Source organism: Buttiauxella sp. BIGb0552 (genome assembly GCF_004366275.1).
GTDB lineage: Bacteria > Pseudomonadota > Gammaproteobacteria > Enterobacterales > Enterobacteriaceae > Buttiauxella > Buttiauxella gaviniae.
This window is the reverse complement of the sequence record NZ_SODY01000003.1, coordinates 1-57,671: the sequence shown is the minus strand read 5'-3', so window position 1 is coordinate 57,671 and position 57,671 is coordinate 1. Positions and strand designations below refer to the sequence as shown.

Below are 57,671 nucleotides of genomic sequence, written 5' to 3'. Positions count from 1 at the left end.
TGAACAACACCGCCAGCATGTTTGGCTTAGTCTAAGGAAGGAGACAACAATGTACGGAAACAGCGAAGAAGGATACGGCGAGTATTACCAGTCTGATATGGCGGCACAGGTGGCTGCTGCAACGCCACATCAACTGGTACTTATGCTGTTTAACGGCTTAACCGATGAGCTGGTGCGCGCCAAAAGCCATATCGAAGCAAAGCGCTACGAGCGCAAAGCCCAAAGCATCAATAAATGCATCGATATTCTCAATGCCTTGACCAGCGCGCTGGACTACGAGAAAGGCGGCGAACTGGCAAAGAACCTCGCCAATTTGTACGACTACTGCGTTTATCGCTTATACGACGGTAGCAATAACCTCTCTGTTTCGGCCATTGAAGAAGTTGAAACCATCCTCGGCGAATTACGCGAAGGCTGGGAAGACATGGGTAAACGCCATGGATGATTTGCAATTAATTGACTGGCAGGCACGAGCCCTTGCGGCAGCGGGCAAGCGCCAGGACTGGGAAAAAATCCAGCAGCTCGACAGCGATATTGCAGCCCTGCTGTGCAGTTTGCATGGGCGAGAGATATCCGAACAAAAGCGCGAAGCGCTAAACAAACTCCAGCAAGTTCATCTGCAAGTGCACCAGTTAGTGCGCCAGACACGCGATGAACTCAGTAAAGAAATGACTCAACAGCGCAATCAGCGCGAAGGGGCGCTTTCTTACGCACAGTTTATGGATAGAGAGTTGGATGAGGGGCGAGTCGTTAATGAGTGATTTTCTCGCATACACGGCATCGGACTCGGGCGGTTTACTCCAGCAGACTGCGCACTCGCAGACGTTGCAGGCTCCGGCAACAGCTGCTTTGCTGGAAGTCGATGAAACGCAAGACGTTAATGCTGGCGAGATATTATTTGAAGAACTGCTGTTAGCTACCAGTTCGGTTTCCATTGCCACGGACGAAGAAGTGCTTCAGCCGCAAGAAGCCAGCACGCTGGATGAGGTGCTGGCTGAATTACCGGATGAGCAAGCAGAGCAGATGGCTCAGCAATTTTTGGCGTCTTTGGTCAACCGCGAAGTGCCGATGCTGATGACTGCGACAGCAGCCGTATTGCCAGCCGCAGCAGAACAGCCAGTTGCTCGCCCGCTGAATGTGCAATTACAAACGGATAAAGCCGAGCCTGCCTCTATGGAAATGCAGCCTACGGCGCACACAGCTGACGTGCAAAACCGGCATGTTCGAGTTGCTTCAATTCAGCCAGCAGAAATTGTTTTGCCGAAAAAAGCCTTTACCCCCGCAACGGCAGAAACACTGCGCCTGGCGGGGCTAAATGTGGCACCCGCGGCCAATATTCCTGTTATCTCAGCCGGGCAACCGCAAGCCCAGGTTAATGCGCCGATGCGAGCTGATGGCAGTGGCCAGGGGTTGTCTGCGCAACTGCAACATGCATTAGGCGAGCGCTTGAATCTGCAAATTAACAACCAGATTCAGCACGCGACAATTCGTCTTGATCCGCCCGATATGGGTCGCATCGAGATTGTGGTGCAGATTGAAGCCGGGAAAATTCAGGTGCAGATAAACGCCGGGCAAAGCGACGTTTATCGGGCACTACAGCAGGTGAGTAACGACCTGCGCCAGGCGTTGACGGAACAGCACTTTGTTGATGTTGACGTCCGTTTGTCGAACCACAACCAGCAGCAAAATCCAGGGCAGCGGCAGCACCATGCTGGCCGTGAAAATGAACGCATTCTGGCAAATGAACAACCCGAGACCGTGCACGAGACTCGATCGCGGGACGATAAATCTATTTTGATGACTGTATAAGAAACTGAATAACTCTATGACGATTAAAACTTTTTCGATGGGGCTGGCAATCGCCATTATCTCTTCTGTGCTGGCTGCGGTATTAGCAGTTATGGGGACTCAACACTTTGCTAAATCGGCTGTCGCCGACGAAATCGAAGTGCCAGCGACCCACTCAGTCTGGCAAAAATTTACCCATCTATTTTCTTCGACAGAAGAGGAAACTCAGGTTCTGTTCGTTGAAATCAAAAACATCGTCATCACCCTGAAAAGCGACGGTGGTAGAGAGCGTTACATGCTTCTCGAACTGGCTTTAACCGCCGCTACAGAAGAAGCCGTAAAACAAACTGAAATGATGATCCCTGCTATTCGCGGGGCAACGGTCTCTATATTAACCGAAAAAGATTACAGCCTGGTTCGCACATTAACTGTGAAGGACATACACGACGAATTGATGGGTGCTTATAAAGAACGCTTTAAGCAACTCAATTCGCGGATGCCATTTAATGACGTGATTATCAGCAAAATGTTGTTGCAGTAGAAACAGGGAAGGAACGCACAATGGAATGCAGCACCTTTATCTCCAGTGAAACGCTAACGCCTGCGGAAGAGTCGCGTTACGTTTCCCAATATCTGCCTCTGGTAAAGCGGGTCGTGAAACAGCTTTCATGGCAGGCCCAGAGCGTTATCGACAGCGAAGATATGCAGCAAATCGCCCTGATGGGTTTGCTCAGTTCTTTGCGCCGCTACGGCAGGCCTGATGAACAGTTTGCCGCTTTTGCGGCTCAGCGAGTACGCGGCGCGATACTTGATGAGTTACGTGTGCTGGACTGGCGGCCTCGCCGGTTGCGCCAGAAAGCGCATAAGATCAATGACGCTATCAGAGAACTCAGCCGCAAGCTTGGTAAAGACGTTGATTTTGAAGAGATAAAGCAACATCTGGAGATAACCCCTGAAGAGTATCAGGAGTATTTATTGCTCGATAGCGCCAGTGCTATCCACAGCCTTGATGACATGCTCATCACGGATTCCGACCTCAGCTTCAACAGCCGAAACCTGGAAGATGAAATCATTATCAGCGATTCATTACGTGCGGCTCTGGCCGGGCTTGATGAGCGGGAACGGCTGATCCTGAGTCTCTATTACCAACACGAAATGAGCCTGAAAGAAATCGCGCTGGTTCTGGATCTCACTGAGGCCAGGATTTGCCAGCTGAATAAGAAAATCACGCAAAAAATTAAAGATGCCGTAGCGCAGTGAGACCTTGATGCAAAAATTACTCGGAATAGTGATCATTTTTGGCTGTGTAGTGGGCGGCTTTATTGAATCTGGTGGACGGCTGGCCTCATTTTGGGTGCCAGGCGAACTGATGATTATCATCGGTGCGGGGATTGGGGCCATGGTCCTCGCCAACCCTAAAGCTGTGCTTATCGAAATGTGGCGGCAGGTTAAAAGCGCCATGCGTAAAAACAGTTACACCGCAGACTACCAACGGCAGTTGCTGATGTTGCTCTATGAACTGTTGGAACTGGTACAGGATGGTGGGTTAAAGGTACTTGATGAACATATCGAATCTCCTGAAAAAAGTGACCTTTTTCAAAAGTATCCGTTAGTTCTGGAAGACCATGCGCTGATCACTTTTATCTCCGATAACTTCCGGTTAATGGCGATGGGCAAGATCAACGAGCATGAGCTGGAAGGTATTCTGGAGCAAGAGCTTGGCGCTATGGAAGAAGAACTTCTCAGACCATCTCGCTCAATGCAGCGTACTGCTGAAGCGATGCCTGGATTTGGTATCTGCGCGGCGGTACTCGGAATTATTATCACCATGCAATCCATCGACGGCTCTATTGCTGTGGTTGGGGTAAAAGTTGCGGCCGCGCTGGTGGGGACGTTCCTCGGCGTATTTATCTGTTACTGTCTGCTTGATCCATTAGCTAACGCCATGGAACAGCAGACTAAAAAGCAGATGGCTGCCCTTGAATGTGTGCGTACGGTGTTAGTGAACCAGGTTGCCGGTAAACCGACACTGCTGGCTGTGGATGCCGGGCGTAAAATGTTGCCAATGGATACCAAACCAACGTTTGCCACCCTTGATGGTTGGGTTAATGAACTGATTGGTGAAGGTTGATGCGTAGCAAGAAACAAGGCCACACCACGATAATCAAACGCGCTTCGCGTCGTGAACATCACGCGCCGCATGGTGGTGCGTGGAAAGTGGCGTTTGCCGATTTTACGCTCGCCATGATGGCCCTGTTTATGGTGTTGTGGATCATGAGTTCAGTCACCGAAGAAGAACGAAAAGAGGTGGTGGCGACGCTTACTGGGGAATCTATTTTTGATGGCGTGGTGATGTCGCCGCTATCTTCCGGCGGCAAAGCGACGAATGGCCCCAATATGATTATTCCTGGCAAACAGGGCGGCGCACCGACAACCGACGATTTTACCAAACAGATCGAACAGTTGGATCTGGCCAGCAAAGCTACGGAATCGCTGGAAGATGTGAATAAGCGTTCACAACAGGAAATGATCGAGCTGGCGCGTGTAATTACTGAAATCACCAAAGCCTTCGACGCGCAATCAAACCTCGAAATGGAGATCATTCCACAGGGGTTACGCATTCTGATTCAGGACGATCAGAAGCGGGAAATGTTTCAGCGCAGCAGCGCGATTCTGACCCCCTTCTTCCAGCGTTTATTGACTCAGCTAGCACCGGTATTTAATAAAATTGATAACAAAGTGATTATCACCGGACATACGGACTCTTCTATGTACCGGGATCAGACGCGTTATAACAACTGGAACTTGTCTGGTGACCGTGCGTTGGCGGCCCGAATAGCGTTAGAGCAGGGCGGCATGGCGGGAGACAAAGTGATTCAGGTGAATGCGATGGCGGACAAAATGCTGCTTAAACCGGATCAACCACTGAGTGCTGCAAACCGCCGTATTGAAATCATGGTGCTAACCCACGCGGCTGCGGACTCGCTTTATCAATTCTTTGGTACGCATGGTGTGGATGTAGTGCAACCTGTAAGTGGTTCTAAAACTGCGCACTAATTTGCTTTCCGACGGAGTCAGGGACTCCGTCGGTGTATTTTGAGAGGAACTCATGTCGGTTATTGCTCAGTATTATTACCGTCAACAAGCAAAAAATACCCCTTCGCCCGTGGAAAAGCCGGTTGTTGCAGCTTCTGCGGCAAATACCGACCCCGCTAAAAGTGTAAGCACGGCATCTACCAGTACGGCATCTTTTCAGCAGGCGCTTTCGGCGACGCAAAAACAACAAGCGGAAAGCGTAAAAGCTGCGCTGGCACCATCACGCCCTGAAACGACTCGCCCAGTTCAAACAGCCAGCACAACGCCAACACTTGAACAGCTGGTGAAATTCGCCAAAAGCCAGGGGTGGAGTGAAAAGCAAATCTCGCTGATGAAACGGTTATCGCTGCGTAAAAACAGCCGCACCGGCAAACCCTGGAATGAAAGCGGGCAAACCGTTACGCGCACAGCTTCGCGTGAAGTCCGGGAGAAAGGATTGTTGGCACGGGCTGCAGATGCCGGGAATATTCGTGGAATTCGTAATAATAACCCCGGTAACCTCGAAGCCAGTGAGCTGTTCGACTGGCAGGGGCAAACGGGCAATGACGGGCGTTTCGCTACATTTTCCTCTCCTGAACACGGTATTCGCGCGTTGGGGATGAACCTGCTTTCGTATCATCGCCGTGGGCTGGATACCATCAGCAAGGTTATTTCGCGATGGGCACCAGCTTCAGACAATAACGACACTTCCAGCTATATCAGCAAAGTAAGCCAGGCGCTGGGGGTTTCTCCTCATCAACGGCTCGATCTTACGGCTCCATCAGTATTAAGCGCATTAAGCAAAGCGATTATTCGCCATGAAAATGGCACCATCCCGTTTGATGAAAAGGTGATTAGCAGTGGGATATTTTCAGCATTGGGGCTTGAGAATCTTCCCGGAACAAAACAGACGCCTCAAACCATTGCTCAGGCGATCCCGGGGAAGTCAGTGTTCCCTATGCAGGCAAGTTTAATGAACCCAATGGAATTAAAAGCGTTACGTCAGTCATTAAGTAAACAGCTGCAAGCAGTAAAAATTGTTATTCAGGCGGGTGGAGAGGCGACTAATATTCCCAGCAAAGCGGAGCTTGTTGCAGCATGGGGATATACAGAAGGTTCTCGTCGCTTCGATGAACTTAAAATGGTATCTGCATCACACTCTCGTAAAGTGGGTGCCTAAGTAGTTAATATCGCTATTAATTTGTTCAGTTTTTGTGTCGTAGTTATTAATAGCTACCCATCAATTATCTGGATATTTCATAATGAAGATAGACTCGACGCCTTATCATTATGGCTCTGGCTTTACTGTTGACGGTTCACAGGAAACGACGAATCGAAAACCAATAGGCTATCACCAATATAGCGGAACGGTTTGCCAGCAAAGTGGAGTGTGGAGTGCCGCAGTTAATGCGGTAACTCAGGTTGTGAGTGTTGAGAAAGGAAACATCATGCCTTATCACTCTGGTCACACTATTAACTGGCAATTAATGGATTACAGTATCAGCGAAAATATTATACAAAACCCCTCAGCAGTTTAACTTCATCCACACATTGAACTTTTCATCCAAGCCTCGGGTTGTGTTATTACCGGGGCTTTTTTTTATCTACTGAGAGTAATAAATCATATCGGGATGGCTAATACATTAGCGCTGCTTGCTATTTTAATGAGTTATACGATAATAGCCGCCCGAATAACTGGGTGTTTATAATGTCTGGGAGTGTTAAAAAGTGATTGATTTGTTATTGGTTTAGAATGCAAAAGTTAAATTATAGGCGTTAAGTCTATTTAATAGTTATTGAATTATGCTGTTCCTTTGCATAACAACTAAGAATTACTCATCATGTTAACACTAACTTCAAAACGCGCTCTGGCTATAACAATTTCTGTTGTACTTGCACCATTTTTGTTAATTTCTATTTATTCTTTCTTTTACATTCGAATCAATACAGAAAATCATTTTGATGAAACCATGTTCAGGTTTACATCAAACAGTGCCCATAACTGCATTGAAAACCCAATACGAAAAATCAATGTCCTGTTTAGCTCCCTTTCAGGCATGATAGAGAAACATGACATAATCGAGTATATCTCGCCTAATCACACTGAGTTGAATCTGCTCATTCCATCCTTAGTTAATGCCAATGAAATGCTGGCGAGTGTACTTGTTTCTGATAATCAAGATAACTACAAAATTTATCCGCCTTTTGAATTAGAAAACTATAAACCAAGCTCGCGCCCTTGGTACCACAGGGATGGATTTAAAGATCAAGTGTTTTATTCTGAACCTTATATTTCGGCAAAGAAAACCAACTCTGAACAAAAGAAAGAAAAATCTATAAGCGTAAGTATGAATCTTTTTGACAAGCATTCTGAATTTATCGGTAATATTGCCTTTGATCTGAGTTTTGTTGCTATGAGCAATAATATGCAGGGGCTTGTTGTCCCCTATAATGGTCACTTCAAGGTCGCAGCAATGGATGGTTCTGTGATTATGTCCTCAAATACTAAGGATATTTTCACCCGGACTGTACCGGCCTCATGGATTAGTGAAGCAAAGGACTCTACGGGTTATTTCAGGGATGAGGTAAATAAAAAGATTGTTTTTTATCAAGCTTATCAAAATCCTGATTGGGTTGCCTTTACCTCGGTTGATATTAAAGAATACGATAAATTATTAAATGATTCCTACATTGTACTGGTGTATGTCATTCTAGCCTGTATATTTTGCTACTTTATTATGGCCCTGATTTGCAGAGCATACTTTAAACAGTGGATAGACACACTTTATAAAAATATTAATGGTGATGACGGCAACGAATTACCACATAATTTTGCCGGGCTATGCCAGGGGTTGGCTAAAAAAAATGAAACTCTGAAAGAGGCTGTACAGGCGGCAAGTACCGACACCCTGACGAAAATAGGTTCCCGCCGCAGGTTTGAAGAGGACTCCCTTAACCTGGTTCGTTCAAATACTCCTTTTCATCTGGCGATGATTGATTTAGATAACTTTAAAAAAATCAATGATACCTATGGCCACCCGACAGGTGATTTCGTTTTACAGCATGTAAGTAAGATTGGGCTTGAACGTTTAGGTGGTACTCATTCTATTTATCGCTTTGGCGGTGAAGAGCTGGTCGCCATTTTCTGCGGAATCACATTTGCTGAATGCTATGAAATTGTTGATAGCTGGCGTTATACCGTCAGCCGCAGAAAATGGCGTGAGCAAAATCTAACGGTTACATTTAGCTGTGGAATAGCCAGTTCCGGGGATGGTAAAACACTGGATGAAATTATTGCTTCAGCAGACAAATCTTTATATGAAGCCAAGGAATCAGGAAAGAACTGTATTTATCCACCGTTAAGTTGAGGGGAGTTACCCTTAACTGTCTGTCTTAAAAAGACAAAAACGCCCGCATAACTTCTGCTATGCGGGCGTTTTGATTCATCATTCGTACTGTTGGTCGCGCTCTTTGGCCGCCCGCTGACGATCATAATACTCATCTTCCGCGGTAATGATTTCATCAATCAATGAATCCATATCCACGTCATGAACCTCTTCAACGAAGAGACCCGTCAGCGGTGTTTCTGGCGTTAATTTTCCGTCTTCATATAACGCCCAAATCTCTTTCGCATAACGTGTCTTCAACAGATGCGGGGCGAACTGGCCGTAGTATTCGGTGATGTTATTCACATCACGCTCAAACATGGATTCAGCGTGGTTATTGGCGGCGGCGTCGACGGCTTGCGGTAAGTCGATAATGACCGGCCCTTGCGCATCAAGCAGCACGTTAAACTCCGACAAATCGCCATGCACAATGCCTACACACAACATGCGCACGATATTGCGGATCATGGTATTGAAATCAGCAATCGCGCTCTCTTCGTCCAGAGTTACATCACTCAGACGAGGGGCCACAGCACCTTCAGCATCCGTGACCAGCTCCATCAGTAGCACGCCGTCAATACACATATATGGCTGTGGTACGCGGACCCCGGCGTTAGCAAGACGGAATAATGCTTCCACCTCGGCTGTCTGCCAGGTTTCTTCCTGCTGCTTGCGCCCGAATTTCGAGCCTTTTTGCATCGCACGGGCATTACGTGTGTTGCGGACTTTTCGCCCTTCCTGATACTGCACAGCCTGTTTAAAGCTACGTTGTGTCGCTTCTTTGTACACTTTGGCACATTGGATCTTGCCACCGCATAAAACGGTGTAAACGTCGGCCTCTTTGCCGCTTTTCAGCCGCTGAAGCACATCGTCGATCAGGCCATCATCAACCAGCGGTTGGATTCTATTTGGGATTTTCATGCCGCTTTATACCTTATTTCAGCCGCTTTTCGTACCAATAACACAACCAGCGATGTGGGAAAAAGAGGGCAATTATCTGGCTGAACAGGGATGATAACGTAACTGTCTGTATTTTATTGCTTGTCTTTAGGTAGACGTTCAATTGTACGTATATCATACAGTGAGCCAAGCCGTTCATGGTTGAGTCTCACTTGTCAGGCTGCCACTTTCCATGGCAAGCCTAGCCGATAATTGTTATTCCCAATCGCTCCATTATTTGGATCACCTGATAATTATCCAGTTTTACTCCTTGTAAGTCGATGCCGCGTACGTCCAATTCACCCAATTCTGAGTTGGTTAAATCGCAATGGGTAAAGTTTGCTGCGCGCCAGTCGAATGAAGAAAACTCTCCTCCAGAGAGATCGGAGCCACTAAAGGTCGCGCCAAGTATCTGAGCGCCATTCCAGCGGTTTTCCCACAACTCACACTTCTCAAGCACTACCTTAGTAAAGTTGGCGTAACTCAGGTTGGTTTTGGTTATGTATGCACTGCAAAACCAGGTGCGTGTTGTGATCATATTCATGAAGCTTGCACCACGAAAGTCTGCTCCCTGCGCCCGACACTCGCGGATTTCAACGCCCAATGCGTTTGCATTCCTGAAATCCGCCATCGATAAATCACAGTTCTTGAAGGCCGCATCCCTCAGGATTGCCCGGCTAAAATTACCACCTTGCTGGCTTTCCCTGTCGTAAAACTGGCAGCCAATAAACTCTGTACCCGTCAGGTCAGCCCCTGAAAAGTCACAGTTATAGAAAGTACTGTTTTCAATTTTCGCGCCGGTGAACTGATCACGACCAATCTTTTCGCCATTTAAAGCCAGATTCATAGCAATTAACCTGTTTATTTATACAGTTATTAATTGATTGTAACCCGAATTGAGAGGGTGGGAAATCGGTTTGCAGCACGTTTTTTGTATAGGACGTAGTAGGGCGTTAAGAGTGAGACAGAACCCACAATTCAGTAATTGTAAGGTGGATAAACATAGGATTTGGCGCGTTGCCGGTTCTGAATTTATGGCAGTAAGATGTTGCGTGAAATTATAGTGGAAGGGCTGTGAACTCTAGCGCCAGACCAATGAGAGTCATATTTTGCACTGATGGCTCTGCCGTTGCTGCAATCAGAGTGCCCTGGAATTTAAGTTTTTTGAATGGCCCATTAATGATAAGCCTTGCGCGCAGACTGGGAAGCGCCTGAGAACTGACAGGGTAAACAATGGGCCCTTTGATCGGTACAGGGATTTTACGTAATTCAATACGCTGCAAGACACCGATATCGGCGTAGAGCACAGCAACCGGGGTGACAGAAGCCGGTGGCTGCGCCGAGACACTAATAAAATCCAGTAGCAATTCAGGTTGCAGATAATGCAGCCCGCCATACGTCACAGTAACGCCTGGGATTTCCGGCATGGGGAAAGACAGTGGAATGAGTGAAGATTCAGTCATTAATTCCTTCTCCATAAACAAGGTAGGTTCCGTATCAGCAGCTTGCACCAGTCAGCAATCAAAACTTTGTGATATCTGATAAAGGTAGACCATCCTTCAGCAGGCATTCAATGAATGTCTGCGAAGAATAATTATTTAGAGCAATATACTCGGGCTTCACGAGGTGTATAAATGCCAAGTGATACAACTCGCAGAAGTACGTCCATTCCTGATTCCTGAACTTCTGTGCGGATGACTTTATCAGCCCCACCACAAACAAGAGCGGCATCTATGGTCTGAGATTGCCCAAGTCCTTGAACAAAGAATGTTTGTTTAGTTTCCTGAGAAGGTTTTTCAGCAATACCGTTATTAATCTTGAAGGTTTGTTGAGCACAACCAGATAATGCCATAGTTGCAATAACTGCAATTAATAATTTTTTCATGGTAACCATTTTATAGTGAAGTTAAGTGTTTATGTGTTCTTTCTTAAAGTACTTAAAAAATAAAAGTTCGCACACTTTATCTTCAGAATAGTAATGTGCGTTTAATCGATATTGATATATGTTAAATGTAATGCATTGAATTGTTTTGGTGATGATTGCACTATGTTGAAAATAGTTGGTGAATAGGGTTTGAAATCATTCTCACTCCATTGCTTTCGAATGACTGGAGTAGGATCGGGAATATCTCATCGATATCCAGCAGTAAACTGAGAGGGGGGCAGCAGGCACTCATTAATTATCTGTGTTTTGCTTTATTGAATTGGTTACTCAGTAAATTCTGTAACGCTGCTTTCCTGCATTGGAGTTTCAACCAATCTGACATAAATGTTATCAACAATTCCGGACATAAATTCAGTCACTGGTACTGAAATCATCTCTATATCAAACACAAGCGCTCCCCAGATAAAGGTTAGAGCAGTCAGTAGTGCGCATAATATTGATGTAGACAATCTAAACAGCAGCATCTGTAAACCCTATAGTTATCTTGTTGCGTCAATGTTGCATGTTTTTTGTTTTAGTTAAATTGCATTCAAACCGTTAGTTGATTATTGTCAATTAAAGTAGTCGCACTTGGTTACTATTAGCTCTTTTTTTGCAGCTATAAGAAATGCTATCTCTGTGTTGTTGCTTGGTAGAGCTGATTCGTAGTGGATGGATTGGTATGCAACTAAGCTCCTGCACAGGAGAGGATTTAGGGTAATTGAAGATAAAGAGACCATTCGGCTAGTTCAGCGGAGATAGGCTTCCCCATAGAATAGCACTGTAGCCAGTCGATACGCATAAACCTGCTTCTGCGCTTTTTTAATCTCCCCATTTCGCAACATGCCTTAAAAACACAATGGCTAAATGGGGAATCAATAATATTATTTCTGGTAGCTATATATCATTCGGCTATTCGGTAGCAGTTTCTTCCATTTTCCTTGGCCTCATAAAGAGCTTTATCAGCGCAATTTATAATATCATTTACATACTTTGCATTGCTGCAAATAGCTGCACCCTGAGTGACTGAAACGCACTTGTATCCTATGGATTTCAAGCTATTTTCATTGATGGATTTTTTGATGCTCTTACAAAGTATCTCGACCGTTGTAGAACAGGCATCATGGATGATAATAATAAATTCATCCCCACCATATCGTGAAACACTTGCTGCGAAAGGTTCTATACAACTTTTAATTTTATCGGCAACGCTAATAAGGCAATCATCGCCAGCAATATGACCAAAACTGTCATTTATCTCTTTGAAAAAATCAATATCAACAAGTATGATTGCAAAAGGTTTTTGTTGAATCACACATTTCGAAACTGCTTTTTTAAACTCGACCTCAAAGCCCCGGCGATTAAAAACGCCTGTCAGATAATCTGTTTGGGCATAGTTATATGCATTAAATGCTTTTTTTTCTAAAATTAATGAAGTAGCAATCTCCTTGTTTATTCTTTTTTTAATTAAAGAGTCGCTGGTTTTTATAATGAACCAAGTTCCTGCCAGGATAATAGACATGTACAGGGATTGGAGTAATCCATTTTTTAAAAATGTTGCCAATAATAATGAACTGAAAATAGGTAGGCAGTATATAGAAATCAGCTTTAATGGGTAACCAGATACCACACCACAAAACAATACAATTACGCAAAGAAAAACTGGCCCGAGAAGACGGTTTTCCATGACATAACAAAAAACGATGCCTCCCCATATGAGTCCATTAATAAAAATAAGCATTGATGCATTTCTCATCCAGTTTTTATCGAGATAAGAAGGGTTCAATGTGCGGACAACCCATAAAGTGGATATAAATAAAATATAGATGAATGCAAAGATTTTACTGTAAGTATTGGCTGTTATAAATTTATCGTCATCTAAAAAATAGGAATAAAATAGAACGAAAGCAGACAGTGTTAATGTCACAACAATAAACCATGCGCCACTGAGGGAGATCATTTTACGTCTCTCTTCATCAATAGCATCATCATAATTCATAATATCATTACTCTTTTTTTCATTTGCTGGTATTTATTAACATTTGGAATGTTTTTATACAAAAACATTATTTATAATATCACAAGTTCCAAATAGGGTAATGATTCTACTGGCTTAATATGGACTCTATTCGGAACACGCTCGTAAATCCGGCCAGAATGTTTTCACCGCTCTCGCCGGAATCATTCAAGCTAATTAAAGCGCCATCTGTGCAGAGATTTAGTCAGATGGCGCTAATTGTTTATTTCGGATGACGGGTGCGCCAATCGCATTGCATAGTATCAATTCACCTTTCGCCCATGGGCGTATCAGCGCATTGGCAAGAGTTGTAGAACTTAAGCCTGCGGCGCGGGATTCGGCAGCCAGCTAGGTGCCATTTTTTATGCAGCGCCGCGATGATATCGGCTTTGTGCCAGTCTTGTTGAAAGGGCAGGAAAGTGGGGCTGTGTGAAAGTGTCACAAACATCTCCTTGTAGTGATAATAACTATCACCGGAGCTGCGAAACTCTTTTGGTGGTAGCCCAGACAAGGTTCGCAGTACCGGCCTACAAGGACACCGGCCAGCCCGAAGGCTGCCCTGCCTGAGCCACCATAGACATTTCCAGTACAGTTTTTGAACTGTGCATGCAATAGGTGCGCGAAGACATTAACGCTCAATGCATAGCATCAAGCGTATCCTTATAGATTTCCAGGCTGCGAAACCCGGCTGCGGATTTTGCCGCAGCGGGCTGACTATTACGCAAATCGAAGATGTTAACCAACCCGCTAATAACGGGAATGCGAGTTGTTTTCCAAAGAGTTTTTATGAGTTTCAGACTATTCACGCGCTCCTTCCAACCCTTGATAATTTTCTTACACCAGGGCTATCGCTACCCAACGGCAATTTCAGCCCTAAAGACGCAGACATATAACAAAAAGTTTAATTTTATTATGTTTGTAGGTTCATATAATCCGTTAACAAATTCACAACAGGTTAACCCCATGAAAATCTTAGCGGCTTCTATTCTCTCCTTGCTCAGCTTCAGTGCACTTGCAGCACCCGAAGGAACGCTTAGTGTTCATATTCTCAACCAACAGACTGGTTTGCCTTCGCAGGGCGTTGTCGTCGAGTTGGACAAACAAGATAGTTCTTCCTGGACGCATCTTGCGACTTCGAAAACGGATACCGGCGGCAGAATCAAATCACTTTTTCCAGACACCGGTGATATGGAACCAGGCATCTATAAAGTGACCTTTAAAGTGGGGGATTATTTCAAGGCAAATAATCAGGAAACATTCTTCCCGGCAGTTCCTGTGATTTTCAACGTCACTAAAACGAATCAAAAGCTCCATATCCCTTTATTGTTGAGTCAATACGGTTACTCAACTTACCGGGGGAGTTAAGATCAATCATCGTTGATTTTTTGAGTTTATGGATGGCCACTGGCAATTGCTGGTGGCTTTTTGTTTTATGGGAAGGGTACAAAGCACAAATCGCAGGCACAAAAAAGCCCGCGTAACTTTCGTTAAGCGGGCTTTCAGGACTTCATATCAGGCTCTGGTGACCATCAACAAAGAATTTTGGTGGAGCTGGGGGGAGTTGAACCCCCGTCCGAAATTACTACGCCGTCGGTACTACATGCTTAGTCATATCTTTACATTCGCCGGGCAACTGCGGATAGACACGCCATTACCAAACTATCCTGATTAGTTTTAGTGCTTCAACCCCAGGCAAGGTTTACACACGATCTCTTTTGGGTTTGACTTCTCTTGATCCCCGTCTTAAGAGCGGAAGCTAGGGAGAGAAGGCTCTAAGCAGGGTATTAAGCTGCTAGTGCGTAGTTTTCGTCGTTTGCGACTATTTTTTTGCGGCTTTTTACGAGGCAAACCGCCCCTCGGCATGCACCTTGGGTTTCGCGAATCCCGTCGAATCCAGAATCAGCCCCACAAGTGTTTTGTAAGTATAACAGAGTTGTAGCGCAACTTACTACCCCTCACGCCGGTTAACGCTCGCGCAGCGCTTCCCGGGCGCGGTTAAACGGTTTAATCAGGTAATCAACGATGGTTTTTTGCCCGGTTTTGATGTCGACGGTAGCGACCATACCTGGCGAAATTGAAAAATGGTGTCCGGCTTTGTTCACCAGGTAGTCCTGCTGGGTGCGTATAAATACCCGGTAGTAGACGATTTCAGGCTTAACTTTGTCCTGAATGGTATCCGGGGAGATAGTTTCCACTTCGCCTTCTAACCCGCCGTAAATGGCGTAATCGTAGGCGGTGACTTTCACCAGCGCGCGCTGGCCTGGGTGAATAAATGCGATATCGCGCGGCGAGAGGCGAGCCTCAATCAGTAGATGGTCATCAATCGGGACGATTTCCATCATTTCTCCGTTGGGGGGGATTACGCCACCGATGGTAGTCACCTGGATATTTTTCACAATGCCGCGCATTGGCGAGCGCACCGTCATGCGGCTCACCGAATCTTCACGGCCTTTGATGACTGCGGCGAGCATGTCCACTTCGGCGTTTGCTTTGGAAAGCGCCTCGCGCGCTTGCACATAATATTGTGAGCGCAGGTCCGTGATTTTCAGTTGCAGGTCGCTTTTTTGCCGCTGGAGGCGCAGCACTTCTACATTACTGGCGGCACCGCTCTTTGCCAGGCGCTGAGTTATCGCCAGCTCTTTGTTAACCGACACCAGCGCATCTTGTATGTCTGCTGCGGAGTCATTAAGTTGCGCACGGCGGCTTTTATACAGGCGCATCTCAGAAGCGGTCAGCTCCGGCCAGGCTTTGAGGGAATCAGGGAAGACCAGCGGGAGATCGCTCACTTCCGCGTTAAGCCGCACGCTGGAGGCAAGCGATGCGCGATAACGCGCGGCACTTTCGCCAACATTTGATTCTGAACGGGTGGGGTCAAGCCGGGCAACAATTTGTCCAGCCTGAACTTTGTCGCCTTCATGCACTAACACCTCGGTGACAATACCGCCGTCGAGCGACTGGAGTATTTGTTCGCGTGAACTGGGGACGACTTTCCCGGTACCTGTCGAAACCTCATCAAGGGTGCCAAACCATGCCCAGACGCCGAGCAAAATAAACAGTAAAACGCTGAGGGTGATAATGCGGCTTGCGCCGGAAAACTCGCTTTCCCGTTGAATATCGGGGTCGTCCATTGCGGCATCATGCTGACTGGTTTTCATTTTTCCACTCCCGTTCGTTTGGCTGCCCGGTAGCGCGGCTGTTGCTCAGTGCTTGCGCCTTTGGTGCATCCATCACCAGTTGTCCTTCCTTCAGAACCAGCACACGTTCCACCAGCTCCAGCATCGGCACCCGGTGTGTGGCGACAATTAACGTGCGGTTGCCAAGCCATTGCCCCAGGCGCTGAATAAATTCACGTTCGGTGTGGTCATCAAGGGAAGCTGTCGGTTCGTCGAGCAGCACAATATTGGGGGAGCGCAGCAGCATGCGGGCCAGCAAAATAGACTGGCGTTGGCCGCCAGAAAGCCCGGCACCACCTTCCATAATGCCGTGATCGAGCCCTTTCGGCAGGTGCTTAACAAAGTTGCCTGCGCCGCTAATTTCAAGCACCTCGAAGATAGCTTCATCGCTGGCATGCGGTGCGCCGAGGGTAAGGTTTTCACGCAGCGTGCCGTAAAACAGCCGAGCGTTCTGACTCAAGAAACCGATATTGCGCCGCAAATCGGCCATATCAATTTGCGTCATGCTCAGGTTGTCGAGGCGCACATCACCATTCACCAGGTCGACACCGCCCGCTAAAGCCTGAAGCAACGTGGATTTACCTGCGCCGTTGCGCCCCAGCACAGCCACTCTTTCGCCTTGCTGGATTTCTAAATGGGCAATGCGCAGCGGAATACGCTGGTCGTCGCTGTGGTAGCGGAACTGTGCGTTTTCAAACAGATAGTGACCGTGGAAGATATCCTGGTGCACCAGGCTTTCATCGCGCTGGGTTTCGACAGGCAGTTGCATAATGCTGTCCAGCCCTTGTTTCGCGGCTTTGACTTGTTGCCAGCGAGCCAGCACGCCACACAGGTTTGCCATTGGCGCAATCATGCGTGACGCGAGCATTGAGGCGGCAACCATTGCACCGGTTGTCATATCGCCTTCAATGACCAGCGGCGCGCCAAACAGAATCACCGCTGCATACACCAGGCTTTGAATGGTTATTCCCCAGCTGATCAAACCTTGGGAGAGTTGTCGAGTGCGCAGGCCAGATTCCGCCGTAATACGGATGTAGCTATTCCACTGTTGCAGAAAGCGGTTTTCCGCCTGCATCAGTTTGATATCTTCAAGCCCTTGCACACTCTCCACCAGCACCGCATTGCGCAAAGTCGCTTCGTGCGCAGACTGGTTGGCGAGCATCGCCAGTTTTTTCTGAAGCAGGATGCCGGGCAAAACCATCAACACGGCGGCGACCGGCGCTATCCAGGCCAGTTGCGGGGCGATGATCGCCAGCACGATGATAAACATAAAAAAGAACGGCAAATCGACGATCGTTGAGATCGTCGATGATGTGATCATTTCGCGGATCTGTTCGAGTTCGCGAAGCTGGGAAATAAAGCTGCCGGTGGAGCGGGGCACCGCGCTGTTACGCAGGCGTAGCGCATGGCTGAAAACCCGGTCAGAGACGCGAATATCCGCCCGCTTACCGAGCACATCCATAATATGCCCGCGCGCCACGCGCAGCAGGAAACCAAAGATCACCGCCAGTAACACGCCCGATCCCAGTACGTAAAGAGTGGGGTAAGACTGCGCCGGGATCACCCGGTCGTAGACTTGCATTGAGAAGATAATCCCGGACAGCGACAGCACGTTGACCAGGAATGCGGCCAGCATTACCGGGCCATAAGGACGAACATCCTGCATCACCAGCTGTTTTAGCCAGTCCGGGCTGAAGCGCGAAATATACGCGTCTACGCGGCTGTCTTTTAATGCCGAGAGCGGGCGCAGGGCGGCAACAAAGCGTATTTGCGGCAGGAGTTCGCTAAGCGCCACTCGGTTGGTCTGGCGTTCGTTATCAATCACGCAGATATCAACGGTATCTTCGCCATCAAAATGTTCGATAACCGCCAGTTGGCCACTTTTTAAGTCCACCACCACCGGCAAGCGCCACTGGGTAATGGCAAGCTGCGGGGCGCTTAACAGGTTAAAAGAGAGCCCCGCCTGGCGTGATAACTGCGTCAGTGCAGATAGCATGCCTTTGCCCCTGAACCACGGGGCATTGGCCTGAATAGTGCCGGGTGAGCAGACCACGCGGTAGTGCGCCGCAACGTGGCTGATGGCATGCGCCCAGTTGCTTAGCGCCTGCTCGGTAAGTGACTCATCAACAGGAGGGGGAATTTGGCTCATGGCTGGATCTCCAGTGACTGGATAGTGCGATGTTCCAGACCAAATGCGTTACGCAACCGGCCGCTGTTATACAGGCAATTGAGCTGCAATTGATGAAGTTGGCTGAGGGTTTGCTGCTGTGCGAATCGCGCCTGGTAAACTTCCTGTTCGGCGTTGAGCACATCTAACAGCGGGCGCGAGCCTAAACCGAGATATTGCTGCTGATACAATTCACGTGTCTGCGCGCTTAACTCTTCCTGGCGTTGTAAAACCTGAATCGCCCCCATCAGGCCGAGAGCCTGGCTGCGTGACTCCATCAGTTTCTGGCGAATATCCAGACGCGTGCGCTGAACGCCTGATTGCGCCGCTTCCACCGCATGGCTTGCGGCGTTACGGCGTGCGGTTAAACCACCGCCCTGGTAAAGCGGCATTTCGACTTTGATAAACGCCGAATATTGAGTGCGATCCAACACTTCGTGGCTGGCGTATTTATCATTCAGATAGTGCTGAACCTGAGGCTCCAGCGAGATAGTCGGGGTCATTTGCGCATTGGCATAATCCAGGTTGGCCTGTGCGACACTGGCCTGCGCCCATGAAGCCAGAACGGCAGGCACTAAGCGGTCATCGGGTTTGTCGATATCACAACTTTTGGTGAGTTTGTTTGGGAAGTCATTGCTGATGCCGTTGAGGTTGTTCCACCCCAGCCAGCTCATTAACGTGGCCTGGGCACTGTCGAGGTTGGCTTGGTATTGAATTAACTGCGAACGGGCGGATTCAATACGGGCGTTGGTTTGTACTACGTCTGACATGGACGTAGCGCCTTCGTCGTTACGTTGCTGCGTCAAATGGCCGACGGCGCTCAGGGCATCCAGTTGCTCTTTGGCAATATCGACCATTTGTTGCCACATCTGCACCTGAACCATGGCGGTGGCGGTGTCGTGCCCCACGTTATCAATGCTGACCAGTACATTCGCTTGTTCCTGGGCAACACCAGCGCTTTCGGCGCGTACCTGGCTTGAGACTTTGCCGAAGTCGTAGAGCATCTGGGAAATCGACAGCACCAGCGATGGGCTGAATCCGCTGTCGGTGTAACTGTTGCTGTAGCCGTTATTCACACCCGCGCTAACTTGCGGATAGTATTTTGATTTTGCGACATTGACTTGTTCGGACTGACCGGCAAGTTTGCCGATAGCTTCATTAATGGCGGGGTGCCAGGTAACAGCACGGTTTACCGCATCGTTGAGAGTCAGCGTTCCGGGCGCAGGGGCGTTTAACGGCAGGCTTGATGAGCCGTCAAGAGAGGGGAGCTCATGCTGTTGGGCAAGTCCCTCAGGCGTAATGAACTGTGGAGTGTCATCGGCATATGTTTGGGCTACACACAGGCTGCATGTCAGCCACAAAGCGACAGGCTGTAATTTTCCCATAATTTATCCCTTTTAAAAGTCATTACGTTCAAATTGGTGCTGTCATTGCTGTTGTGATCGTGTCGGATGTCGCTTCGCTAATCCGACCTACGGACTGCTGTTTTTTACTGTTCTACCCGGGCGTCTTTGCGCCCGGGTTATTCTTGGCTATCAGGTAATAATGTGGTTCTGTTGCACCAGCTCATCGAGCGTGACGTGGGTGTTCTCCAGTGTGACCAGTTGGGTTGGGCTGTGGGTTGCAGCGGTGCCGTCACGGTCGATGGAGATGACTGTGCTGGTACCGTTGTAACTAACGCTCAAGTAGTTGGCGATGTTGGATGTTGCCGGGTTCCAGCCGGTAAGCAGGTCGTGGATATTGATTTTGTCGCCATCCGCCATATGGAAGTCCTTCCAGGTATCGGCACCGTTGCCGCCTGTCGCATTTGCGCTGTTGAGCAGATGATAAACAAGCGTGTCGCCATAAGCTGAGCCGTTAATCACATCGCCTTGCGCGGTGCTGACAAATTGCGGGTTCATATTGATGGTTAGCGTCGCCGTGTCGGAATGGCCATTCTGGTCGTTCAGGGTGTAAGTAAATGTCTCCTTGGTGGTCATTGACGCAGGCGAAACACCTGCATTGAGGGTGTAGGTGTACGCGCCATCAAGCCCCATAACCAGCGTGCCGTAATGCCCCTGAATCGTGGCGGTGGAGCTGCTGTCCGTCAGTGGGTTGAGCGTCGTGGTCGTGCCGTTGAAACCGGTAATACTGAGCAACGTGTGAACGGTACCGAGTTGGTCAATCGCACCTGAGGAGTTGCTACCGTCGTAGATATTGCCGTTGACCGAGCTACCCGCAAGCGTTGAGTAGCTGTCCAGATCGATAGTGGTGCCGGTGACCGATGGAGTGATGGTGATATCGCCAACCGTCAGCGCGCCCGCGTTGCCGGTGTAGCTCAGTGTCCAGGTTCCTGAATGCAAATCCAGGCCACTGAGATCGACATTCGCTGTGCCTCCTAAGAGCGCGGAACCATTTATCGTACCGCTTCTGGTAAAGCCTAATCCGTCTGAGATTGTCCAGTTGATTGATACACCGCCCAGAGCCAATACGGAGACAACGTTGAAATGCAGTATCGGGTTATGCAGTACATCATTGTTGCCTACCACAAAGGTGCCGCTGCCATCGCCATGGGTGCCGAATAATAGCGAGGTCGTCCATGTTGCGTTTCCTACAGTCGTATCCGAATAAAACGCCGTAGTTTGTGCCGTATTAACCGCCATCACGCCGCTGATGTCATTAAACGCATCCACGGTATGTGGGGTAGCCGTGATATTCAGCGATGCGGAGTCGGTATCGCCGTTAGATGAAGTCACGGTATAAACGAAGCTGTCCGGCGTTTTGATGCTGTCGGCACCCAAGCCGCTGTTCAGCTTGTAGGTGTAATTCCCTGCGGCATCAATAGTTAGCGTGCCGTATTCGCCAACAATAGTGGTTGTTCCGCTGGCCGCAACAGCGACGCCGTTGACCTGCGTGATGTGGCCGGTGTTACCTGCGGTAAAGACGTCATCCGTCAATACATTACCGTTTGTCGTCGCGGTGACGCTTTCCACCGCATAAGTATGATCCTGCAAGATATTCAGGGTGTAGCCGGTCAGCGCCGTTACGCCCGTGGCGTTATTAAGCAGGAACAGATATTCGCCGCCCGGTAACGTGAGGGTTAATTGCCCTGACGTCCCGCCCAGCAACGGCGCGGTCAGCCAGGTATTCACCACTTTATATTGCTCATATTGCTGGGTGACATCGTTGAACTTGTAGACGTAAAGGTCAAAGGTTGACAGCAATGCCACGCCGCCAACGCTTGCCTGTAACGTCATGGTGCGCGTGGAGCCATCATCGACATCAAAGATTATCGGGTTGGCCATGTTAGCCAGCACGTTCGCGTTCAGCACATTCCCCAGCCCCACAGAAACCACCGAGAAGCCACTTTGCTGGGATGCGCCGTGGTTTACTGCTTCCACATCGGTGTTGTAGGTCAGTGCCGCGGTGTTATCCGTTGCCGTTACGCTGCTGGCTGGCGCGCCATTACCGAGTGTGACCACCAACTGAGCGGTGTCGCTGATACCGTTTTGGGTGATGGTGTAGCTGAAGTTTTCGGTATGCCCGAGTACTGCCGCCGTGGTGTTATTCAACGTGTAGGTGTAACTGCCGTTCTGGTTGATATGCAGAGTGCCGTACAAGCCATTAATATCGGCACCGCCTGCGCCAACAACCAGTACTTGCCCCTGTGCGTTAGTGACCGATGTGACAACCGTACCTGCCGGGGCGGTATCCTGCCCACCGCTCGGGTCGATATCGGTTATGACGTTCCCCTGATGCGATGTTTCACCCGTCACAACACCTGGGCCAACTTGCTCAACGGCGACGTCGAGACTGGTTAGTGAACCGGTCGCCAGCAGATTAGTGTTGTAACTCAGCACACGATAAGTGCCTTCAGGCAGGTTATCGATTTTGAACGTAATGCCGCTGGCCCCAATGGTTAACAGGTTGGCAAATTGTGCCTGCGATGAGTCGTAAACGGTGCTCCATGTGCCAGTGCCGGAATCGAACCGTTGAACGGCCACTTCCAGCGAGTTGAGCAGCGTCAGCACGATGCCGGTTGCGGCAGCTTCAATCGTGATATTCCCGGTTCCTGCGCCCACGTTAAACTGGACTTGCGCCGTGTCATTGCCGAGCACCTGTACTGAGTTGCCCAGCGCACCGACTAATAGCACGCCATAGTCGTTGTAATGGACCGGTGGCGAGACAGTCGCAGTGCTGCTCAGTGCCAAATCAATCACGTTGTCATTGGCGGCCAGTGGCAGAGTTGGTGCGGTAGCGGTGACGGATGGCGACGTGTTGCCTGCGGCATCGCTGGCGGTCACTGAAAGCTGCTCGCCGCCAATTTCACGCGTTGGCAGTGTCAGGCTGTACGCCCCGCTGCCGTTAGCCGTGGTTGTGATAACAGTGCCACCAGGTAGCGTGATGTTTACTGTGCTGTTGGCTTCGGCAGTACCGCTGATAGTGGTGCCATCAGCACTGATGGTTGCCGTTGGCGTCGGTGGCGCGATGGTATCCACGGTAACGGTAATTGCCGTTGATGGGCTACCGGTGCCGTTGACGTTGGTGGCCGTTGCAGTAAAGGCATGAGATCCATCAGTGAGCGTGCCAGGTGTATAACTCCAGGTACCGTTCGTTGCTACGACGGTCCCCATCAACTGACCATTGTTATAGATACTGACGGTGGCACCGACGTCTGCCGTGCCATTGATGGTTGGCGTGGCATCGTTGGTACTTTGCCCGTTAGCCACACCTCCGGTCACTGGCGCAGCATCATCCAGGATGCTGGTGATCACCGGCACGCCCGGTAATGCGGTGTTCGGTGCGCTAAACCCGGCAGAAGCGCCGGTGTTACCCGCGACATCCTGGGCTGTGGCGAACAGGGCTTGCGAGTTGGTTTGTGCAGGTGAAATTGATGCGCTAAATTTGCCTGTGCCATCAGCCGTCGCGGTGCCGAGAACGACTCCTCCGCTGCCAGTAATCGTGACAAGACTGCCTGCTTCGGCATTCCCGGTCACGATGGTTCCCGTTCCATTAACGGTCATGCCCGTTGGTGCGGTTGGTGGCGTGATATCAACCACAATCACCGATGGCAGCGACGTGGTGCTGATGTTGCCCGCCACATCGGTCGCGGTGACGGTGAAGGTGTGGCTGCCTTCTGCCAGTACTGCCGTTGGTGAAGTGTAGGTCCAGTTGCCGCTGCCATCGGCGATGACGGTGGTATACAGCGCACCGTTATCGTAAATGTTGACCGTCGATCCCGCTTCTGCTGTGCCGTTGAGCGTTGGTCGGTTGTCGTTGGTGACTTGCCCGCTACCGAGCGCGTTATTCGCCACGCCGCCAGCGACATCATCAACAATTGACGAAATAACCGGTGTGGTTGGGGCTGTGGTATCGACGGTAATGGCAAAACCGGCTGTCGGGCCACTGACGTTCCCCGCAGCATCCGTTGCGGTAAGGGTGATGGTATGCAAGCCCGTCGGCAGTGGCGTGGTCGGCGTAAAGGTCCAACTGCCGCCAGCAGGAACCGTTACGGTGCCAATCGGTGTGCCGCCATCGAGGATGGTAATAGTTGTGCCCACTTCACCCGTGCCGCTGATCGTTGGGCGCGCATCGTTAGTGACTTGCCCATTCGTGAGGTTGGCGTTAAACACGCCGCCTGCCACATCGTCATACACAGTTGGCAGCGCAGGCGTTACCGGTGTGCTGGTATCGATTGTCAGCGTGAAGCTGCCAGAGACAGCCCCGACGTTACCCGCCGCATCGGTGGAGGTTGCCGTAAAGATATGCTGACCATCGTTCCGGACTGGCGGTGTATAGCTCCAGGTGCCCGTCGCGCTGGCAGTCACTGTGTCGAGAAACACGCCATTGTCAGAAATACTCACTATCGAGTTGGCTTCCGCCGTCCCGCTCAACAACGGCTGGTTGTCGTTGGTCGACTGCCCATTGACCAGTGCGCCAGTGACCGGGCCGACATCATCAAACGCCTGAATAACAATCGGTGCCGTCGGTGCCGCCGTATCGACGATGATATTGAAAGTATTAGACGGTGAGCTGACGTTGCCCGCGCTATCCGTTGCGGTCACGGTAAATGCGTGGTTGCCATTAGTGAGCGGTGAACCCACTGGTGGCGTAAAGTTCCATGTTCCGTCTGTGGCGCTGGCGTTAACGGTGCCAATCAGCGTGCCGTTGTCGTAGATTTTTACGCTCGCGCCGTTTTCTGCCGTACCGCTAATCAGTGGCAGGGTGTCATCAGTGGATTGGCCGCTGGTTAAATCACCTTTTTCAGTACCCACATCGTCTGCAATATTGGTAATAGCAGGAGTACCCGGTGCGGCCAAATCAACCACCACGTTAAAGATGGCCGATGGCGCACTCACGTTGCCTGCGGCATCTGTTGCGGTCACGGTCAGATTATGTGAGCCGCTACTTAACGCGGTTGGTGGGGTAAAGCTCCAGGTCCCGCCAGAGCCAACAGTTGCGGTGCCAAGCGGAGTAGGGTTACTGCCATCGTAAATTTTGATGGTGGAGCCCACTTCTCCCGAACCGGTGATAGCAGGGCGCGTTTCGTTGGTCGGCTGGCCACTGGTGATCGGCCCAATATTTGGCGCGGTATTATCGGTAACCGTCACAATTAACGGTGCGGTTGGGGCGACGGAGTCCACAACGACCGTGAAGGCGGAAGATGGATTACTGATATTCCCTGCCGCGTCCGTGGCGGTGACGGTCAGGTTGTGGCTGCCCTGGCCGAGTGCAGTGGTCGGATCCAGAGACCACTCGCCATTTCCATTAGCCGTCGTCGTACCAACAATCGTATTGCCATCTTTGAGCGTAATAACGGCATTGGCTTCACTGGTGCCGCTTAAGGTTGGCAGGGTGTCTTTTGTCGATTGCCCGCTTGTCAGCGTGACATTGCCCACTTGAGTCTGATCATCAACGACCAGTGTGATAGCCGGAACTATCGGTGCCGTTGTATCAATGACGGCATTAAAGGTGGTTGCCGTGCTAACGTTGCCCGCGGTATCCGTGGTGATGATGGTCAGATTATGGCTGCCATCAGTTAGCGCTGGGTTCGGAGTGAAGTTCCAGTTACCTGTGCCATCAACCAGGGCAGTACCGATAACGTTACCGTTTTCGCTAATGGTGATAGTGGAATTCGCCTCGGCTGTTCCGGTAAAGGTTGGTGTGTTGTCATTGGTCGGTACGCCAGAAATGACTGGCGCAGGTGTTCCTACGTTGTCAGTGACACTGCTGATCACAGGCGCTGTTGTGAGCGTATCAACGTTTACCGAGAAGCCAGCAGAAGGTGCGCTGACATTACCGGCCGCATCAGTTGAAGTGACGGTTATCGGATGTAAGCCCTGTCCCAAATCGGTGGTCGGCGTGAAGGTCCATGTCCCTCCAGTGCCGACTACGGCGGTGCCGATCGACGTGCCATTATCAAGGATCGTGATAGTTGACCCAATTTCACCGCTGCCGGTGATCGTTGGGCGAGGATCATTGGTGGCCTGGCCGCTGTTAACGGTTCCAGTAATCGGGGCTACATCGTCGGTGACGGTAGTGATGGTGGGTTGCGTTGGTAGAACAGTATCAACAGTAATCACAAAGTTTGGTGATTTGCCGCTAAACAGGCTGCCGTTGTCCTGGCTAACGGCGAAGGTATGCTGACCCTCTGACAACGGAGTTGTAAACTGGTAAGTCCATACTCCTGATGCATCGGCTGTAACCGGTGGTTGTTCGATCCCATCAATATAGACCGTTACGTCGGCATTGCTTCCAGCCACGCCTCTGAGCGTCGGCAAGTTATCGTTGGTGCTTTGCCCGCTAGTCAGATTGCCAGTATTTGGCGTGACGTCATCCCACACCTCAATAGTTGGCGGCTGTAGCGCATTAGAAGTAACGGCCGAGAATGGTGTGCCAGTACTTTGGTTGCCTGCTAAATCCTGAGCAATTGCGGTTAACTGCAAACCAGTGGTTTGTGCAGGGGAGAGCGTCACGGTAAATGCGCCAGTTCCCGGATCGGCGACGGCAGTGCCCAAAACAGTTCCACCACTGTTCTTGATAATGACCGTACTGCCAGGTTCGGCAGTGCCGCTGACGAGGGTACCCGTTTGATCGGTTGGGCTTGTGACAATCGGCGCTGGTGGTGGCAGGGTATCTACGTGCAGAGTGATCGGTGCTGCAGCGGTTACGCTATTGCCCGTAGGATCGGTGGCTTTGATTACCAGATCGTGATTGCCTTCCGTAAGCGTTGGGGCAATCGTCCATGTGCCACCAGCACCGACGGTAGTGCTGCCAAGTGCGGTTGTACCATCGGTATCATAAATGGTGACGGTGCTGCCAACCTTACCCGTACCGTTGAAGGTTGGCGTAGTGTCGTTGGTGTAACTTCCACTGGTTAGCGAAGTGGTGATCGGTGAAACATCATCAACAATGTCAGTCACCACTGGGGCGGTGAGCGGCGTGCTATCGACCGTGAGCGTAAAGTTTGCTGATGGGTTACTGATATTGCCTGCCGCGTCGGTTGCCGTCGCGGTGAAACTTTGCAGCCCTTCCGGCAGCGTTCCCGTTGGCGTCAGGGACCAGGTTCCACCGGCGACCACAACTGCCGTGCCAATGACCGTGGTGCCGCTATACAGCGTGATGGTATCGCCGACTTCGCCAGTGCCCTGGAAGACGGGCTTGTTGTCATCGGTGATCTGGTTATTCAATACATCGCCCGTTCTGCCGCCGACATCATCAACAGCGAGGCTAATGACCGGTGCAGCAGATGGCGTGAGATCGACCGTAAAGGTGAAATCAGTCGACGCCGGGCTTGCGTTGCCCGCCGCATCGATTTCCTTGACGGTCAGTGTATAGGTTCCCGCAGTGAGCGGCGTGGTTGGGTCAACGCTCCACGAGCCGTCTGCCCGCACCGTGGTTTCGCCGAGTTTTAGCACCCCGTTGTAAAGCGCAATGGTATCGCCCGCAGTGGCACCAGTGCCGGTAAAAGTTGGCGTGGTGTCGTTGGTGCTGCCGTTATTGGCGATGACTCCAAGGCCTGGAGCCTGGTCATCAATGACCGTGAATGTGGTGGGTGCCAACGGTGCTAAAGAATCGACGATCAGGGTAAAGGCCGCAGACGGAAGCCCGACATTGCCCACCGGATCGGTCGCGACCGCGGTGAGGCTATGCGGGCCTTCACTCAGCGCAAGATCGAATGACCATGTGCCGCCTGCTGGAACGATAACTGTGCCAATCGGCGTAGTGCCACCGTTGTCATAGATATTGATTGTCGCCCCTTCTTCCCCGGAGCCCGTCAGTGTTGGCGTCCCATCCTGCGTACTGCCACCGGTGTTAATCGTGGCGGCAGCACCGCCAACAACGCCTTCCGCTGCGAGGATCAATGGCGCATCTGGCGGGGTGGTGTCTACAGTTAAATTAAAGTCGGCAAGCAGACTTGCGTTGCCCGCAGCGTCAGTTGCGACGGCATGCAGATTGTGCTGGCCCTCGGTCAATGGGTGGTCAGGCGTGATGCTCCACAGCCCATCGTCACCCACTGCGAAGGTGCCAATCGGGGTGTTGCCGTCATAAAGAGTAATAGTTGTGCCCGCAGGCCCGGTGCCGCTTAGTTCTGGTAGGGTGTCATCCGTTGATGCATTGTTCAGAAGAGGGAGCGTAATGCTGCCCACATCATCAACCGCACTGTCGATAGTCGGAGTGTCTGGCGTGGTGGTGACGACGGTAATCACAAACTCGGCTGACGGCGCGGTGGTGTTGCCCGCAGCGTCAGTGGATGTCACTGTGAAATGGTACTCTTTGTCATCGAGCGCCGGGGAAGGGGTGAAAGTCCAGGTACCTGATGCGTTAACGGTGACCGTTTCCTGAATGGCTCCGCCATCAGTAATGGTCACTTCAGTGCCGGGTTCACCGGTCCCGCTTAGCGTCGGGGTTGAATCATTGGTGAAACCGTTATTCGGTACCGAGCCGGTTATCGGCGAAGCGTCATCGCTGATTAGTGTGATCTCCGGGGCTTGTGGGGCAATTGAGTCAACGGTAAGCGTAAATGAAGATGCAGGACTCGTGTTGCCATCGGCATCCGTCGCGGTGACAGTCAGGTTATGCAGTCCTTGTCCCAGCGCCGTTGTCGGCGTGAAGCTCCAGATGCCGCCAGTATCGGCGGTAACGGTGCCGATTGGCGTGGTTCCGCCGTTGTCATAGATGTTGATGGTTGCACCCGGTTCAGCGGTGCCTTGCAGCGTCGGTTTGTTGTCGTTAGTGGTATCGCCGTTGTTCAGATTGCCCGTGATATTGGCAACATCGTCATTCACCGAGTCGATGACCGGAACCACTGGTGGTGTGGAGTCGGGAGCATCAACCGGCGCTTCTGGCCCGGTGTTACCGGCTTTATCTGTTGCGGTGACTTCCAGCGTTTCGCCGTTGGTTTGCGCGGGAGCTATAGTGACGCTAAAGCTGCCGTCATCCCCGGCTTTTCCGTCGCCCAGTGGGTTGCCGTTACTGTCGCTAACCGTCACTGTGCTGCCGGGTTCGGCATTCCCCGTGACGATTGTGCCATCGTCGTTAACGGCCAAATCCGTTGGCGCGAGAGGGTCGGTGTTGTCCTGCGCAAGCACGCCGGTATTTGGGCCTTTGTTACCTGCTGCATCTGTGGCACTGACCAACAGCGCTTCGCCGTTCGTTTGCGCCGTCGTCAGCGGGTTGACATCAAATACTCCATTGATATCCGCAGTGCCTGTTCCCAGCACCACGCCATTCCCGTCGGTGACTGTAATAATGCTGCCAGCCTCCGCCGTGCCGGTGACATGCAGACCATCCGTTGTGACCAGCAATCCGGTTGGCGCGGCGGGTGGGGTGGTATCAACAATCACGGTATAGGTATTTGATACTGTGCTGACGTTGCCCACGGCGTCCGTGGCGGTGACGGTGAAACTGTGGCTTCCTTCACCCAGAGCCGTTGGCGTGTAGCTCCAGATACCTGTTCCATCGACAAGGAATGTGCCAATCACCGTGCCGTTATCACTAATGGTAATGGTGGAATCAGGTTCTGTTGTTCCGCTGAGAATCGGCGTGGTGTCGTTGGTTGATTGCCCGGAGAGCACCGGCACTTGCAGAGTGTCATTATTATCAACTGCACCGGTGATAACTGGCGCAGCAGGTGCGGTCGCATCAATATCAATTGTAAAACTTGTCGATACGCCCCCGACGTTCCCGGCCAGATCCGTCGCCTGGGCGGTAAAGATATGTTCGCCATCAGGCAGATTCGAGCCTGATGTGAATGTCCAGGTTCCATCTGTGCCAACCAGAGCGGTGCCCAGTGGGTTGTTATTATCGAAAATGGTCACTGTTGTACCGGCTTCACCGGTGCCGTGAATGGTTGGGCGCGGATCGTTGGTCGCCTGATTGTTTGTTAGCTCACCTGTTCCTGGCGTGACGTCATCCACCACACCTGTGATCGCAGGCGCGTCAGGCGCCGCAGTATCAATCGTGACGGTGAAGTTGACGGTAAATCCGCTGGTTTCTCCGAGGACTGTTTGAGTTGCCGTGAAGGTATGTTGGCCCTGTAGCAATGGTATAAGGGGCTGGTAGCTCCAGTTTCCACTGCCGTCCACTGAGATAATTATCGGGAGTGGGTTGTTATCAATATAGAGATTCACGGTCGCATCAGGTGTTGCCGTCCCGTGAACTTCTGGCTGCGTGTCATTGGTAGATTGCCCGTTGCTGACATTCCCAACGACAGGAGCTTGGTCATCAACAAGCAGCGTGATGACAGGCGGTTGCGGCAGGCCGGAGTTGCTGGCATTGAAGCTGGTTGAATCGCTGGTATTTCCGGCAGGATCCTGAGCAACGGCAGTCAGCGTTCCACCCGCGGTTTGTGCCGGGGAAATATTAACAGTGAATGCGCCGGTGCTGCTGTCAGCCGTCCCTCTGCCGATTTCTTGGTCACCTGCGTCTTTAATAATGACGGTGCTGCCTGGTTCGGCAGTGCCGGTGACTGTCGTCCCCGTAATTTCAACGGGCTGAGTGATTTCAGGTGCTGATGGTGGCGTGGTATCGACCGTAATGACAATCGGTGCTGATGGCCCGACGGAATTACCCGCAGGATCGGTCGCACCGATAGTCAGAGAATGCTGCGTTTCGCTAAGTTCTGGCAGCATAATTGACCAGCTACCATCCGGGGCGACAACGGTTGTGCCAATCGGCGTGGTTCCACCGTTATCATAAATATTAATTGTGCTGCCAGCGGTGCCTGTGCCGTTAAAGGTTGGCGTTTTGTCGTCCGTGAAACTGCCATTGGTCAGCGGGGTTTGAATCGCCCCAACGTCATCCACAATGCCCGTTACCACTGGTTCGGTGAGCGGGGTGGTGTAAATGGTCAAGGCGAAATTGGCCGAAGGATCACTGATGTTACCGACTGCATCGGTCGCGGTTGCGGTCAGATTTAATGGGCCGTCTGCCAGCGCCACGGTTGGGGTGATGCTCCAGACTCCGCCCGAAACGGTTGTGACGCCAAGTAAAGTGCTGCCATTGTAGAGCTTGATGGTATCGCCATCGACACCCGTTCCGTGGAAGGTGGGGGTCGTGTCGTCAGTAATACCGCCGCTGAGTACCGGCTGCTGGAGATCACCGACATTATCGTCGGCATTCAAAATGACCGGTGCGTCGGGTGGTGTGGAGTCGGGGGCATCAACCGGCGCTTCTGGCCCGGTGTTACCGGCTTTATCTGTTGCGGTGACTTCCAGCGTTTCGCCGTTGGTTTGCGCCGTCGTTAGTGGGTTAACATCAAATACTCCATTGATATCCGCAGTGCCTGTTCCCAGCACCACGCCATTCCCGTCGGTGACGGTAATAATGCTGCCAGCCTCCGCCGTGCCGGTGACATGCAGCCCATCATCGGAAACCCGTAAGTCAGTGGGGGCAGAGGGAGGCGTGTGGTCGACAGTAAACGTCGGGCTGGTTGTGGTGCTACTGATGTTCCCCGCCGCATCGGTTTGAATCAACGTAATGGTGTGGGTGCCGTCGGCAAGAGGCTGGGAAGGGGTGAAGGTCCAGTTGCCACTACCATCAACGGTGACCTGAGCGATCTGCACGCCATTATCAAAAATGGTGACTTTATCGCCTGGCTCGCCTTTTCCGTGGATCCCCGGCTGGTTTTCATCAGTCGGCATACCATTAGTGATAACACCGGTAATCTTTCCAGTATTATCTTGTAGTTGCGCGAGTTCAGGTGCTTCCGGGGCAACGGTATCGATAGTTATCGTGTAACTTCCCGAAGGTTCGCTTTCACCTTTAGCATTAATGGTGGTGGCACTAAAAGAGTGAGAGCCATCAGCAAGTGCTGTGGTTGGCGTGAAGGACCAGCTACCGTTGGCAGCGACGACTGTGGTGTCAATTTCTTGACCGTTGTCGTAAATATGGATGGTTGTCCCCGCCTGGCCTGTGCCCTGCAGCGTCGGAGTATTATCGTTGGTCGGGGCGAGTGGGGCATTATTCGGTACGGTGCCTGTTACTGGCGCAACGTCATCAACCACACTGGTGAGTGTTGGAGCATCCGGTAGTGGGATGTTGGGTGCAACAACAGTGCTATCAGGACCCGTATTACCTGCCGTGTCTGTGGCATGTGCAGTGAGTTCTTCTCCACTAATTTTTGGTGTCGAAAGTGTGATTGTGAAATTGCCATTGTCATCAGCGATAGGGGAGCCGAGTACTTCTCCGTTGGCATCGGTAATGGTTACTGTACTACCCGGCTCTGCTTTGCCGGTGACATGCAGCCCATCATCGGAAACCCGTAAGTCAGTGGGGGCAGAGGGAGGCGTGTGGTCGACGATAAATGTCGGACTGGTCGTGGTTTTACTAACGTTACCTGCAGGATCGGTTTGAATCAGAGTGATGGTGTGATTGCCGTCGGCGAGCGGTTGAGTTGGGGTGAAGCTCCATTTTCCATCACTACCAACCGTGATCTGAGCGATCTGAATGCCGTTATCAAAGATGGTGACTTTGTCACCTGCCTCGCCAGTGCCGTGGATTATTGGAGCGGTTTCATCGGTATATGTACCGCTAACGATAGATCCTTTGATACTACCGACATCATCTTGTAGCTGATCAACTGCGGGAGCTTCGGGTGCTACGGTGTCGATGGTAATCGTGTAACTTGGCGAGTGAGTACTTTCACCTTTGGCATTGGTTGCCGTAACACTAAATGAGTGCGAGCCATCAGATAGCGCGGTGGTTGGGGTGTAGCTCCAGTTGCCGCTAGCATCAACGACTGCGGTGCCAATTTCTTTGCCGCCATCATAAATATGAACGGTTGTTCCGGCCTTGCCGGTGCCCTGAAGCGTTGGTGTATTATCGTTAGTAGATTGAGTTTTTGGGACGGTGCCTAGTACTGGGGCGACATCATCCACCACATTGGTGAGTGTAGGTGCATCCGGTAATGGAATATTAGGTGCAATGACCGTGGCATCAGGGCCTGTGTTTCCGGAAGGATCGGTAGCATGAGCTGTCAGATCTTCACCGCTGATCTGCGGGTTTTTTAGCGGGATAGTGAAAGTGCCATCGCTGCCAGCGGTGCCTTTTCCGATAATTTGGCCGCTAGGATCTGTAATTGTCACTGTACTGCCTGGTTCAGCTTTGCCTGTGATCGTTTTACCATCTGCTGAAACATTTAAATTTGTTGGTGCAGCAGGGGGCGTGACGTCATTGGCTGGAGGTGGCGGGTTTGGATTGCCCGGGCCTCCATTGGAATTGCCTTTATCATTATCTCCACCACCACCTCCTCCGCCCCCGCCACCCGCAGCAAGAGCAATACCGCCCGCAACAGCGACGCCACCTAAAACCCATGGCCAAATGGCAGCGCCACCGTGGTTTTCTGCACCTGTGGCTGCCATGAGTTCATCGATATTGTTGATATGTTCGAAGTGAAAAGCAGAGTCTGTATCCTGCACCCACCACAAAGCACCATGGTTGTCTTCTAGCACCAGCTGGTTGCCGCCCTGATCGGCGAAAGCGTAGAAATTTTTAACGGTAATGACTTCGCCGTCACGAAGAGTGATAACCATATCCTGGTTAGTTCGAGTGATGCTGGCGATATCAGAGCGTTCGGCTTTAAGTTCGACAATAGAAGGAGCTGTTAGCGTAATTTCAGAGGCTTCGACATTATTCGTTACGCCCGTTAGCTTTGAGATGATTGATATTGAACGCATTGTTGTCACTCCATTCGGTGTGGAACTGGGGCAGCCTTAAGCTCTGCTTATGCATACGAATAATTTTCCCCGGAACGAAATGTTAAAATGAACTCATTAAAGTATGAAATTTTAAGCAAACGAGTCCCGCCGTCAGAATATTAACGACTAACATTATTGATAAATGTTGGTGTCTGGCGGGGCGTTAACTCATATAAATTTGCGATTCATACTTATGTATCATTTCAATTCGGGGTTAATGAAGATATAGACAGGATTGTATGAAAGCGCAAATTAAGCCACGCTAAAGCAATGTTTTAGAAAATGTTAATAATTATTTTCATTGAGAAAAAGTTATAGATGTATGAGTGTTATTGATAATCACAATGAGTGATTATTTTTGTAATAATTTGATTTTAATCATTTAATTTATATCGATTGCACTTTGTGATTTTGTGCCGCTCATGATTTATTATCAGACCTTAACACTTCATTTGTTGTGGTTACTATCCTAAGGATAAAAGATCAGGTTGTTTTTTTTAGATAGAAATGGATTGTGAGAACTGTGAGGAGGGGCAGGTATATTTATCAAATTGAAATGCAAATATTAAATAAGACCAACAGTTTTATTCGAGTAGCACAGAAGTTAATAAAGGTGAGGATCTATTTTTTATAATGGTCACTTTTCTGAAGTGATTTTAGATAGGGAAATACAGCTTAAGGTTTATTTGTTAAAACATTAATGAGGTTTCTCAGTGCTGGCCTTGTAAAGCTAAAGCCAGCACTGCAAGAGATGCTTAACGACCAGCGTGTTTCATAATGCGCGCTTTATCTACCGCCCACTCTTTGTCTTTCAGGTCATTACGCTTGTCGTGTTGTTTTTTACCTTTTGCGACGCCGATTTTCACTTTGCACCAGGCGTTTTTCCAGTACATTGACAGCGCCACAACGGTATAACCATCTCGGTTAATACGGCCGTAAAGATTATCCAGCTCACGTTGGTTAAGCAGGAGTTTACGGGTACGCGTAGGGTCACAAACCACATGGCTTGATGCCACGTTTAACGGGGTAAAGTTTGCGCCAAACAGGAAGGCTTCGCCATCGACTAAAATGACGTAGCTGTCACCGATGTTGGCTTTCCCTGCACGTAGCGATTTTACTTCCCAGCCTTGTAGCACGAGGCCCGCTTCAAACTCATCTTCGATAAAGTATTCATGGCGGGCGCGTTTGTTTTGCGCAATGGTGGCTGAACCTGGTTTGAATGCTTTTTTCTTTGTCATAGTGCTGCTCAGTATAAGTAATCCAGGAGTTCAAATACACCCCGCTTCGCTGCGAGGATGAAGGCATATCTTAGCACGGCTCTAGCCTAAGAGTTTTTCTTTGCGTGATGATAAATGTTATTATTTGCCCGTTTTGTGACTCTCAGGAAATGCTATGCCTCAGATTACCCGTACTGCGCTAGTGCCTTACAGCGCGGAGCAGATGTATCAATTAGTGAACGATGTGAAATCTTACCCAGATTTTTTACCTGGTTGCACAGGCAGCCGGGTGATTGACGCGTCGCATGATCAGATGACGGCGGCGGTAGATGTTTCTAAGGCAGGTATCAGCAAGACCTTCACTACGCGCAATACGCTTACAAGCAATCAAAGCATTTTGATGCATCTTGTCGATGGGCCATTCAAGTCATTGATGGGGGGCTGGAAGTTTACGCCGCTGAGCGCTGAAGCATGCCGTATTGAGTTCCAGCTTGATTTTGAATTTACTAACAAACTGATCGAACTGGCGTTTGGCCGTATCTTCAAGGAACTTGCGGGGAATATGGTTCAGGCGTTTACCGTTCGCGCCAAAGAGGTCTACAGTGTCGCCTGAAATTAAGGTCGAAGTCGTTTACGCGCTACCGGAAAAGCAGTACTTGCTCAAGGTACGACTGGCGCAAGGCAGCACTGTTGAACAGGCTATTACCGCGTCGGGCATTCTCGAACTACGCACGGATATCGATTTGGCAAAGAACAAAGTAGGCGTTTTTAGCCGACCGGTAAAACTCACCGATACGGTTAATGATGGCGACAGGGTGGAAATTTATCGACCTCTGATCGCTGATCCGAAAGAGCTCAGACGCCAGAGAGCTGAAAAAACTGCTCAGAAGTAGCCAAAAAAAAGGTGCCGATTGGCACCTTTTTTATTGGTTATTCTTTTTCCAGCTTTGGCTTGTTGTCGATGTTGGTCAACACACCGCTGCTGTTGAAGGTCAGCGTCAGCGTTTGCTGAGTGACATTTTCATGCCCCGGTTGCTGGCGGAAAACATAGAACCAGGTACTTGTACCGAATGGATCGGTCATCATTGGTGTACCCAGAGCATACGCAACTTGTTGTTGAGTCATGCCAGTACGAATCTTTGACACATCATTCTGTGTCAGGTAGTTCCCCTGGTTAATGTCGGGGCGGTAAACCACTCGCTCCAGAGTGGAACAGCCTGCGGTCAGCATAAGAAGAACCGCTGCGGCAGCAGTCAGCGTTTTACAGCGCATAGTGATTTGATTCCTTTTCGGGCCCGAGCAGCACATGGCTCATTCATAATATGCCGATGATAATAAACCTTTACGCAGTTTAAAACATTAAGGCGCTTAACTCTGACCCTGGTTCGGCAAAAAAGTTGGCTTAAAACATGCTCAATTAACAATATGCTAGCGGAATGCTTGTTTTTTGAACGATGAATATCGTGCACTGCATAATGTGTATCGACAATAGCCGTTAAGCTGCCAGTAACTCTTTTGCGTTGGCAAGTGTATTGCGTGTGACTTCGCTGCCACCGAGCAAACGAGCCAGCTCTTGCAGGCGTGAGCGTTTATCCAGCGGCTGCATATGGGTTTCCGTCATTTCACCATCTGTTTCTTTACTGACAAAGAAGTGATGATGCCCACAACCGGCAACCTGTGGCAGGTGGGTTACACACATGACTTGCGTGGACGCGCCCAACTGGCGGAGTAATTTGCCTACCACTGCGGCGGTTGGGCCGCTGATTCCGACATCGACTTCATCGAAGATTAAGGCCGGAGTTTCCATTTTACGCGCTGTGATAACCTGAATGGCCAGAGCAATGCGTGAAAGCTCACCTCCGGAAGCCACTTTTGCCAGTGGTTGTAATGGCTGGCCAGGGTTAGTCGTTACACGGAAATCAATGCGGTCTGCACCTTCGGCGGTTAGGTGATTTTCGTTAAAATCTACGTCGATAGCCAGTTTGCCGTGTGGCATTGATAGCGAATGCATGCTTTCGGTAATCAATTCGCAAAGCTCGGCAGCGTAATGTGCACGGCGTTGATGCAATTCATGCGCGATACTCAGTGCTTGCTGATGATGGAGAGTCACTGCTTGCATCAGTTCGTCCTGAGAGCTGGCCTGCTCGTCGAGCTGTTGCAACTCTTCCAGGACTTGCTGGTGGAAAGCCGGCAATTCTTCCGGTGCAATGTGGTGTTTGCGTGCCAGCGAGATTTGCCTGGAGATGCGTTGCTCCAGCTCATACAAACGGTTTGGGTCCAGATCCAGGCGGTCACAGTAGTGGCGTAACTCATCGCTGGCTTCTGAAATCTGAATGTTCGCCTCTTCAAGCATATTCAATACACCAGATAGTTTTGAGTCCATTCCGGCTAATTCTTCCATCAGATGGCGCACGGTATACAGTTGGCTTTGCAGATTGTTATCTTCACCATCGGCAAGGATCGCCAGCGCTTGTTGGCTGGTGGAAATCAGTTGCCCGCTGTTTGCCAGCCGTTTGTACTCTTCATCGATTTGTTCGAATTCACCTGCGACAGGTGAGAACTCATTGAGTTCTTTTAGCTGGTAATTCAGCAGTTCAGTACGTGATGCACGTTCCTGAGCAAGTTGCTGATACTGTGCAAGAGTTCGGCAGCTTTGATGCCACTCGCGGTAGCGTTCTGCCATTTGCTGCAAGAGGGCTGTTTCCCCGGCATAACCATCGAGCAGGTTTTTTTGATGCTCAGGTTTCAACAAAAGTTGGTGCGCATGCTGACCGTGAATTTGAATCAGCATCTGGCCGAGGTCACGCAGTTGCGAAAGGGGAACGGCAGTGCCGTTAATAAAGCCGCGTGAACGACCATCACTGCTGATAACACGGCGCAATAAGCACTCGCGCCCATCATCAAGCTGGTTTTCTTCCAGCCAACGCAGGGCTGCAGGGGTATCTTTCAGGGAGAAACGAGCGCAGAGGTCGGCACGGCTGGCACCACGGCGCACCATGTCTGCTTCAGCGCGTCCGCCTAGACACAACCCCAGGGCATCAATCGCGATAGATTTGCCAGCACCCGTCTCACCGGTAATGGCGGTCATACCGTGGTGAAAATCAATTTCCAGTTCACGAACGATTGCGAAGTTACTGATGGTGAGTTGTGCCAGCATAATAGCTTTCCTGTATGAAAAGACATGACTGTGTTTTCATACAGTATAAACTGGTTTTATATACAGTAAAGGGCCGGGGCCACTTTTTAGAACAATTTTTTTGACCAGCCCAGTTTTGAACTCAATGTGTTGAAATAACTGTAATCTTTTGGATGGATAAGATTGAGATGGTAATCGCAACGGCGAATTAGCACATCTTCACCTTCCTGAATCGGTAGGGCAATCTGGCTGTCACAGCTGATTTCCAGGTCGCTACGCATGTGCGAGAACCGCAGGCGGATAGTGCTGCTGCTGTTGATAACCAGCGGGCGGGCAGAAAGCGTGTGCGGGAACATTGGCACAAGCGTAATGGCATCAAGCGATGGGGTCAGAATTGGCCCGCCAGCAGAGAGCGAATAGGCTGTAGAACCGGTTGGCGTCGAGATAATTAACCCGTCGGAACGCTGTGAGAACGCGAAGACTTCATCGATATAAACTTCGAATTCAATCATATGGGCCACTTTACCCGGGTGAAGCACCACTTCGTTAATCGCAGTACTCAGGCGGGTCGGGGTATCTTGCTGGCAAACCTGGGCTTCCAACAAAAAGCGGCGTTCTGCGATGTAATGTCCTTCGAGGACATCGGCCAGTTGCTGTTGTGCGTTATCCGGGTCAAGGTCAGTAAGAAAACCCAGGTTGCCACGGTTAATGCCGATGACTTTGATATCATAGCGAGCAAGAACGCGGGCTGCGCCAAGCATATTGCCATCACCACCAACCACAACGGCGAGATCGGCCTGCTGACCAATTTCTGCCAATGTGCCGGTTTTAACGTTTTTGAGGTTAAGTTCCTGGGCAATTTGCGACTCAACAATGACATCGTAGCCCTTGGTGCATAGCCAGCGATACAGCATTTCATGCGTGGTGAGGGCTGTGGGGTGACGAGGGTGCCCGACAATACCAATGCAGTTGAAATGTTTGTTCATTATGCCGATGGTCCTTATACGCAGAGATGCAGTCATTTATGACAATATGTCACGTTCCCTTGAATCCAGGAAACTGATCCCCATAATAAGCGAACCAGCGAGATGAATGCTAAAAACGCGGAGAAATTCATGAGTAGTAAAGATCAGAAAACACCAGACGAGCAAGTCTCGGACGAAATTGCAATGGAAAGCCACGAAGAAGTCGAGGCCGTAGAGGGTGCCGAAGTGGTTGATCCGCGCGATGAACAAATTGCCGATTTAACAGCACAACTGGAAGAAGTTCAGCAGCGCGAGCGTGACCTGGCCTTACGCAACAAAGCGGAAATGGAAAACCTCCGTCGCCGCACCGAACTCGATATTGAAAAGGCGCACAAGTTCGCTTTAGACAAATTCGTCAACGAACTGCTGCCTGTTATCGACAGCCTTGACCGTGCTCTGGAAGTGGCTGATAAGTCCAACACTGATTTGGCCGCCATGATTGAAGGCATCGAATTAACTCAGAAATCGATGCTGGATGTGGTGCGCAAATTTGGTGTGGATGTGGTTGGCGAAACTAATGTGCCGTTCAACCCGGATGTGCATCAGGCAATTGCGATGGTTGAATCTGAAGATGTAGCACCAAACCATGTACTGATGGTGATGCAGAAGGGTTACACCCTGAATGGTCGCACACTGCGTGCAGCAATGGTTTCGGTTGCTAAAGCAAAAGCGTAATTCGCCTAATTGCTTTAAATAAAAAGCCAGCCTTCGAGGCTGGCTTTTTTGTTTCTATTTCTGTTCAACACTTTGTCGCAGTGGCGTCACCGGGGTCACTCGAACTTGTTTAATCATGTTGTCCTGAACATCAAGAATATCAATGTCGTAGTGGCTTAACCGCACCCGTGTTTCGATGGCCGGAATCTCTTGTAGCTCTTCAAGGATCATGCCGTTAACCGTCCGGGCTTCATCTTCCGGCAGCGTCCAGTTAAAGGCTTTGTTGATTTCACGGACGTTTGCGCTGCCTTCGATAATGACGGAACCATCGTTTTGTGGCGTAACTTCTTCGGCAAGTGTAGGCGACATTGACGTGGTGAAATCACCGACAATCTCTTCAAGAATATCCTCAACCGTCACCAGCCCCTGAATATCACCGTATTCGTCGACGACCAGGCCCACTTTCTTCTTGTTGCGCTGGAATTTCACCAGTTGAACGCTCAGTGGCGTGCCTTCAGGAACGAAATAAATTTCATCTGAGGCGCGCAGCAGCGTTTCTTTAGTGAACTCCTGCTTTTCCGTCATTAAACGGTAGGCTTCACGCACGCGCAGCATGCTGATTGCATCATCCAGCGTATCGCGGTAAAGCACGATGCGCCCGTGCGGGGAGTGTGTCAGCTGGCGAACAATAGATTTCCAGTCGTCGTTAATATCAATCCCGACGATTTCATTACGCGGCACCATGATGTCGTCGACACTGATTTTTTCAAGATCCAAAACGGAAAGCAGCATGTCCTGGTTGCGGCGAGATATTTTTGAATGGGACTCATGCACCAGGGTACGTAATTCGTCTTTGTTTAGCGCGCTACTGACGGTGCTGACGTTTTTGATACCCATAAGGCGCATCAACATACGCGTGATGATGTTCAGTAACCACACCAGGGGCATCATCAGGATTTGCAGCGGGCCGAGCAGGAAGCTGCTCGGGAAGGCGACTTTTTCTGGATACAGCGCGGCGATAGTTTTTGGCAGTACCTCAGCAAAGACCAGAACCACGAAGGTGAGGATACCGGTTGCGATAGCAACACCAGCATCGCCGTATAAACGCATGCCGACGATGGTGCCGATGGCTGAGGCCAGAATATTGACCAGATTATTACCAATGAGTACCAGGCTAATCAGGCGGTCTGGTTTGCGAAGCAGTTTTTCTACCCGTTTAGCGGCGCGGTTACCTTGCTTGGCAAGATGACGCAACTTATAACGGTTAAGCGTCATCATGCCGGTTTCAGAGCCCGAGAAGTACGCTGAAACGACTACCATGATGATCAATGTGACAATCAACGTAGTCGTTGAGATCTGTTCCAAAAGGATGTTCCTTTAAAAAGACAACATTAGCCGACAAATTGTTGCAGGACGCGGCTACCAAAATAGGCGAGTGTCAGAATTGCAGCACCAGCGACGTTAAACCAGACCACACGGCGGCCTCTCCAACCTTCATGATAGTGTCCCCAAAGTAAAACGATGTAGACAAACCATGCGAGAATCGACAATACCGCTTTGTCGACGTTTTCCAGGCTGAAAAGATTTTTCAGATAAAATAGGCCGGTGCAAAGGGTTAACGTCAGCAGAACAACACCGACTTGAGTGATGTGAAACATTTTGCGCTCAATGCTCATCAACGGCGGCATTTCAGCACGGAAGGCGAGTTTTTTATTTTTGAGCTGATAATCAATCCAGGCCAGCTGCAATGCGTAAAGCGCAGCAATAATCAGCGTAGCGTAGGCAAAGAGCGACAGGCCAATATGCACCATCATTCCTGGCGTCGCTTCCAGGTGAGTGATGAATTCGTTAGGCATAAAGGTGGCAAACGCCAGATTGATTAAGGCAAAAGCGTAAACAATCGGTAACAGCAGCCAGCCGCGATTGCGCGATGCCACAATTGTCATAACGGTACATATCATCAGACTGACAAGCGAGCCGACGTTAAGCAAGCTGAGGTTCTGACCTCCATCGGCGTTAAAAATGCGCGCTTCAAGCGCCAGACCGTGGCTTACCAGCGCAATAACGGCTGATATAATGGCAAAACGGCGCCATCCGCTGTTTTTTGTCAGCAGGGCGGGGATAATCAGCGCGAGGCTGCTGGAATAGGCTACAAGCGCAAGGATTGCGAAAACAGGCATATAAAGTGTCGGTCAATTAGCCAGAGATGAAAAAAAGCAGTATAACGTTACCTGCCGCCTGCTCCAAATCTAACCGTTGAATCAACCGTTGCATCACACCAAAGGCGGCTTCATGTTATAATCCGCCAAATTCTGTTTTGTGTCGCAAGCTGCGGCCCTAAGTTACCACGTTAGGCAAAAGACAATGTTTGATAATTTAACTGACCGTCTGTCGCGCTCATTGCGCAATATCAGCGGCCGCGGGCGGCTGACTGAAGAGAATGTAAAAGAAACTCTGCGCGAAGTGCGCATGGCATTGCTGGAAGCTGACGTTGCGCTGCCGGTGGTGCGTGACTTTATCAGCCGTGTAAAAGAAAAAGCGGTTGGTCATGAAGTTAACAAGAGCCTGACCCCGGGTCAGGAGTTCGTCAAAATCGTTCGCACCGAACTGGTTGCAGCGATGGGCGAAGAGAATGCGAGCCTGAATCTTGCAGCACAGCCGCCAGCCGTTGTGCTGATGGCGGGTTTGCAAGGTGCGGGTAAAACCACAAGCGTCGCGAAATTAGGTAAGTTCCTGCGCGAGAAGCACAAAAAGAAAGTGCTGGTGGTTTCTGCCGACGTTTATCGCCCTGCGGCGATCAAACAGTTGGAAACGCTGGCTGAGCAAGTCGGTGTCGATTTCTTCCCGTCCGATGTCGGCCAAAAGCCTGTTGATATCGTTAATGCGGCGCTGAAAGAAGCGAAGCTGAAATTCTTTGATGTGCTGCTGGTGGATACCGCCGGTCGTTTGCACGTTGACGAAGCGATGATGGATGAAATCAAACAGGTTCATGCTGCGATTAACCCAGTTGAAACCCTGTTTGTTGTCGATGCCATGACCGGCCAGGATGCGGCAAATACAGCTAAAGCCTTTAACGAAGCATTGCCACTGACTGGCGTCGTACTGACGAAAGTCGACGGTGATGCGCGTGGCGGTGCGGCGCTGTCTATCCGTCATATCACCGGCAAGCCGATTAAATTCCTCGGTGTGGGCGAAAAAACAGAAGCGCTGGAGCCTTTCCACCCGGATCGTATTGCCTCTCGTATTCTGGGGATGGGCGATGTTCTGTCGCTTATCGAAGATATTGAGAGCAAAGTTGACCGTGCTCAGGCTGAGAAATTAGCCAGCAAGCTGAAGAAGGGCGATGGGTTTGATCTCAACGATTTCCTTGACCAGCTCAAGCAGATGAAAAACATGGGCGGCATGGCGAGTATGATGAGCAAATTGCCAGGAATGGGGCAATTGCCGGATAACGTTAAGTCGCAAATGGATGACAAAGTCCTGGTACGTATGGAAGCCATTATTAATTCCATGACGCTCAAAGAGCGTGCGCAGCCAGAGATTATCAAAGGTTCACGTAAACGTCGTATCGCGATGGGTGCGGGTATGCAGGTGCAAGATGTCAACCGTCTGCTCAAGCAGTTCGACGACATGCAACGCATGATGAAAAAGATGAAGAAAGGCGGAATGGCGAAAATGATGCGCGGCATGAAAGGTATGATGCCACCAGGTTTCCCAGGTCGTTAAGCTCATTTAGATTGCATTTTGCGCCGAAATGAGTAAAATTTTCGGGCTTTTAATATGACACCGGGCTCCATCCCTCGATGGGGCCCGATGTTTTATTCACTAAAGAGGATGTTATGGTAACTATTCGTTTAGCACGTCACGGCGCTAAAAAGCGTCCGTTCTACCAGGTTGTTGTTACTGACAGCCGTAATGCACGTAACGGTCGCTTCATCGAGCGCGTTGGTTTCTTCAACCCTATCGCTGGTGAAAAAGACGAGGCAACTCGCCTGGATCTGGATCGTATCGAGCATTGGGTTGGCTTAGGCGCAACCGTTTCTGATCGCGTATCTGCGCTGATCAAAGCAGCAAAAAAAGCAGCTTAATCTGTCACGGTGGTCATGATGAGCAATCAACTCGCTGTAAAGGCTCCTGTTAACCCAATCGTGTTGGGCAAGATGGGTTCCTGCTATGGGATTCGTGGTTGGCTCAGAGTGTTTTCCTCCACCGAAGACGCCGATAGCATTTTTGACTATCAGCCCTGGTTTATCCAGAAGGCGGGTCAGTGGCAGCAAGTACAGCTGGAAAGCTGGAAGCACCACAATCAGGATCTGGTCATCAAGCTGAAAGGTATTGACGATCGGGATGCAGCGAATCTTCTGACCAATTGCGAAATTGTCGTCGATTCAACGCAATTGCCTCATCTCGAAGAGGGTGACTACTACTGGAAAGACCTTATGGGTTGCCAGGTTGTCACTACTGAAGGATATCAGCTCGGTAAAGTCATCGACATGATGGAAACCGGCTCAAATGACGTTCTCGTCATTAAGGCAAACCTGAAAGATGCGTTCGGTATCAAGGAGCGGCTGGTTCCGTTCCTCGATGGGCAGGTTATCAAGAAAGTCGATCTCGCTACTCAAACGATTGAAGTAGATTGGGATCCTGGTTTTTAAAACCTCCGGATTAACGGTAAAAGTCGGCGTAATGGGGATTGGCTTGTGTTTATTGGTGTAGTTAGCCTGTTTCCAGAGATGTTCCGCGCAATTACCGACTTCGGGGTAACTGGCCGGGCTGTAAAAAATGGCCTGCTGAGCATCCAGAGCTGGAGTCCACGTGACTTCACTTATGACCGGCACCGTACCGTGGACGATCGTCCTTACGGCGGCGGACCGGGTATGCTCATGATGGTAAATCCTTTGCGGGAAGCCATCCACGCAGCGAAAGCAGCGGCAGGGGAAGGTGCTAAAGTTATCTATCTGTCACCTCAGGGACGCAAGCTTGATCAAGAAGGCGTCAGTGAACTGGCAACAAATGAGAAGTTAATTCTGGTTTGTGGTCGTTACGAAGGGATAGATGAGCGCGTAATCCAAACCGAAATTGATGAAGAATGGTCAATTGGCGATTACGTTCTCAGTGGTGGTGAATTACCAGCAATGGTGCTGATTGACTCAGTTTCTCGGTTTATTCCGGGAGTCTTGGGGCATCAGTCATCAGCAATCGAAGATTCGTTTGTCGATGGATTGTTGGACTGCCCGCACTATACCCGTCCTGAAGTGTTAGAAGGCATGGAGGTTCCGCCAGTTTTACTGTCGGGAAACCATGCTCAGATTCGCCGGTGGCGCCTGAAACAGTCGCTGGGCCGTACCTGGCTTAGAAGACCTGAACTTCTGGAAAACCTGGCTCTGACTGAAGAGCAAGCAAGGTTGCTGGCGGAGTTCCAACGGGAACACGCAAATACAGCAACATAAACATGATGGGATGGCGTAAGCCCCCGATTATCAGTTTACCCAGGATAAGAGACAAAATTATGAGCAACATTATTAAGCAAATTGAACAAGAACAGATGAAACAGGATGTACCTTCATTCCGTCCGGGTGATTCCGTGGAAGTGAAAGTATGGGTCGTTGAAGGTTCTAAAAAACGTCTGCAGGCATTTGAGGGCGTGGTTATCGCTATCCGTAACCGCGGTCTGCACTCTGCATTCACTGTTCGTAAAATTTCCAACGGCGAAGGTGTTGAGCGTGTATTCCAGACTCACTCCCCAGTAATCGACAGCATTGCTGTTAAACGTCGTGGTGCCGTTCGTAAAGCTAAACTGTACTACCTGCGTGAGCGTACTGGTAAGTCTGCTCGTATTAAAGAGCGTCTGACTAAGTAAGATTTCGCTAGCGCGACATCCATATCAAGGGCTGCCATCTGGCAGCCCTTTTTTTGTCTAGCGCAAAAATGAGCGCTGAAACTCTTCATTGCTTCCTTTCTCCCATTGGGCTCGGCGCTCAGCAACATCTGGTAAGCTCTCACAACTGCCAGGAAATGACTTTCCGCTTTGCCCCAGGATGAGTAAGAACTTCGGATCGCAAATTCTCTGTTGTCCTTCTGCATATCCCTTCAACCATTCCTGACGGTCCACATTCTCATCATTATGCATATGTGAAATAACCAGATTGCTTCTGATGGGTTGTCCGGACATTGCATCGTCCCAGCCGGCTTGATACCAGTCGGTAGGCTCAGGGGTGGGAGCATGTGTGTAAGGATCAACATAACAGGCCGACAGGAATAAGATCGGAATTAAGGCGATGTAACGCATGGTGGGAATATCCATTTCAAAGAGTATTCTTTGAGCATAGAGGCTATTTCATTGAATGCATGTTTACGCGAAAAAGAAGCGTGTTTATGTATGTGTGTATCATAAAGTTTACGAGCATTGTTGATTTACGTGCTTTAAGCGGCAATTATTTTAGTGTCGTAACGAATTGTTTACGTAATATGGATTGCAATCTTTACTAAAGCTGGTAATGTAGTCGCATCCTCACTGAGGAAACGACTATCGCAAACGAGCTAACAGGATCGCCATCATGCAAAAAGACGCGCTGAACAACGTTCATATTTCTGACGAACAAATACTTATCACTCCGGATCAACTGAAAGCGGAATTCCCGCTGACTGCCGCCCAAGAAGCGCAGATTGAACAGTCCCGTCAGACGATTTCCAACATTATCGCGGGCCGTGATCCTCGTCTGTTGGTGGTGTGTGGACCTTGCTCGATCCACGACCCAGAAACCGCGATTGAATATGCTCGTCGTTTTAAAACGTTGTCTGAACAAGTTAGCGATAGTCTGTACCTCGTGATGCGCGTCTATTTTGAAAAGCCACGTACTACTGTGGGCTGGAAAGGGCTGATTAACGATCCGCACATGGATGGTTCGTTTGATGTCGAAGGCGGTTTGAAAATTGCTCGTCAATTACTCGTAGAGTTGGTGAGCATGGGTCTGCCACTGGCAACCGAAGCGCTTGATCCAAATAGCCCACAATACTTAGGCGATCTGTTCAGCTGGTCGGCAATCGGTGCGCGTACTACTGAGTCCCAGACTCACCGTGAAATGGCTTCTGGCCTTTCAATGCCGGTTGGCTTCAAAAATGGTACTGATGGCAGCCTCGGCACAGCAATTAACGCAATGCGCGCTGCATCTATGCCACACCGTTTTGTCGGTATTAACCAGGCAGGCCAGGTTTGCTTACTGCAAACTCAGGGTAATCCTGATGGCCACGTGATTTTACGTGGCGGTAAAGCACCGAATTACAGCCCGGCAGATGTCGCGCAGTGTGAAAAAGAGATGGAACAGGCAGGACTCCGCCCAGCCTTGATGATAGATTGCAGCCATGGCAACTCAAACAAAGACTACCGCCGCCAACCGGGCGTGGCTGAATCAGCTGTCGCTCAAATTAAAGATGGCAACCGTTCGATTATTGGCCTGATGATTGAAAGTAATATCCACGAGGGTAATCAATCTTCAGAGCAACCACGCAGTGAGATGAAGTACGGTGTTTCTGTAACAGATGCTTGTATTGACTGGGAAACCACTGAGACTTTACTGCGCGAGATTCATCAGGATCTGAACGGTACGCTTGCGGCGCGTCAGGCATAAGAGGTTTTACTATGGTGGCTGAATTGACCGCGCTGCGCGATCAAATTGACGAAGTGGATAAGGCGTTGCTGGGGCTACTGGCACGCCGCCTTGAACTGGTAGCGGAAGTTGGCGAAGTCAAAAGCCAGTACGGTTTACCGATTTATGTCCCAGAGCGTGAAGCGGCAATGCTGGCTTCACGCCGCAAAGAAGCGGAAGCGTTAGGTGTTCCACCTGATCTGATTGAAGACGTACTGCGCCGCGTAATGCGAGAGTCTTACTCAAGCGAGAATGACAAAGGCTTTAAAACGCTATTTCCTGCTTTGCGGCCGGTTGTTATCGTCGGTGGTGGTGGGCAAATGGGGCGCTTGTTTGAAAAGATGCTCACACTTTCCGGTTACCAGGTTCGAATCCTTGAAAAAGAAGACTGGGCTAAAGCACCAGAGTTGATGGCTGATGCGGGCATGGTGATTGTCAGCGTCCCGATTCATATCACTGAACAAGTTATCGCTCAGTTACCACGCTTGCCTGATGACTGTATTTTGGTTGATCTGGCATCGGTTAAAAATGGCCCTCTACAGGCTATGCTGGCTGCGCACCAGGGCCCTGTTCTGGGTTTGCACCCAATGTTTGGGCCGGATAGCGGCAGCCTGGCAAAGCAAGTTGTAGTGTATTGTGACGGTCGCCAGCCAGAAGCTTACCAGTGGTTCCTGGAACAGATTCAAGTTTGGGGCGCGCGTTTACATCGCTCCACGGCAGTTGAACACGATCAGAACATGGCGTTTATTCAGGCGCTGCGCCACTTTGCAACCTTTGCATACGGCTTGCATCTGGCAGAAGAGAATGTTCAGCTCGAGCAGTTACTAGCGCTTTCATCACCGATTTATCGCCTGGAACTGGCTATGGTCGGGCGCTTATTCGCTCAGGACCCGCAGCTTTATGCTGACATTATTATGTCTTCCGAAAGCAATCTGGACCTGATCAAACGTTACTACAAACGTTTTGGTGAGGCGATTGGCCTGCTGGAGCATGGTGATAAGCAAGCGTTCATCGACAGCTTCCGTAAGGTTGAACACTGGTTTGGTGATTACGCGCAGCGCTTCCAGAGCGAAAGCCGTACTTTATTACGCCAGGCAAATGATAGCCGACCGTAATCGCAAAATAGTCTTATAATCTAAAGCCATCAGGGAAACCTAATGGCTTTTTTTATTGGCAATTAAGGATAGAAAAATGGCTCAGCCGCAAGTTCTGTTCGATTACATCGGTCACTTACCTGAATGCCCAACCTGGAGTGCTGAGGAAAACTGCCTCTACTGGACGGATATTCTCGAAAACGAAATGCATCGCTACAACATTGAAAGTAAAAAACACGATGTGATTCAGTTTTCCGAAGAAGTTGGATGTTTTGCATTATGTGAAACGGGCGGCTTTATGGTCGCGCTGCGCAGCGGAATTTATCTGACCAACCGCACAGGGCTTATCACTCGTAAAGTGTGTGACAACCCCAATAACCCTGCATTAGCTCGTTTTAATGATGGTGGAACGGATAGAGATGGACGCTTTTATGCCGGAACATTTTGGGGACCGGGAGATTACAACGGGGCATTGTTGTGCCGTGTGGATAACGATCTGACTCCCCATGTTATTCAGCATGATATTCATGGTGCCAATGGTCTGGCGTTTAGTGCCGACAAAAAATGGATGTACACCTCGGATACGCCGAATCGTGTGATCTACAGAACTCCGCTAGATAAACAAGGTGAACCAGGCAAGCGTGAAGTGTTTAAACATTTTGAGCTGGGGCAGGGGATTCCTGACGGCGCCGCAATTGACGAAGAGGGTTATTACTGGACCGCGCTATTTGATGGCTACCGTATTGCACGCTTGTCGCCAACGGGAGATGTACTGGAAGAGTATGAGTTGCCAGTACGTTGCCCTACGATGGTCTGTTTTGGTGGCGATGATATGAAAACATTGTTCATCACGACCACGCGAGAAAATATGGATGATACTGAAGTCGCGGAAAGGCCGCTTTCTGGCGCGATTTTTACGCTTGAAGTCGCTGTAGCAGGGCTGCCAAAACTTAAATTTAAACAGATTTAGTAAGCCAGCATAACGCTGGCTTACTGCCAGTATTACACCGGATCGACAGGTACCACGTTCTCACTTGGATAACAGCCAAGTACTTTCATCGAGCGGGTGATTTCGCCCAGCTCGCGAAGGGCTTTATGCATTGCTTCATCGTTCAGATTTGCCTGAACATCCAGATAAAACATCTCTTCCCACGGGTTACCGTTAATCGGGCGAGATTCCAGTTTTGTCATAATCAAATTGTGATTACGCAGAACCAGAAGTGCTTCTACCAGCGCACCGGCTTGCTGGCCTGTTGCCATCAGCAGGGTAGTTTTCGCTGGAACCTGGTCAGTCACTTCAACAGCTTTGCGAGCCAGGACGATGAAACGTGTAATGTTTTGCGTCTGATTTGCCAGGTTGCGTTCCAGAACTTGTAAGCCATACAGCGCGCCACCTGCTTCGCTACCTAATGCCGCGACATGAGGTGAGTTCGCCTGAGTCACCTTCTCCATCGCTGCAGAAGTACTCTCACAATATTCAATTTTCCAGTTTGGGTAGCGATTGATGAACTGGCTACATTGCTGGAAAGGCTGTGGATGGCTATACACAGTGTGGATAGTGTCTAAATCAGTAGTACCTTTAACCAACACGCAGTGATCGATAGGCACAGTCATCTCGGCAACGATGGATAAACTGGTGTGCTGCAACAAATCATAGACATCATTGATTGCGCCAGAACTGGTGTTCTCTAGCGGCACGACTGCGTAATCTGCTTGACCCGTTTCGACTTGATTAAAGATATCGTGAAACTTTGCACATCCGCTTTCAATAAATTGTTCAAAGTGTCGGGCGGCATACTGGCGAGCAGCAAGGTGAGAGTAAGAACCTTTTGGGCCGAGGAACGCAATTCGTGCTGATTGCGGATTCGTTTTGTTAAGGTGCTGCTGCAATAACGTTTGCTGGGTCAGGACGGAGTCTTCAATAATGAGCTGGAACAGGCGGGTTATGTAATGAGCATCCAGATTATGAGTTTTACCCAGTGCAATCAGGCGCTCCAGTAAATCTCGCTCGCGGTCTATATCGCGCACCGGGCGGTGAGTGGCAAGTTTAGCTTTGCCTACTTCTACAGCTAATAAGCGACGCTCCGCCAGCAATGCCAGCAGTTTTACATCCAGGGCGCTAATTTTATCGCGCAGTGCCAGCAATGGGTTTGTCTCACTCATATCGCTACCTTTTCGAATTCCATAAAAAAAGCCTCCCGGGTTTCGGGAGGCTTGTTTGTTCGTCTTCGCATTCTTTATCACACGACGAATTGCCTCCCATTCAGGGGAAGGTAAAAAAGAATGCGAAGAAAAACGGAAATAGTTTCATTGTTGGTTCCTGATAAGTCAGACAAGTAAGGTACCCGGTCTGTTTTCGCTCTGTCAATAAAAAACGCGCCCGGAGGCGCGTTGTTATGGTTGATAAGGCTAAATTGATTACTCTTCTTCAACTTCCGCGATAGCAACGTCTTTCACTGAACCTGCTGTGCGACGCGCTTCACCCTTGTGTTGCACTTTATTCAACTGCCGCTCCAGTTTGTTGATCAAATCGTTGATAGCCGTATACATATCATCGTGTTTGGCGCTCGCTACGAGCTGGCCATTTGGCGTATTAATGGTGGCATCTGCCACGAAACCTTTCGGCTCTTTGGACAAAACAATGTGTGGGTTAATTAAATGTGTTTGCCACTTGTCCAGTTTAGTTAGACGGTCTGCGACGTGCTGACGAATAGCTGGGGTGATTTCCATTTGCTTGCTGGTAATGTTCATTGTCATAAAGTTACCTCTTGTCATTCCCGTCTTGGTAACTCCAGCATACCTTTCTGAATGTCAAAATGTGTGATGCAAATCACATTATTTTGTCACTTTTTGTCAGTAAACCCTTTTTGTGAGGCAGGACAGGATCTCTGTTTTTAAAGCTTGTGGAAGTGAGAAATAGCGTCCATATTTGATTGGATGACCCGACGCTAAACCGTTTCAGTTTACATATTTCGGGCAATAAAAATGGCAGCCATATGGCTGCCATTTTGTTTTGATAAATTGGTGAATCAGGTGTTGCTGCTATTTGCCGCAATAATTTTTGCAACTTTGTCAGCCTGGGCTGGCATTTGCATTTCACGGTAAGCATTTTCCATCAATTTCAGACCATCACGAGTGGCCTGAGTATCAGGGAAATCACGCAACATTCCTTCGACACGGTTAACTACTGCAACCCACGCGCCGCGTTTAGTGTAGTATTGCGCCACTGAAAGCTCATATTTCGCTAAACGATCTTTCAGGAACACCAGACGCTTGGTGGCATCGGTGACATACTGGCTGTTCGGATAACCGCGAACCAGCTTAGAGAAATCTCTGAACGCATCGCGCGCATGCGCCGGATCCCGGTCTGAACGATCTACGCCAAAGAAACCTTGTAATGCGCTATCATCTAACGCCATATCCGTCAGACCGCGCATGTAAAGTACGTAGTCAATGTTTGGATGGGTAGGATTAAGGCGCATAAAGCGGTCAATCGCTGCCTGAGCCAATGGCAAATCAGCGTTCTTATAGTAAGCATAGATAAGATCTAACTGCACTTGCTGCGAGTAAGGCCCGAACGGATAACGGTTATCCAGCGCTTCCAGTTGCGTTATCGCCGCTTTAAAGTTACCGTCCTGCAACTTTTGCTGCGCAGTCGCATAGATCTCAGAAGGTGGATTATCAGGAACCTCATCCTTGGAACTGGAGCAACCAGCCAAAGCCAGGCTCAACGTGGCTGCTGCCACCAGATATTTCATACGCGTCATGACGTTTTGACTTTCCTCAGAATGTTATCCGGGAGGCTCGCAGTACCAGCTCCCGATAAAGACCAGCTACAATAGCACACTATATTAAACGGCATTGCCGTAAAACCCAACGTTAACGAAGAAGCTGTCTATGGCACAACTAGTACAACTCACCGCAACTGTGTCCGAATCTCAACTCGGTCAACGCTTAGATCAAGCTTTGGCCGAATTGTTCCCGGATTATTCACGTTCGCGTATAAAAGAATGGATTCTTGATCAGCGCGTGCTGGTCAATGGCAATATCAGCGACAAACCGAAAGAGAAAGTGTTGGGTGGCGAAAGCGTCACTATCAACGCTGAAATCGAAGAGGATGCGCGCTGGGAACCACAAGATATCCCGCTCAATATCGTCTATGAAGATGACGATATTCTGGTGATTAACAAACCGCGGGATTTCGTTGTGCATCCTGGTGCGGGTAACCCTGATGGGACCGTCCTGAATGCACTATTGCATTACTACCCACCGATTGCTGATGTACCGCGTGCAGGTATCGTGCATCGTCTGGATAAAGACACGACGGGTTTGATGGTCGTTGCGAAAACTGTTCCTGCGCAAACTCACCTGGTTGAGGCTTTGCAATTACGTGAAATCACGCGTGAATATGAAGCAGTTGCGATTGGTCATATGACTGCAGGTGGCACGGTAGACGAGCCAATCAGCCGCCACTCTACCAAGCGCACCCATATGGCTGTGCATCCTATGGGTAAGCCAGCTGTTACGCATTACCGAATCATGGAACATTTCCGCGTACACACACGTCTGCGTCTGCGTCTGGAAACAGGTCGTACTCACCAGATTCGTGTGCACATGGCGCATATTACTCATCCATTAGTTGGCGATCAGCTTTACGGTGGCCGTCCACGCCCACCAAAAGGTGCGTCGGAAGAGTTTGTTAGCGTGCTGCGTAAGTTTGACCGCCAGGCTCTTCATGCAACCATGTTACGTCTTCACCATCCGATTAGCGGTATGTTGATGGAGTGGCATGCGCCGATTCCTCAGGATATGGTTGAACTGATTGAAGCATTACGTGCTGATACAGAAATCCATAAGGATCAATTGGACTGGCTATGAGCAAATTGATCGTCCCGCAGTGGCCGCTCCCTGAAGGAGTGGCTGCTTGCAGTTCGACACGTATTGGCGGTGTGAGTCAACCGCCTTACGATTCGCTTAATCTGGGAGCCCATTGCGGTGATAACCTGGATGATGTCGAAGAAAACCGCCGTCTTTTTTACGCTGCTGCGTTGTTGCCCTCAAAACCTGTTTGGTTAGAGCAGGTACACGGCAAAGAAGTGTTGAAACTCACGGGCGGGCCATATTTGTCTAAGCGCGCTGATGCTTCTTACAGTTCAACACCGGGCACCGTTTGTGCAGTAATGACTGCAGATTGTTTGCCAGTGCTATTCTGTAATAAGGCAGGAACTGAGGTTGCTGCTGCTCATGCGGGATGGCGTGGTTTGTGCGAAGGTGTGCTTGAAGAAACCATCGCCTGTTTTAAAGATGCGCCAGAAAATATCATCGCATGGCTTGGCCCAGCTATCGGCCCTGAAGCATTTGAAGTCGGCCCTGAAGTGCGTGAAGCGTTTATGGCTAAAGATCTTCAGGCTGATAGCGCATTTCGCCCATCAGGGGAAAAATACATCGCTGATATCTACACGTTGGCACGCCAACGCTTGTCTGCCGCGGGCATTAACCATATTTATGGTGGTGACCGTTGCACTTACAGCGAAGCGGGTGATTTTTTCTCATATCGACGCGACAGAACCACAGGCCGTATGGCAAGTTTCATTTGGCTGATATAACCTATCGAATCAAGACGATCCAGTGCGGGTAACTAACGCTCCAAATATTTCAGGTCATTAACCTTGAATAATTGAGGGATGACCTCATTTAATCTCCAGTAGCAAATTTGACCTGTATATGGGAGGAGTTATGCGTCTGGATCGTCTTACTAATAAATTCCAGCTTGCTCTCGCTGATGCCCAATCCTTAGCTCTCGGGCAAGACAACCAATTTATCGAACCCCTTCACTTGATGAGCGCACTGCTCAATCAGGAAGGTGGATCTGTGCGTCCGTTACTGACCTCTGCTGGCGTTAATGCTGGCAAGTTACGTACGGATATAGAGCAAGCTTTAAGCCGTTTACCGCAAGTTGAAGGAACGGGCGGTGATGTCCAGCCTTCGCAGGATTTAGTCCGTGCATTAAACCTGTGTGACAAACTGGCGCAAAAACGAAATGACAACTTCATTTCATCTGAGTTATTTGTTCTGGCAGCACTTGAATCGCGCGGAACATTAACTGATTTATTGAAATCAGCAGGTGCTACCACGGCAAATGTGACAGCAGCAATTGAACAAATGCGTGGAGGCGAAAACGTGAATGATCAGGGTGCCGAAGACCAACGTCAGGCATTGAAAAAATATACCGTCGATCTGACTGAGCGTGCAGAACAGGGCAAGCTTGATCCAGTGATTGGCCGTGATGAAGAAATTCGCCGCACTATTCAAGTATTGCAACGGCGTACCAAAAACAACCCAGTACTCATCGGTGAACCAGGCGTTGGTAAAACAGCCATAGTTGAAGGCCTGGCGCAGCGCATTATTAACGGTGAAGTACCTGAAGGGTTGAAAGGGCGTCGCGTACTGGCGCTGGATATGGGTTCGCTGGTGGCGGGCGCGAAATATCGTGGTGAATTTGAAGAACGTCTTAAAGGTGTGCTGAACGACCTTTCTAAACAGGAAGGTAACGTCATTCTATTTATTGACGAGTTGCACACGATGGTTGGCGCAGGTAAAGCCGATGGTGCAATGGATGCCGGTAACATGCTTAAGCCTGCACTTGCTCGCGGTGAGTTGCACTGCGTCGGCGCGACAACCCTTGATGAATATCGTCAGTATATAGAAAAGGATGCCGCGCTTGAGCGTCGTTTCCAGAAAGTGTTCGTTGCTGAACCTTCTGTTGAAGACACCATCGCAATTTTGCGTGGGCTGAAAGAGCGCTACGAGCTGCACCACCATGTGCAGATTACTGACCCGGCCATTGTTGCGGCGGCGACTCTATCGCATCGATATATCGCCGATCGTCAGTTGCCGGATAAAGCCATCGACCTTATCGATGAAGCGGCTTCCAGTATTCGTATGCAGATTGACTCGAAGCCAGAAGAGTTAGACCGTCTTGATCGCCGTATCATCCAGCTAAAACTGGAACAGCAAGCATTGAAGAAAGAGTCTGACGAAGCGAGCCAAAAACGTTTGAGTATGCTTGAGGAAGAATTAGGGCAGAAAGAGCGTGAATATTCAGTGCTGGAAGAAGAGTGGAAAGCTGAGAAAGCTTCACTTTCTGGTGAGCAGACGATTAAAGCGGAACTGGAGCAGGCAAAAATTGCCATTGAGCAGGCTCGTCGCGTAGGCGATCTGGCACGTATGTCTGAATTGCAGTACGGGAAGATTCCAGAGCTTGAGAAACAGCTCGCGGCGGCAACTCAGAGTGAAGGCAAAACCATGCGGCTGCTGCGTAACAAAGTGACTGACGCAGAAATTGCGGAAGTGCTGGCACGCTGGACTGGGATCCCTGTGGCTCGAATGCTGGAAGGTGAACGAGACAAACTGCTGAGAATGGAGCAACAACTTCATACTCGTGTTATCGGGCAGAATGAAGCTGTTGAAGCCGTATCAAACGCAATTCGTCGTAGCCGTGCTGGTTTGTCTGACCCTAATCGTCCGATTGGTTCGTTCCTGTTCCTTGGGCCAACCGGTGTGGGTAAAACTGAGCTGTGCAAAACGCTGGCAAACTTTATGTTTGATAGCGATGACGCAATGGTGCGTATCGATATGTCCGAGTTTATGGAAAAACACTCGGTCTCTCGTTTGGTCGGTGCGCCTCCAGGGTATGTTGGTTACGAAGAGGGCGGTTATCTGACGGAAGCGGTTCGTCGTCGTCCTTACTCTGTTATTCTGTTGGATGAAGTTGAGAAGGCACACCCGGATGTGTTCAACATCTTATTGCAGGTGTTGGATGATGGGCGCTTGACTGACGGGCAGGGTAGAACGGTCGACTTCCGTAATACGGTAGTGATTATGACGTCTAACCTGGGTTCTGACTTAATTCAGGAGCGCTTCGGCGAGTTGGACTACGGTCATATGAAGGATCTGATTCTTGGTGTTGTTAGTCAGAACTTCCGCCCGGAGTTCGTCAACCGTATAGATGAAGTCGTGGTATTCCACCCATTAGGTGAACAACACATTGCTTCTATTGCGCAGATTCAGTTGCAGCGTTTGTATAAACGCCTTGAAGAGCGTGGCTATGAAGTCACTATCTCTGAGGATGCGTTGAAGCTGCTTAGCGAGAATGGTTACGACCCAGTATATGGTGCAAGACCGTTGAAACGCGCTATCCAGCAGCAAATAGAGAACCCGCTGGCGCAGCAAATCCTCTCTGGGGAGCTGATTCCTGGTAAAACAGTGCATCTGACAGTAAAAGATAATCATATTGTGGCAGTGCAGTAAGTCACAGAAAAGACAAAAACGGGCCCTGAGGGGCTCGTTTTTGTTTAAAAACCAGGCGATAGTGAGCCCTTGATATGTATTTTGAATGAAAAACAATCGATCGATAAGTTTTTTGAATTTTATACTTGTCAGCTTCCAGAAAATCCCTATACTGCGCCTCCACTGACACGGCACAACGGCTTACAAACCGGCTTGTCAGCCAGACGAAAAGCGAAAATAAACGCTTGACTCTGAAAGAGGAAAGCGTAATATACGCCACCTCGAGTTAGCAAGCGAAAGCGCCTAACTCACTGCTCTTTAACAATTTATCAGACAATCTGTGTGGGCACTCGCAGGATTGATATCTCAAGTACCTTCGGGTACAAAAAAATATCAAGTCTTGAAGAGTGACCAAGCAGTAATTCATTTAGTTGAATTATTACGAAAGTTAATTTTTGAGCACCGCTTCACGAGTTGAAGCAAATCAAGCTTTTAATTGAAGAGTTTGATCATGGCTCAGATTGAACGCTGGCGGCAGGCCTAACACATGCAAGTCGAGCGGTAGCACAGGGAGCTTGCTCCTGGGTGACGAGCGGCGGACGGGTGAGTAATGTCTGGGAAACTGCCTGATGGAGGGGGATAACTACTGGAAACGGTAGCTAATACCGCATAACGTCTTCGGACCAAAGAGGGGGACCTTCGGGCCTCTTGCCATCAGATGTGCCCAGATGGGATTAGCTAGTAGGTGAGGTAATGGCTCACCTAGGCGACGATCCCTAGCTGGTCTGAGAGGATGACCAGCCACACTGGAACTGAGACACGGTCCAGACTCCTACGGGAGGCAGCAGTGGGGAATATTGCACAATGGGCGCAAGCCTGATGCAGCCATGCCGCGTGTATGAAGAAGGCCTTCGGGTTGTAAAGTACTTTCAGCGAGGAGGAAGGCATTGTGGTTAATAACC

Annotated in this window: 47 protein-coding genes, 1 rRNA gene, 1 other RNA gene, 2 pseudogenes and 1 other annotated feature (1 of these 52 running past the window's edge); of the genes and pseudogenes, 27 read left to right on the top strand and 24 right to left on the bottom strand. The window is 49.8% G+C overall.

Annotated features, from left to right (window positions below; all coding sequences use genetic code 11):
- From fliD to EDF88_RS09205, 11 genes are all read left to right on the top strand, one after another.
- Positions 1–35, top strand: the 3' end of a protein-coding gene (fliD, locus tag EDF88_RS09255) for a flagellar filament capping protein FliD (RefSeq protein WP_134184267.1). Its footprint begins 1,270 nt before the window's first position; 35 of the gene's 1,305 nt are visible here — the last part of the coding sequence; its start codon lies off the left edge, out of view; the stop codon is at positions 33–35.
- A 14-nt stretch (positions 36–49) separates the two neighbouring features.
- On the top strand, positions 50–445 hold the full coding sequence (gene fliS / locus EDF88_RS09250) for a flagellar export chaperone FliS (protein ID WP_134184265.1): 396 nt from the start codon (positions 50–52) through the stop codon (positions 443–445).
- Positions 438–761: a hypothetical protein gene (locus EDF88_RS09245; RefSeq protein ID WP_134184263.1), complete on the top strand. Its 324-nt coding sequence runs from the start codon at positions 438–440 to the stop codon at positions 759–761. The genes fliS and EDF88_RS09245 overlap by 8 nt, the downstream gene beginning before the upstream one ends.
- On the top strand, positions 754–1,809 hold the full coding sequence (locus EDF88_RS09240; RefSeq protein ID WP_166671966.1) for a flagellar hook-length control protein FliK: 1,056 nt from the start codon (positions 754–756) through the stop codon (positions 1,807–1,809). Before EDF88_RS09245 ends, EDF88_RS09240 begins: the two co-directional genes overlap by 8 nt.
- A 16-nt stretch (positions 1,810–1,825) precedes the next feature.
- On the top strand, positions 1,826–2,329 hold the full coding sequence (locus tag EDF88_RS09235) for a flagellar basal body-associated FliL family protein (protein WP_134184259.1): 504 nt from the start codon (positions 1,826–1,828) through the stop codon (positions 2,327–2,329).
- A gap of 20 nt (positions 2,330–2,349) precedes the next feature.
- A complete protein-coding gene (locus tag EDF88_RS09230; RefSeq protein WP_134184257.1) occupies positions 2,350–3,048 on the top strand; it encodes a FliA/WhiG family RNA polymerase sigma factor in 699 nt (232 codons plus the stop codon).
- Between the two features lie 7 nt (positions 3,049–3,055).
- Positions 3,056–3,919: a flagellar motor stator protein MotA gene (gene motA, locus EDF88_RS09225; RefSeq protein WP_134184255.1), complete on the top strand. Its 864-nt coding sequence runs from the start codon at positions 3,056–3,058 to the stop codon at positions 3,917–3,919.
- The gene (gene lafU, locus EDF88_RS09220; protein WP_134184253.1) at positions 3,919–4,845 is read left to right on the top strand and encodes a putative lateral flagellar export/assembly protein LafU; all 927 of its coding nucleotides are present in this window, start codon (positions 3,919–3,921) and stop codon (positions 4,843–4,845) included. Before motA ends, lafU begins: the two co-directional genes overlap by 1 nt.
- Positions 4,846–4,897: 52 nt before the next feature.
- Complete coding sequence (locus EDF88_RS09215) at positions 4,898–6,043, top strand: hypothetical protein (protein ID WP_134184251.1); 1,146 nt, start codon at positions 4,898–4,900, stop codon at positions 6,041–6,043.
- Positions 6,044–6,125: 82 nt separating this feature from the next.
- Positions 6,126–6,401: a hypothetical protein gene (locus tag EDF88_RS09210; RefSeq protein WP_134184249.1), complete on the top strand. Its 276-nt coding sequence runs from the start codon at positions 6,126–6,128 to the stop codon at positions 6,399–6,401.
- A gap of 303 nt (positions 6,402–6,704) precedes the next feature.
- On the top strand, positions 6,705–8,231 hold the full coding sequence (locus EDF88_RS09205) for a sensor domain-containing diguanylate cyclase (RefSeq protein ID WP_134184247.1): 1,527 nt from the start codon (positions 6,705–6,707) through the stop codon (positions 8,229–8,231).
- 78 nt (positions 8,232–8,309) lie between these two features.
- On the opposite strand, the gene EDF88_RS09200 is transcribed toward EDF88_RS09205, so the two are convergent.
- From EDF88_RS09200 to EDF88_RS24665, 8 genes and pseudogenes are all read right to left on the bottom strand, one after another.
- The gene (locus tag EDF88_RS09200; protein ID WP_134184244.1) at positions 8,310–9,170 is read right to left on the bottom strand and encodes a PA4780 family RIO1-like protein kinase; all 861 of its coding nucleotides are present in this window, start codon (positions 9,168–9,170) and stop codon (positions 8,310–8,312) included.
- Between the two features lie 220 nt (positions 9,171–9,390).
- Positions 9,391–10,035, bottom strand: a complete 645-nt coding sequence (locus tag EDF88_RS09195; RefSeq protein ID WP_064513240.1) for a Qnr family pentapeptide repeat protein — start codon at positions 10,033–10,035, stop codon at positions 9,391–9,393.
- A gap of 211 nt (positions 10,036–10,246) precedes the next feature.
- A complete protein-coding gene (locus tag EDF88_RS09190; protein WP_134184242.1) occupies positions 10,247–10,651 on the bottom strand; it encodes a dTDP-glucose pyrophosphorylase in 405 nt (134 codons plus the stop codon).
- Between the two features lie 131 nt (positions 10,652–10,782).
- The gene (locus tag EDF88_RS09185; protein WP_064513534.1) at positions 10,783–11,073 is read right to left on the bottom strand and encodes a Bor family protein; all 291 of its coding nucleotides are present in this window, start codon (positions 11,071–11,073) and stop codon (positions 10,783–10,785) included.
- Between the two features lie 943 nt (positions 11,074–12,016).
- A complete protein-coding gene (locus EDF88_RS09180; protein ID WP_134184240.1) occupies positions 12,017–13,111 on the bottom strand; it encodes a GGDEF domain-containing protein in 1,095 nt (364 codons plus the stop codon).
- A 219-nt stretch (positions 13,112–13,330) separates the two neighbouring features.
- Positions 13,331–13,577 (bottom strand): annotated as a pseudogene (locus EDF88_RS09175) (helix-turn-helix domain-containing protein).
- A 79-nt stretch (positions 13,578–13,656) separates the two neighbouring features.
- Positions 13,657–13,737 (bottom strand): ash family protein, encoded by an 81-nt coding sequence (locus tag EDF88_RS25050; RefSeq protein ID WP_279586340.1) that lies wholly within the window; start codon positions 13,735–13,737, stop codon positions 13,657–13,659.
- Between the two features lie 27 nt (positions 13,738–13,764).
- Positions 13,765–13,935, bottom strand: coding sequence for a hypothetical protein (locus EDF88_RS24665; protein ID WP_166671965.1), 171 nt, complete (start codon positions 13,933–13,935; stop codon positions 13,765–13,767).
- A 157-nt stretch (positions 13,936–14,092) separates the two neighbouring features.
- Between EDF88_RS24665 and uraH the strand changes: the two genes are divergently transcribed.
- The gene (uraH, locus tag EDF88_RS09165) at positions 14,093–14,494 is read left to right on the top strand and encodes a hydroxyisourate hydrolase (RefSeq protein ID WP_134184236.1); all 402 of its coding nucleotides are present in this window, start codon (positions 14,093–14,095) and stop codon (positions 14,492–14,494) included.
- Positions 14,495–14,672: 178 nt separating this feature from the next.
- Here uraH and ssrA read toward each other — a convergent pair.
- The 6 genes from ssrA to smpB all read right to left on the bottom strand — a co-directional run bounded on the left by ssrA (position 14,673) and on the right by smpB (position 34,886).
- Positions 14,673–15,036: a transfer-messenger RNA gene (ssrA, locus tag EDF88_RS09160) on the bottom strand.
- A gap of 57 nt (positions 15,037–15,093) precedes the next feature.
- Positions 15,094–16,257: an HlyD family type I secretion periplasmic adaptor subunit gene (locus EDF88_RS09155; RefSeq protein ID WP_134184861.1), complete on the bottom strand. Its 1,164-nt coding sequence runs from the start codon at positions 16,255–16,257 to the stop codon at positions 15,094–15,096.
- A gap of 7 nt (positions 16,258–16,264) precedes the next feature.
- A complete protein-coding gene (locus EDF88_RS09150; protein WP_134184234.1) occupies positions 16,265–18,451 on the bottom strand; it encodes a type I secretion system permease/ATPase in 2,187 nt (728 codons plus the stop codon).
- Positions 18,448–19,854 carry a TolC family outer membrane protein gene (locus EDF88_RS09145; RefSeq protein WP_134184232.1) on the bottom strand — a complete coding sequence of 469 codons (1,407 nt, stop codon included), beginning with the start codon at positions 19,852–19,854 and terminating at the stop codon, positions 18,448–18,450. The genes EDF88_RS09150 and EDF88_RS09145 overlap by 4 nt, the downstream gene beginning before the upstream one ends.
- Positions 19,855–20,004: 150 nt before the next feature.
- Entirely contained in the window at positions 20,005–33,627 is a 13,623-nt protein-coding gene (locus EDF88_RS09140; protein WP_134184230.1) for a BapA/Bap/LapF family large adhesin, read from the bottom strand.
- A gap of 776 nt (positions 33,628–34,403) precedes the next feature.
- Positions 34,404–34,886, bottom strand: a complete 483-nt coding sequence (gene smpB, locus EDF88_RS09135; protein ID WP_064513222.1) for an SsrA-binding protein SmpB — start codon at positions 34,884–34,886, stop codon at positions 34,404–34,406.
- A gap of 154 nt (positions 34,887–35,040) precedes the next feature.
- Between smpB and EDF88_RS09130 the strand changes: the two genes are divergently transcribed.
- Positions 35,041–35,478 (top strand): type II toxin-antitoxin system RatA family toxin, encoded by a 438-nt coding sequence (locus EDF88_RS09130; protein ID WP_034457334.1) that lies wholly within the window; start codon positions 35,041–35,043, stop codon positions 35,476–35,478.
- Positions 35,468–35,758: an RnfH family protein gene (locus EDF88_RS09125; RefSeq protein WP_134184228.1), complete on the top strand. Its 291-nt coding sequence runs from the start codon at positions 35,468–35,470 to the stop codon at positions 35,756–35,758. The genes EDF88_RS09130 and EDF88_RS09125 overlap by 11 nt, the downstream gene beginning before the upstream one ends.
- A 37-nt stretch (positions 35,759–35,795) precedes the next feature.
- On the opposite strand, the gene bamE is transcribed toward EDF88_RS09125, so the two are convergent.
- The 3 genes from bamE to nadK form a co-directional block, all read right to left on the bottom strand.
- Positions 35,796–36,137, bottom strand: coding sequence for an outer membrane protein assembly factor BamE (bamE, locus tag EDF88_RS09120; RefSeq protein ID WP_034457332.1), 342 nt, complete (start codon positions 36,135–36,137; stop codon positions 35,796–35,798).
- 223 nt (positions 36,138–36,360) lie between these two features.
- Positions 36,361–38,022 carry a DNA repair protein RecN gene (gene recN / locus EDF88_RS09110; protein WP_134184224.1) on the bottom strand — a complete coding sequence of 554 codons (1,662 nt, stop codon included), beginning with the start codon at positions 38,020–38,022 and terminating at the stop codon, positions 36,361–36,363.
- Positions 38,023–38,108: 86 nt separating this feature from the next.
- The gene (gene nadK, locus EDF88_RS09105; protein ID WP_064513216.1) at positions 38,109–38,987 is read right to left on the bottom strand and encodes an NAD(+) kinase; all 879 of its coding nucleotides are present in this window, start codon (positions 38,985–38,987) and stop codon (positions 38,109–38,111) included.
- Positions 38,988–39,116: 129 nt separating this feature from the next.
- Between nadK and grpE the strand changes: the two genes are divergently transcribed.
- Positions 39,117–39,701: a nucleotide exchange factor GrpE gene (gene grpE, locus EDF88_RS09100; RefSeq protein ID WP_034459893.1), complete on the top strand. Its 585-nt coding sequence runs from the start codon at positions 39,117–39,119 to the stop codon at positions 39,699–39,701.
- 54 nt (positions 39,702–39,755) lie between these two features.
- Here grpE and EDF88_RS09095 read toward each other — a convergent pair whose 3' ends face one another.
- Both EDF88_RS09095 and EDF88_RS09090 read right to left on the bottom strand, forming a co-directional pair.
- Positions 39,756–41,045 carry an HlyC/CorC family transporter gene (locus EDF88_RS09095; RefSeq protein ID WP_064513214.1) on the bottom strand — a complete coding sequence of 430 codons (1,290 nt, stop codon included), beginning with the start codon at positions 41,043–41,045 and terminating at the stop codon, positions 39,756–39,758.
- A 26-nt stretch (positions 41,046–41,071) separates the two neighbouring features.
- Positions 41,072–41,860 (bottom strand): inner membrane protein YpjD, encoded by a 789-nt coding sequence (locus EDF88_RS09090; RefSeq protein ID WP_064513211.1) that lies wholly within the window; start codon positions 41,858–41,860, stop codon positions 41,072–41,074.
- Positions 41,861–42,044: 184 nt separating this feature from the next.
- Here EDF88_RS09090 and ffh point away from each other — a divergent pair, with 184 nt between their 5' ends.
- From ffh to rplS, 5 genes and pseudogenes are all read left to right on the top strand, one after another.
- Complete coding sequence (ffh, locus tag EDF88_RS09085; protein ID WP_064513209.1) at positions 42,045–43,406, top strand: signal recognition particle protein; 1,362 nt, start codon at positions 42,045–42,047, stop codon at positions 43,404–43,406.
- A gap of 113 nt (positions 43,407–43,519) precedes the next feature.
- Positions 43,520–43,768, top strand: coding sequence for a 30S ribosomal protein S16 (gene rpsP / locus EDF88_RS09080; RefSeq protein ID WP_064513208.1), 249 nt, complete (start codon positions 43,520–43,522; stop codon positions 43,766–43,768).
- Between the two features lie 18 nt (positions 43,769–43,786).
- Positions 43,787–44,335 (top strand): ribosome maturation factor RimM, encoded by a 549-nt coding sequence (gene rimM, locus EDF88_RS09075; RefSeq protein WP_064513207.1) that lies wholly within the window; start codon positions 43,787–43,789, stop codon positions 44,333–44,335.
- Positions 44,336–44,380: 45 nt separating this feature from the next.
- Positions 44,381–45,149, top strand: a pseudogene (gene trmD / locus EDF88_RS09070) (tRNA (guanosine(37)-N1)-methyltransferase TrmD).
- A gap of 40 nt (positions 45,150–45,189) precedes the next feature.
- Entirely contained in the window at positions 45,190–45,540 is a 351-nt protein-coding gene (gene rplS, locus EDF88_RS09065) for a 50S ribosomal protein L19 (protein WP_064513203.1), read from the top strand.
- A gap of 57 nt (positions 45,541–45,597) precedes the next feature.
- Here the strand turns inward: rplS and EDF88_RS09060 are convergent, their stop codons facing one another.
- Positions 45,598–45,984, bottom strand: a complete 387-nt coding sequence (locus EDF88_RS09060) for a DUF2799 domain-containing protein (protein ID WP_083962909.1) — start codon at positions 45,982–45,984, stop codon at positions 45,598–45,600.
- A gap of 253 nt (positions 45,985–46,237) precedes the next feature.
- On the opposite strand from EDF88_RS09060, the gene aroF reads away from it, so the two are divergent.
- From aroF to EDF88_RS09045, 3 genes are all read left to right on the top strand, one after another.
- Positions 46,238–47,308 (top strand): 3-deoxy-7-phosphoheptulonate synthase AroF, encoded by a 1,071-nt coding sequence (aroF, locus tag EDF88_RS09055; protein WP_064513198.1) that lies wholly within the window; start codon positions 46,238–46,240, stop codon positions 47,306–47,308.
- An 11-nt stretch (positions 47,309–47,319) separates the two neighbouring features.
- On the top strand, positions 47,320–48,441 hold the full coding sequence (gene tyrA / locus EDF88_RS09050; protein ID WP_115627551.1) for a bifunctional chorismate mutase/prephenate dehydrogenase: 1,122 nt from the start codon (positions 47,320–47,322) through the stop codon (positions 48,439–48,441).
- Between the two features lie 76 nt (positions 48,442–48,517).
- Complete coding sequence (locus EDF88_RS09045) at positions 48,518–49,390, top strand: SMP-30/gluconolactonase/LRE family protein (protein WP_134184222.1); 873 nt, start codon at positions 48,518–48,520, stop codon at positions 49,388–49,390.
- A 32-nt stretch (positions 49,391–49,422) separates the two neighbouring features.
- Here EDF88_RS09045 and pheA read toward each other — a convergent pair whose 3' ends face one another.
- From pheA to bamD, 4 genes are all read right to left on the bottom strand, one after another.
- Positions 49,423–50,583: a bifunctional chorismate mutase/prephenate dehydratase gene (gene pheA, locus EDF88_RS09040; RefSeq protein WP_134184220.1), complete on the bottom strand. Its 1,161-nt coding sequence runs from the start codon at positions 50,581–50,583 to the stop codon at positions 49,423–49,425.
- 21 nt (positions 50,584–50,604) lie between these two features.
- Positions 50,605–50,732, bottom strand: a sequence feature (Phe leader region).
- Positions 50,684–50,731, bottom strand: a complete 48-nt coding sequence (pheL, locus tag EDF88_RS24810; RefSeq protein ID WP_193216298.1) for a pheA operon leader peptide PheL — start codon at positions 50,729–50,731, stop codon at positions 50,684–50,686. (Overlaps the previous feature by 48 nt.)
- Before the next feature lie 106 nt (positions 50,733–50,838).
- The gene (raiA, locus tag EDF88_RS09035) at positions 50,839–51,177 is read right to left on the bottom strand and encodes a ribosome-associated translation inhibitor RaiA (RefSeq protein WP_064513185.1); all 339 of its coding nucleotides are present in this window, start codon (positions 51,175–51,177) and stop codon (positions 50,839–50,841) included.
- 272 nt (positions 51,178–51,449) lie between these two features.
- On the bottom strand, positions 51,450–52,187 hold the full coding sequence (bamD, locus tag EDF88_RS09030) for an outer membrane protein assembly factor BamD (protein ID WP_064513183.1): 738 nt from the start codon (positions 52,185–52,187) through the stop codon (positions 51,450–51,452).
- 130 nt (positions 52,188–52,317) lie between these two features.
- Between bamD and rluD the strand changes: the two genes are divergently transcribed.
- The 4 genes from rluD to EDF88_RS09010 form a co-directional block, all read left to right on the top strand.
- The gene (gene rluD / locus EDF88_RS09025; RefSeq protein ID WP_064513180.1) at positions 52,318–53,298 is read left to right on the top strand and encodes a 23S rRNA pseudouridine(1911/1915/1917) synthase RluD; all 981 of its coding nucleotides are present in this window, start codon (positions 52,318–52,320) and stop codon (positions 53,296–53,298) included.
- On the top strand, positions 53,295–54,026 hold the full coding sequence (gene yfiH, locus EDF88_RS09020; protein WP_064513177.1) for a purine nucleoside phosphorylase YfiH: 732 nt from the start codon (positions 53,295–53,297) through the stop codon (positions 54,024–54,026). The genes rluD and yfiH overlap by 4 nt, the downstream gene beginning before the upstream one ends.
- 130 nt (positions 54,027–54,156) lie before the next feature.
- Positions 54,157–56,730 carry an ATP-dependent chaperone ClpB gene (gene clpB, locus EDF88_RS09015; protein WP_134184218.1) on the top strand — a complete coding sequence of 858 codons (2,574 nt, stop codon included), beginning with the start codon at positions 54,157–54,159 and terminating at the stop codon, positions 56,728–56,730.
- Positions 56,731–57,202: 472 nt separating this feature from the next.
- A 16S ribosomal RNA gene (locus tag EDF88_RS09010) occupies positions 57,203–57,671 on the top strand; the annotation flags it as partial.

Excerpts from the sequence above, each read along its gene's own strand:
- bamE (WP_034457332.1), bottom strand. The coding sequence starts at position 36,137 with ATGCGCTGTAAAACGCTGACTGCTGCCGCAGCGGTTCTTCTTATGCTG.
- EDF88_RS09140 (WP_134184230.1), bottom strand. The coding sequence starts at position 33,627 with ATGCGTTCAATATCAATCATCTCAAAGCTAACGGGCGTAACGAATAAT.
- EDF88_RS09235 (WP_134184259.1), top strand. The coding sequence starts at position 1,826 with ATGACGATTAAAACTTTTTCGATGGGGCTGGCAATCGCCATTATCTCT.
- pheA (WP_134184220.1), bottom strand. The coding sequence starts at position 50,583 with ATGAGTGAGACAAACCCATTGCTGGCACTGCGCGATAAAATTAGCGCC.
- raiA (WP_064513185.1), bottom strand. The coding sequence starts at position 51,177 with ATGACAATGAACATTACCAGCAAGCAAATGGAAATCACCCCAGCTATT.
- yfiH (WP_064513177.1), top strand. The coding sequence starts at position 53,295 with ATGAGCAAATTGATCGTCCCGCAGTGGCCGCTCCCTGAAGGAGTGGCT.
- rluD (WP_064513180.1), top strand. The coding sequence starts at position 52,318 with ATGGCACAACTAGTACAACTCACCGCAACTGTGTCCGAATCTCAACTC.
- EDF88_RS25050 (WP_279586340.1), bottom strand. The coding sequence starts at position 13,737 with ATGCACAGTTCAAAAACTGTACTGGAAATGTCTATGGTGGCTCAGGCA.
- EDF88_RS09215 (WP_134184251.1), top strand. The coding sequence starts at position 4,898 with ATGTCGGTTATTGCTCAGTATTATTACCGTCAACAAGCAAAAAATACC.
- tyrA (WP_115627551.1), top strand. The coding sequence starts at position 47,320 with ATGGTGGCTGAATTGACCGCGCTGCGCGATCAAATTGACGAAGTGGAT.
- EDF88_RS09195 (WP_064513240.1), bottom strand. The coding sequence starts at position 10,035 with ATGAATCTGGCTTTAAATGGCGAAAAGATTGGTCGTGATCAGTTCACC.
- EDF88_RS09205 (WP_134184247.1), top strand. The coding sequence starts at position 6,705 with ATGTTAACACTAACTTCAAAACGCGCTCTGGCTATAACAATTTCTGTT.
- rpsP (WP_064513208.1), top strand. The coding sequence starts at position 43,520 with ATGGTAACTATTCGTTTAGCACGTCACGGCGCTAAAAAGCGTCCGTTC.
- fliS (WP_134184265.1), top strand. The coding sequence starts at position 50 with ATGTACGGAAACAGCGAAGAAGGATACGGCGAGTATTACCAGTCTGAT.
- EDF88_RS09190 (WP_134184242.1), bottom strand. The coding sequence starts at position 10,651 with ATGACTGAATCTTCACTCATTCCACTGTCTTTCCCCATGCCGGAAATC.
- rplS (WP_064513203.1), top strand. The coding sequence starts at position 45,190 with ATGAGCAACATTATTAAGCAAATTGAACAAGAACAGATGAAACAGGAT.
- EDF88_RS09245 (WP_134184263.1), top strand. The coding sequence starts at position 438 with ATGGATGATTTGCAATTAATTGACTGGCAGGCACGAGCCCTTGCGGCA.
- EDF88_RS09185 (WP_064513534.1), bottom strand. The coding sequence starts at position 11,073 with ATGAAAAAATTATTAATTGCAGTTATTGCAACTATGGCATTATCTGGT.
- uraH (WP_134184236.1), top strand. The coding sequence starts at position 14,093 with ATGAAAATCTTAGCGGCTTCTATTCTCTCCTTGCTCAGCTTCAGTGCA.
- lafU (WP_134184253.1), top strand. The coding sequence starts at position 3,919 with ATGCGTAGCAAGAAACAAGGCCACACCACGATAATCAAACGCGCTTCG.
- EDF88_RS09230 (WP_134184257.1), top strand. The coding sequence starts at position 2,350 with ATGGAATGCAGCACCTTTATCTCCAGTGAAACGCTAACGCCTGCGGAA.
- aroF (WP_064513198.1), top strand. The coding sequence starts at position 46,238 with ATGCAAAAAGACGCGCTGAACAACGTTCATATTTCTGACGAACAAATA.
- EDF88_RS09210 (WP_134184249.1), top strand. The coding sequence starts at position 6,126 with ATGAAGATAGACTCGACGCCTTATCATTATGGCTCTGGCTTTACTGTT.
- EDF88_RS09180 (WP_134184240.1), bottom strand. The coding sequence starts at position 13,111 with ATGAATTATGATGATGCTATTGATGAAGAGAGACGTAAAATGATCTCC.
- EDF88_RS09045 (WP_134184222.1), top strand. The coding sequence starts at position 48,518 with ATGGCTCAGCCGCAAGTTCTGTTCGATTACATCGGTCACTTACCTGAA.
- EDF88_RS09145 (WP_134184232.1), bottom strand. The coding sequence starts at position 19,854 with ATGGGAAAATTACAGCCTGTCGCTTTGTGGCTGACATGCAGCCTGTGT.
- nadK (WP_064513216.1), bottom strand. The coding sequence starts at position 38,987 with ATGAACAAACATTTCAACTGCATTGGTATTGTCGGGCACCCTCGTCAC.
- EDF88_RS09130 (WP_034457334.1), top strand. The coding sequence starts at position 35,041 with ATGCCTCAGATTACCCGTACTGCGCTAGTGCCTTACAGCGCGGAGCAG.
- rimM (WP_064513207.1), top strand. The coding sequence starts at position 43,787 with ATGAGCAATCAACTCGCTGTAAAGGCTCCTGTTAACCCAATCGTGTTG.
- grpE (WP_034459893.1), top strand. The coding sequence starts at position 39,117 with ATGAGTAGTAAAGATCAGAAAACACCAGACGAGCAAGTCTCGGACGAA.
- EDF88_RS09150 (WP_134184234.1), bottom strand. The coding sequence starts at position 18,451 with ATGAGCCAAATTCCCCCTCCTGTTGATGAGTCACTTACCGAGCAGGCG.
- ffh (WP_064513209.1), top strand. The coding sequence starts at position 42,045 with ATGTTTGATAATTTAACTGACCGTCTGTCGCGCTCATTGCGCAATATC.
- EDF88_RS09155 (WP_134184861.1), bottom strand. The coding sequence starts at position 16,257 with ATGGACGACCCCGATATTCAACGGGAAAGCGAGTTTTCCGGCGCAAGC.
- smpB (WP_064513222.1), bottom strand. The coding sequence starts at position 34,886 with ATGACAAAGAAAAAAGCATTCAAACCAGGTTCAGCCACCATTGCGCAA.
- recN (WP_134184224.1), bottom strand. The coding sequence starts at position 38,022 with ATGCTGGCACAACTCACCATCAGTAACTTCGCAATCGTTCGTGAACTG.
- bamD (WP_064513183.1), bottom strand. The coding sequence starts at position 52,187 with ATGACGCGTATGAAATATCTGGTGGCAGCAGCCACGTTGAGCCTGGCT.
- EDF88_RS09240 (WP_166671966.1), top strand. The coding sequence starts at position 754 with ATGAGTGATTTTCTCGCATACACGGCATCGGACTCGGGCGGTTTACTC.
- EDF88_RS09200 (WP_134184244.1), bottom strand. The coding sequence starts at position 9,170 with ATGAAAATCCCAAATAGAATCCAACCGCTGGTTGATGATGGCCTGATC.
- motA (WP_134184255.1), top strand. The coding sequence starts at position 3,056 with ATGCAAAAATTACTCGGAATAGTGATCATTTTTGGCTGTGTAGTGGGC.
- EDF88_RS09090 (WP_064513211.1), bottom strand. The coding sequence starts at position 41,860 with ATGCCTGTTTTCGCAATCCTTGCGCTTGTAGCCTATTCCAGCAGCCTC.
- EDF88_RS09060 (WP_083962909.1), bottom strand. The coding sequence starts at position 45,984 with ATGGATATTCCCACCATGCGTTACATCGCCTTAATTCCGATCTTATTC.
- clpB (WP_134184218.1), top strand. The coding sequence starts at position 54,157 with ATGCGTCTGGATCGTCTTACTAATAAATTCCAGCTTGCTCTCGCTGAT.